The sequence below is a fragment of the Aeromonas finlandensis genome, from assembly GCF_000764645.1.
Classification (GTDB): Bacteria; Pseudomonadota; Gammaproteobacteria; order Enterobacterales; family Aeromonadaceae; genus Aeromonas; species Aeromonas finlandensis.
Genome location: NZ_JRGK01000021.1, coordinates 1 through 48431 on the forward strand (window position 1 = coordinate 1; position 48431 = coordinate 48431).

Annotated in this window: 46 protein-coding genes and 3 tRNA genes; 38 read left to right on the top strand and 11 right to left on the bottom strand. The window is 58.8% G+C overall.

The annotated features are described in order from the left end of the window. Positions 1 to 432 precede the first annotated feature (432 nt). Positions 433 to 1425 (bottom strand): aspartate--ammonia ligase, encoded by a 993-nt coding sequence (gene asnA, locus LD28_RS0101600; protein ID WP_033135289.1) that lies wholly within the window; start codon positions 1423 to 1425, stop codon positions 433 to 435. 154 nt (positions 1426 to 1579) lie between these two features. On the opposite strand from asnA, the gene asnC reads away from it, so the two are divergent. Continuing rightward, positions 1580 to 2041 carry a transcriptional regulator AsnC gene (gene asnC / locus LD28_RS0101605; protein ID WP_033135290.1) on the top strand — a complete coding sequence of 154 codons (462 nt, stop codon included), beginning with the start codon at positions 1580 to 1582 and terminating at the stop codon, positions 2039 to 2041. A gap of 8 nt (positions 2042 to 2049) precedes the next feature. Here the strand turns inward: asnC and LD28_RS0101610 are convergent, their stop codons facing one another. Next, positions 2050 to 2814, bottom strand: a complete 765-nt coding sequence (locus LD28_RS0101610; protein ID WP_033135291.1) for a substrate-binding periplasmic protein — start codon at positions 2812 to 2814, stop codon at positions 2050 to 2052. An 87-nt stretch (positions 2815 to 2901) separates the two neighbouring features. Here LD28_RS0101610 and LD28_RS0101615 point away from each other — a divergent pair, with 87 nt between their 5' ends. Further along, the gene (locus LD28_RS0101615) at positions 2902 to 3438 is read left to right on the top strand and encodes a DUF2301 domain-containing membrane protein (RefSeq protein ID WP_033135292.1); all 537 of its coding nucleotides are present in this window, start codon (positions 2902 to 2904) and stop codon (positions 3436 to 3438) included. Here LD28_RS0101615 and LD28_RS0101620 read toward each other — a convergent pair. After that, the gene (locus LD28_RS0101620; RefSeq protein WP_033135293.1) at positions 3435 to 3839 is read right to left on the bottom strand and encodes a CBS domain-containing protein; all 405 of its coding nucleotides are present in this window, start codon (positions 3837 to 3839) and stop codon (positions 3435 to 3437) included. The genes LD28_RS0101615 and LD28_RS0101620 overlap by 4 nt on opposite strands. Positions 3840 to 4001: 162 nt before the next feature. Here LD28_RS0101620 and LD28_RS0101625 point away from each other — a divergent pair, with 162 nt between their 5' ends. Next, positions 4002 to 4706 (top strand): SDR family oxidoreductase, encoded by a 705-nt coding sequence (locus LD28_RS0101625; protein WP_033135294.1) that lies wholly within the window; start codon positions 4002 to 4004, stop codon positions 4704 to 4706. Here the strand turns inward: LD28_RS0101625 and LD28_RS0101630 are convergent. After that, a complete protein-coding gene (locus tag LD28_RS0101630; RefSeq protein WP_033135295.1) occupies positions 4632 to 5192 on the bottom strand; it encodes a 2-amino-4-hydroxy-6-hydroxymethyldihydropteridine diphosphokinase in 561 nt (186 codons plus the stop codon). The genes LD28_RS0101625 and LD28_RS0101630 overlap by 75 nt on opposite strands. Before the next feature lie 124 nt (positions 5193 to 5316). Here LD28_RS0101630 and cydH point away from each other — a divergent pair, with 124 nt between their 5' ends. The 4 genes from cydH (at position 5317) to LD28_RS0101645 (ending at position 8714) form a co-directional block, all read left to right on the top strand. Continuing rightward, entirely contained in the window at positions 5317 to 5409 is a 93-nt protein-coding gene (gene cydH / locus LD28_RS22805; protein WP_005341891.1) for a cytochrome bd-I oxidase subunit CydH, read from the top strand. Between the two features lie 103 nt (positions 5410 to 5512). Then, positions 5513 to 6913 (top strand): sensor histidine kinase, encoded by a 1401-nt coding sequence (locus LD28_RS0101635; protein WP_033135326.1) that lies wholly within the window; start codon positions 5513 to 5515, stop codon positions 6911 to 6913. Next, entirely contained in the window at positions 6910 to 7437 is a 528-nt protein-coding gene (locus LD28_RS0101640) for a hypothetical protein (protein ID WP_420911696.1), read from the top strand. The genes LD28_RS0101635 and LD28_RS0101640 overlap by 4 nt, the downstream gene beginning before the upstream one ends. Further along, positions 7434 to 8714, top strand: coding sequence for a sigma 54-interacting transcriptional regulator (locus LD28_RS0101645; protein ID WP_033135297.1), 1281 nt, complete (start codon positions 7434 to 7436; stop codon positions 8712 to 8714). The genes LD28_RS0101640 and LD28_RS0101645 overlap by 4 nt, the downstream gene beginning before the upstream one ends. Position 8715: 1 nt before the next feature. Here LD28_RS0101645 and LD28_RS0101650 read toward each other — a convergent pair whose 3' ends face one another. Next, a complete protein-coding gene (locus tag LD28_RS0101650; RefSeq protein ID WP_033135298.1) occupies positions 8716 to 9195 on the bottom strand; it encodes a DUF1097 domain-containing protein in 480 nt (159 codons plus the stop codon). A gap of 369 nt (positions 9196 to 9564) precedes the next feature. On the opposite strand from LD28_RS0101650, the gene msrP reads away from it, so the two are divergent. Together msrP and msrQ are read left to right on the top strand one after the other, a co-directional pair. Beyond that, the gene (gene msrP, locus LD28_RS0101655) at positions 9565 to 10566 is read left to right on the top strand and encodes a protein-methionine-sulfoxide reductase catalytic subunit MsrP (protein ID WP_033135299.1); all 1002 of its coding nucleotides are present in this window, start codon (positions 9565 to 9567) and stop codon (positions 10564 to 10566) included. Continuing rightward, positions 10557 to 11189: a protein-methionine-sulfoxide reductase heme-binding subunit MsrQ gene (gene msrQ / locus LD28_RS0101660; RefSeq protein WP_033135300.1), complete on the top strand. Its 633-nt coding sequence runs from the start codon at positions 10557 to 10559 to the stop codon at positions 11187 to 11189. Before msrP ends, msrQ begins: the two co-directional genes overlap by 10 nt. Here msrQ and LD28_RS0101665 read toward each other — a convergent pair. Continuing rightward, the gene (locus tag LD28_RS0101665; RefSeq protein WP_033135301.1) at positions 11186 to 11434 is read right to left on the bottom strand and encodes a PepSY domain-containing protein; all 249 of its coding nucleotides are present in this window, start codon (positions 11432 to 11434) and stop codon (positions 11186 to 11188) included. The genes msrQ and LD28_RS0101665 overlap by 4 nt on opposite strands. Positions 11435 to 11497: 63 nt before the next feature. Between LD28_RS0101665 and LD28_RS0101670 the strand changes: the two genes are divergently transcribed. The 4 genes from LD28_RS0101670 to LD28_RS0101685 are packed head-to-tail and all read left to right on the top strand — an operon-like array spanning position 11498 to position 14363. Next, a complete protein-coding gene (locus LD28_RS0101670) occupies positions 11498 to 11836 on the top strand; it encodes a PepSY domain-containing protein (protein WP_033135302.1) in 339 nt (112 codons plus the stop codon). Positions 11837 to 11857: 21 nt separating this feature from the next. Next, positions 11858 to 12514 (top strand): AHA_4052 family stress response regulator transcription factor, encoded by a 657-nt coding sequence (locus tag LD28_RS0101675; RefSeq protein WP_005339826.1) that lies wholly within the window; start codon positions 11858 to 11860, stop codon positions 12512 to 12514. Further along, on the top strand, positions 12511 to 13860 hold the full coding sequence (locus tag LD28_RS0101680; protein WP_033135303.1) for a sensor histidine kinase: 1350 nt from the start codon (positions 12511 to 12513) through the stop codon (positions 13858 to 13860). The genes LD28_RS0101675 and LD28_RS0101680 overlap by 4 nt, the downstream gene beginning before the upstream one ends. A 41-nt stretch (positions 13861 to 13901) precedes the next feature. After that, positions 13902 to 14363, top strand: coding sequence for a hypothetical protein (locus tag LD28_RS0101685; protein WP_033135304.1), 462 nt, complete (start codon positions 13902 to 13904; stop codon positions 14361 to 14363). Positions 14364 to 14802: 439 nt separating this feature from the next. On the opposite strand, the gene torA is transcribed toward LD28_RS0101685, so the two are convergent. After that, the gene (gene torA / locus LD28_RS0101690; protein ID WP_033135305.1) at positions 14803 to 17283 is read right to left on the bottom strand and encodes a trimethylamine-N-oxide reductase TorA; all 2481 of its coding nucleotides are present in this window, start codon (positions 17281 to 17283) and stop codon (positions 14803 to 14805) included. Between the two features lie 23 nt (positions 17284 to 17306). After that, positions 17307 to 18437, bottom strand: a complete 1131-nt coding sequence (locus tag LD28_RS0101695) for a NapC/NirT family cytochrome c (protein ID WP_033135306.1) — start codon at positions 18435 to 18437, stop codon at positions 17307 to 17309. A 276-nt stretch (positions 18438 to 18713) separates the two neighbouring features. On the opposite strand from LD28_RS0101695, the gene LD28_RS0101700 reads away from it, so the two are divergent. The 3 genes from LD28_RS0101700 to LD28_RS0101710 all read left to right on the top strand — a co-directional run bounded on the left by LD28_RS0101700 (position 18714) and on the right by LD28_RS0101710 (position 23278). Then, complete coding sequence (locus tag LD28_RS0101700; protein ID WP_033135307.1) at positions 18714 to 20681, top strand: ATP-binding protein; 1968 nt, start codon at positions 18714 to 18716, stop codon at positions 20679 to 20681. A gap of 55 nt (positions 20682 to 20736) precedes the next feature. Next, positions 20737 to 21234, top strand: a complete 498-nt coding sequence (locus LD28_RS0101705) for a response regulator (RefSeq protein ID WP_033135308.1) — start codon at positions 20737 to 20739, stop codon at positions 21232 to 21234. A 67-nt stretch (positions 21235 to 21301) separates the two neighbouring features. Further along, positions 21302 to 23278 (top strand): DNA topoisomerase III, encoded by a 1977-nt coding sequence (locus LD28_RS0101710; protein ID WP_033135309.1) that lies wholly within the window; start codon positions 21302 to 21304, stop codon positions 23276 to 23278. 101 nt (positions 23279 to 23379) lie between these two features. On the opposite strand, the gene LD28_RS0101715 is transcribed toward LD28_RS0101710, so the two are convergent. Both LD28_RS0101715 and LD28_RS0101720 read right to left on the bottom strand, forming a co-directional pair. Further along, entirely contained in the window at positions 23380 to 24735 is a 1356-nt protein-coding gene (locus tag LD28_RS0101715; RefSeq protein ID WP_033135310.1) for a TrkH family potassium uptake protein, read from the bottom strand. Further along, on the bottom strand, positions 24732 to 25385 hold the full coding sequence (locus LD28_RS0101720; RefSeq protein ID WP_033135311.1) for a potassium channel family protein: 654 nt from the start codon (positions 25383 to 25385) through the stop codon (positions 24732 to 24734). The genes LD28_RS0101715 and LD28_RS0101720 overlap by 4 nt, the downstream gene beginning before the upstream one ends. A gap of 127 nt (positions 25386 to 25512) precedes the next feature. Here LD28_RS0101720 and murB point away from each other — a divergent pair, with 127 nt between their 5' ends. Then, on the top strand, positions 25513 to 26550 hold the full coding sequence (gene murB / locus LD28_RS0101725; protein ID WP_033135312.1) for a UDP-N-acetylmuramate dehydrogenase: 1038 nt from the start codon (positions 25513 to 25515) through the stop codon (positions 26548 to 26550). Beyond that, positions 26547 to 27512 carry a bifunctional biotin--[acetyl-CoA-carboxylase] ligase/biotin operon repressor BirA gene (gene birA / locus LD28_RS0101730; protein WP_033135313.1) on the top strand — a complete coding sequence of 322 codons (966 nt, stop codon included), beginning with the start codon at positions 26547 to 26549 and terminating at the stop codon, positions 27510 to 27512. Before murB ends, birA begins: the two co-directional genes overlap by 4 nt. A gap of 80 nt (positions 27513 to 27592) precedes the next feature. On the opposite strand, the gene coaA is transcribed toward birA, so the two are convergent. Further along, a complete protein-coding gene (gene coaA / locus LD28_RS0101735) occupies positions 27593 to 28531 on the bottom strand; it encodes a type I pantothenate kinase (protein WP_033135314.1) in 939 nt (312 codons plus the stop codon). Between the two features lie 263 nt (positions 28532 to 28794). Here coaA and LD28_RS0101740 point away from each other — a divergent pair. From LD28_RS0101740 to fusA, 20 genes are all read left to right on the top strand, one after another. Then, positions 28795 to 28879: transfer RNA gene (locus tag LD28_RS0101740), tRNA-Tyr, on the top strand. Between the two features lie 38 nt (positions 28880 to 28917). Further along, positions 28918 to 28992, top strand: a tRNA-Gly gene (locus LD28_RS0101745). Between the two features lie 172 nt (positions 28993 to 29164). Next, a complete protein-coding gene (gene tuf / locus LD28_RS0101750) occupies positions 29165 to 30349 on the top strand; it encodes an elongation factor Tu (RefSeq protein WP_033135315.1) in 1185 nt (394 codons plus the stop codon). Positions 30350 to 30402: 53 nt separating this feature from the next. Continuing rightward, positions 30403 to 30479, top strand: a tRNA-Trp gene (locus LD28_RS0101755). 60 nt (positions 30480 to 30539) lie between these two features. Beyond that, entirely contained in the window at positions 30540 to 30911 is a 372-nt protein-coding gene (gene secE / locus LD28_RS0101760) for a preprotein translocase subunit SecE (RefSeq protein ID WP_005306322.1), read from the top strand. A gap of 9 nt (positions 30912 to 30920) precedes the next feature. Further along, the gene (nusG, locus tag LD28_RS0101765) at positions 30921 to 31472 is read left to right on the top strand and encodes a transcription termination/antitermination protein NusG (RefSeq protein ID WP_005306318.1); all 552 of its coding nucleotides are present in this window, start codon (positions 30921 to 30923) and stop codon (positions 31470 to 31472) included. 134 nt (positions 31473 to 31606) lie between these two features. Next, the gene (rplK, locus tag LD28_RS0101770; RefSeq protein WP_026456244.1) at positions 31607 to 32035 is read left to right on the top strand and encodes a 50S ribosomal protein L11; all 429 of its coding nucleotides are present in this window, start codon (positions 31607 to 31609) and stop codon (positions 32033 to 32035) included. A 4-nt stretch (positions 32036 to 32039) separates the two neighbouring features. Further along, a complete protein-coding gene (rplA, locus tag LD28_RS0101775; RefSeq protein ID WP_033135316.1) occupies positions 32040 to 32741 on the top strand; it encodes a 50S ribosomal protein L1 in 702 nt (233 codons plus the stop codon). Between the two features lie 256 nt (positions 32742 to 32997). Beyond that, positions 32998 to 33498: a 50S ribosomal protein L10 gene (rplJ, locus tag LD28_RS0101780; RefSeq protein WP_033135317.1), complete on the top strand. Its 501-nt coding sequence runs from the start codon at positions 32998 to 33000 to the stop codon at positions 33496 to 33498. Positions 33499 to 33549: 51 nt separating this feature from the next. After that, on the top strand, positions 33550 to 33912 hold the full coding sequence (gene rplL / locus LD28_RS0101785) for a 50S ribosomal protein L7/L12 (RefSeq protein ID WP_033135318.1): 363 nt from the start codon (positions 33550 to 33552) through the stop codon (positions 33910 to 33912). A gap of 224 nt (positions 33913 to 34136) precedes the next feature. Further along, positions 34137 to 38165, top strand: a complete 4029-nt coding sequence (rpoB, locus tag LD28_RS0101790; RefSeq protein WP_081959381.1) for a DNA-directed RNA polymerase subunit beta — start codon at positions 34137 to 34139, stop codon at positions 38163 to 38165. Positions 38166 to 38256: 91 nt separating this feature from the next. Further along, a complete protein-coding gene (gene rpoC, locus LD28_RS0101795; protein WP_033135319.1) occupies positions 38257 to 42561 on the top strand; it encodes a DNA-directed RNA polymerase subunit beta' in 4305 nt (1434 codons plus the stop codon). A 195-nt stretch (positions 42562 to 42756) separates the two neighbouring features. Continuing rightward, complete coding sequence (locus LD28_RS0101800) at positions 42757 to 43473, top strand: helix-turn-helix transcriptional regulator (RefSeq protein ID WP_033135320.1); 717 nt, start codon at positions 42757 to 42759, stop codon at positions 43471 to 43473. 24 nt (positions 43474 to 43497) lie between these two features. After that, positions 43498 to 43878: a RidA family protein gene (locus LD28_RS0101805; RefSeq protein ID WP_033135321.1), complete on the top strand. Its 381-nt coding sequence runs from the start codon at positions 43498 to 43500 to the stop codon at positions 43876 to 43878. A gap of 84 nt (positions 43879 to 43962) precedes the next feature. Further along, positions 43963 to 44355: a sulfurtransferase complex subunit TusD gene (gene tusD, locus LD28_RS0101810; protein ID WP_033135322.1), complete on the top strand. Its 393-nt coding sequence runs from the start codon at positions 43963 to 43965 to the stop codon at positions 44353 to 44355. A gap of 9 nt (positions 44356 to 44364) precedes the next feature. Next, positions 44365 to 44724 carry a sulfurtransferase complex subunit TusC gene (tusC, locus tag LD28_RS0101815; RefSeq protein WP_033135323.1) on the top strand — a complete coding sequence of 120 codons (360 nt, stop codon included), beginning with the start codon at positions 44365 to 44367 and terminating at the stop codon, positions 44722 to 44724. A gap of 7 nt (positions 44725 to 44731) precedes the next feature. Then, the gene (tusB, locus tag LD28_RS0101820; RefSeq protein WP_033135324.1) at positions 44732 to 45010 is read left to right on the top strand and encodes a sulfurtransferase complex subunit TusB; all 279 of its coding nucleotides are present in this window, start codon (positions 44732 to 44734) and stop codon (positions 45008 to 45010) included. 182 nt (positions 45011 to 45192) lie between these two features. After that, a complete protein-coding gene (gene rpsL / locus LD28_RS22065; RefSeq protein WP_005306278.1) occupies positions 45193 to 45567 on the top strand; it encodes a 30S ribosomal protein S12 in 375 nt (124 codons plus the stop codon). Between the two features lie 93 nt (positions 45568 to 45660). Further along, positions 45661 to 46131, top strand: coding sequence for a 30S ribosomal protein S7 (gene rpsG, locus LD28_RS0101830; protein WP_005339911.1), 471 nt, complete (start codon positions 45661 to 45663; stop codon positions 46129 to 46131). 75 nt (positions 46132 to 46206) lie between these two features. Further along, the gene (gene fusA, locus LD28_RS0101835) at positions 46207 to 48312 is read left to right on the top strand and encodes an elongation factor G (RefSeq protein ID WP_033135325.1); all 2106 of its coding nucleotides are present in this window, start codon (positions 46207 to 46209) and stop codon (positions 48310 to 48312) included. Positions 48313 to 48431: the final 119 nt, after the last annotated feature.

A 48431-nucleotide genomic window follows, 5' to 3' on the forward strand; every position in this document is an offset into this window, starting at 1 on the left:
TCAACGGTCTCACCATGACCCAGTAACCGATCTCGTATCGATGTTTGCAACGCCAGCCTTCGGGCTGGCGTTGTCATATCTGGTGGCGGGGATTCGGGGGCAAAAAAAACGGCAATCCGAAGATTGCCGGGAGGAATGTAGTGACGCGACCTTGCGTGGGTTGAGCGGGTCGCAGGGGCAAGCCCCGGTTTCGCCGCGGGCCATCAGGGATGGCCACACGGCTTACAGCATGTCCGGACTGCGCTCGTTCAGTCCGCACCGCCACACACCTTCAGGGCTGACCCGCTAGCCACAGCTTGCGGGTCAGACCGATGAAATCATCTTGTTTACAGCATGCCCTGTACGGCAGCCTTCATCTCTGATGGCCAGACACCGACCTGTGCCTGTTTGTCGATATGCTTTTTGTGATCAGGCTCTTTGCTTCGACTGGTTTTACAGCATGCCTTGTACGGCAGCCTTCATCTCTGAGGGCCAGACACCAACCTGAACCTGCCCGATATGCTCTTTTTGCAGCAACAGCATGGCCAGACGGGATTGGCCGATGCCACCGCCGATGGTTTGCGGCATCCGCGCTGCCAGCAGATCCTGATGCCAGTCGTACTGCAGGCGATCCTCGTCGCCGGTGATGGCCAGCTGGCGGCGCAGCGCCTCGGCGTCGACCCGGATCCCCATGGAGGAGATCTCGAAGCTGTCTTGCAGCACCGGGTTCCACACCAGAATGTCACCGTTCAGACCCGCCAGACCCAGCTCGCTGTGGCTGCTCCAGTCGTCATAATCCGGGGCGCGCACATCGTGGCGCTCGCCGTGGGAGAGGGCGCCACCGATGCCGATCAGGAACACGGCTCCCAGCTCTTTGGCGATGGCGCGTTCGCGCCCCTTGGCATCGAGGTCCGGGTAGCGGGTCAGCAGCTCTTCGCTGTGCAGGAACTGGATCTCGGCCGGCAGGAAGGGAGTCAGCTCATGCTCGGCGCAGACCGCGCGCTCGGTGGCCTTGATGGCGGCCCAGATGCCGCGCACGGTTTCCTGCAGATAGGCCAGATCGCGGCGCTCGCTCGGCATTACTTTCTCCCAGTCCCACTGATCCACGTAGACGGAGTGGATGGGGGTGAGCTTGTCTTCGTCCGGACGCAGCGCCTTCATGTGGGTGTAGATCCCTTCACCCGGGCCGAACCCGAAGCGACCCAGGGTCTGGCGCTTCCATTTGGCCAGTGAATGCACCACTTCGTAGCTGTGCTCCGGCAGGGTTTTCACTTTGACCTGCACTGCATTCTCGTGGCCAGAGAGGTTGTCCTGAGTGCCATCACCCACCCGGCTCAGAATGGGGGCTTGCACCTCCATCAGGCCCAGTTGCTGGGCGAGTTGGCGGGAGAACATCTCTTTGACAAAGCTGATCTGCTGTTGGCTGCGAATGTAGTGCTGTTTCATGCTGAATTCCTGTTTCAAACCCCGTTGGATGTGGTGATTCTTCAACGGAATGACTACTAAATTCAATATTCGATAATAGAAATAGGCTTTGTGTGTTTTTTTCTTCAAAATAAGCCGTTATTTAATGAGGTATCGTCAACGGGAGTGCAAAAAAATGCCGGAAAATTACCGGATCGATAATCTCGATCAGGCCATCCTTACCGCTCTGATGGAGAATGCGCGGATCCCTTACGCCGAACTGGCGAAACAACTGGCTGTCAGCCCGGGCACCATCCATGTGCGGGTGGAGAAGATGAAGCAGGCGGGGATCATCGAGGGGACGCGGGTGCAGGTGAACGCTAAGAAGCTGGGCTATGACGTCTGCTGCTTTATCGGGATCAATCTGAAGAGCGCCAAGGATTACCCCTCGGCGCTGGCCAAGTTGCAGGCGCTGGACGAGGTGGTGGAGGCTTACTACACCACGGGTCACTACAGCATCTTCATGAAGGTGATGACCCGCTCCATCGATGAGCTGCAGATAGTGCTGATCAACAAGATCCAGACCATCGACGAGATCCAGTCCACTGAAACTCTGATCTCGCTGCAAAACCCGATCCTGCGGGATGTGAAGCCCTGACCCGTTGATCAGGGTTCGATATAGGGGATGGCGTACTTGTCGTAGAGGGCCTTGAGGCTGCCGTTGCGCTTCATGCGCAGCAGCTCGGCATCGTAGGCGGCCATCTGGGCCGGGGTGTTCTTGTCCGCTTTAGCGCGGGCCCAGGTGTTGAAGTAGGGGCTGCTCTTGAGCGGTTTGGGCAGGTAGTCGAGCTTGCCTTCCAGTCCCTCCTCCTTGATCTGGGTGAAGGCGGTGACCAGCGGCATGGGCACGGTATCGATCCGTCCGGCCAGCAGTTTGCGCAGTTGCAGCTGGTTCATTGTGACCTCCTGAAACTGATAGGTCGGGTCGGTCATGGCCGCTGCCAGTTCAGGGGTATAGGAGAAATCCTTGGTCACGCCGATGCGCCAGGGTTTGAGATCGGCCAGCGTCTCGTAGCGGATCTTCAACAGGTCTGCCTTGCGCACGAAGAAGTGCCAGCTGTGGCGGATATGGGCCTGTAGGGGGTAGATGAGATAGCGCTCCCGCTCCGCCTTGTAGGAGTGGGTCATCACCACATCGCAGGCGCCGGTTTCGGCATTGCGGGTGAGACGGGCGGCGGAATCGGCCAGTTCGATCCGAAAGGGCGTCGCCAGCTTGTCGAAGATGGTGGTGATGATCTCGATATCGAGTCCGCGGGGTTTCTGATCGGCATCGAGAAACTTGAGCGGGGGCTCCACAGTGCCGCAGATCACCAGCTCTTTGGCGGGCAACCCGAGTGGAAACAGCAACCAAAACAGGGGGATCACACGCAAACTACGTCTCCTGAGCCCGTTTGAAGATATTCCAGGACCTGATTCCAGTATATTGGGTAGCAACTGATCCGTGAGAAGCGACTGTTTATGGCAAACCCAGAAATCGAGAGCCCGCTGGACGGGATAGACAAGTTGACCGTCTCGCTCTACCGCCTTGGCTTGAGTGCGGCCGCCCTGCTGCTGCTTTGCCGCGGCGCGGCGTTGCTGAGCGGGATGACACTGCTCCCGTCGGCACAATGGTTGATGTTGCTGGCAGTGGCAAGCGCTATCTACGGCTTCTCGCTACATATCTACGACAAGCGGATACGCCTGATCCTGCAGGGATTTGGTTGGGGGGCGCTGGCGCTGGCTGCGGTGGGGGCGCCGGATGCGCTGGTACTGGGGGCTGCGCTGGCGACCCTCTCCGGGCTGGCGTTCAAGGAGCAGTTTTGCTTCGCCATTCCCGGTATCAGGCTGGTGCCCATACTGCTGCCGCTGTTGTGGCTGCTGGAGTGGTTGCGGGTGGAGTGGGCCGCCGCGCTGGTGGCGCTGGTCTGCGGGGCCCTGTTGACCTTGCTGGCGCTGGCAAAATGGCGGATGCCCCTGCACTTTGATATCGGTGACAAGGGGCGTTACCAGATTTAGGTCTGCTGGCACACCTTCATCTGCTGGTTGAGGACCTGCATCACCTGACGGCGGCTGATGATGCCGATCACCTTGCCCTGTTGCAGCACCGGGTAGATCTTGGGCTTGGCGTCGGCCATCTGGCGGGCCAGCTCCAGAATGCTCTCATCCGGCCCGACCGAGAGGGGCGTGCGGTTCATCAGATCTTCCACCCGGGTGCGGGTGTCGCAGTGGTAGCTGCCGGTGAGCAGGCTGGGGATGCAATCCTGCTCCGAGAGAAAGCCGATCAGCCGTTTCTGCTCATCCAGCACCGGCAGGCCGCCAAGGCCGGATTGATGCAGGCGATCCAGTGCCTCGGCCAGGCCGAGTCCGGCAGTGAGAGAGTGGGTCAGGCGACCCATGTGGTGGTGAACTTTCAGCATGGTGGTCACTCTGCAAGAGGGGAATGCCACCACTATGACGCGGGTGGGTGGCCCGCGACCAATGGCTTGTGCCGCAGGGATTGATAGGCACCGGCCATCGGCGGTGATCCGCGGGCAGGCGGGCTTCGTTCATGCAAGACCATGAAAGGGAAAGGAGATCGTATGCGTGCATTGGTAACGGGCTGCGGCCGTCGACTCGGATTTTATCTCTGTGAACAGCTGGTGGCTGCGGGCTGGCAGGTGACGGGCAGCTATCGCAGCGAGCGGCCGGAGCTGGCCATGCTGGCGGCGCTGGGGGTCGAGCTGGTGCAGGCGGATTTTGGCCGGGAAGAGGACGTTGGCAAGCTGATCGCCGTGCTGGCAGTCCATCAAGATCTGGAACTGGTGATCCACAACGCCTCGGCTTTCGAGCCGCAGGCGGCAGATCCAGTGGCGCAACTGGCCCAGTTCGAGCAGTTCTACCGGGTGCATATGGCGGCCCCCTTCCAGCTTAACCGGGCGCTGGCGCCACAGCTGGCCAGCAATCCCAACGCCAGCATCATTCACATCACCGATATCTATATCCATGCTCCGGCCCCCCGTTTTGCAAGCTATGTAGCGACCAAGGCGGGAGCCCATTCGCTGGCCATGAGCTTTGCCCGCGAGCTGGCGCCCACGGTGCGGGTCAACACCATAGAGCCGGGGCCGATCCTGTTTCTCGATGAACATGATGAGAGCTGGCGCCAGCAGGTGTTGGCGAAAACACCGCTGGCGCGGGAGGGGGGGCTTGAGCCTATCTGGCAGGCGGTGCAGCTACTGATGGGGAACAGTTATATGACAGGGGCCAGCATCAAGGTGGATGGCGGGCGCGCTCTGGCTGAGCTGTGAGCTGGCATCCAGAGTGGTTGGCGCCAGCCCGATCTGTTGCACAATCACGGTTTTGCCTGATCCGACGGGCAATTCCAGCTGCAGCGCTACTTTGGGGTCGTGCACTTCACCATGGCCGTACAGCTCGGCCAGTAGCTCCGCCAGATAGGAATCGACCTCGGTCGTGGCAAAGTCACCGTCTGTGCTGTTGGCCAGAATATCGATGTCGAGCGGCCGGTCGTGCACCTTGCAGAGTGGATCGCTGCGATCCCGGCCGTGAGCCACTTCGAGGGCGACAAAGCGCTGCTTGAGGTGGGCGGCATCGAGCCGGCTCTCCATCACCAGCAGGCAGTTGAGAAAGTCGTGGCTGGAGTGCATTCCCACCGGCTTGGTGCGGATCACCGAACTCAGCTGCAGGGAGCCGAAGTGCGCAAGCAGCTCATCCAGTGCTTTGCTGACATGGAGCTCGGGCTCGAGATTGGAACCAATGCTACACAGATAGAACATGCTTACCGTCCTTTGGTTGGGCTCATCTGAAATGTATACGCAGCTCACGGTTATCGGATTAACTATGGCTTAACATTCTATTATCTATTGTGATCCGGCACTGATTGGCAGAAAGGAGGTTTGCATGAGTGTGGAGCTGAAATGGGCGCTGTTGACCGCCTCGGGAGCGTTGGCGATGATCCTGACCATCTGTCTGGCCTCTGTCGCGTTGGCGTGAATCACCACAATCCAGATAATCCAAACCGGCCCGTTGGCCGGTTTTGTTTTTTGGGGCGGTGCGGCTATGCTGGCGCACCGGTGAGAATGCAAGAGACGAGATGATGACCAAGGTTCGCCCACGCTCCCTGCTGCAGGTGGTATTGATGGGATTCATGCTGGTATTGATGCCGCTGGGCGGCATGATCTGGCACAACAGCACAGCCCTTGCCCACCTCAGCCAGCTCACCAGCGACGAGATGGAACGGGCGGTCAAGGATACCCGCCGTGCCACCCTGCTGACGGCACAAGCCATCGATATTGAACGCACCTTGCGCCGCTTCGCGGTGCTGGGGGATCGCCGCAGCCTCACCAGCTATCAGCTGCAACTCGATGGTTATCGGACCTTGTTGGCAGAGCACCGCAACTCTATCTCCGACGGCCAGCTCTACAGCGGGCTTGATCAGGGGCTTGCCTGGCTCTCCAGCCTGCAGGATGCCGCGCTGGCCCGGGCGGCAGTGGCGGGTGACAAGCTTGAACAGTTCAATAATGCTAACGCGCAGTTGGAAGTGATCACTCGCAGCCGGGTTGACGAACACATGGATCGGGTTCGGCTCACCATCGCCGGACTGACCAAAGAGCTCTGGTGGGTGAGCGGCGCCGTGGCGGCCCTCAGCCTGCTGATGGTCTTTATCTTCACCTACCTCATCATCCACCCGGTACGACAGATTGAGTCGCGCATCTTGAGCCTGGGCGCCGGGGTCGAGCCCGATCCTCACCCGGTCGATGGCCCCGCCGAGCTGGTGGTGCTGGGGGAGCGGATCCTCTGGCTGCACGACAAACTCAAGGAGCTGGAGCTGCAGAAATACCAGTTCCTGCGCCATGTTTCCCACGAGCTGAAGACCCCGCTGGCGGTACTGCGAGAGGGGTCGGATCTGCTCTGCGAGCAGCTGGTTGGCCCGCTCACCCCGGATCAGCTGGAGATTTGCCAGATGCTTGATGAAAACAGCCGCCGGCTGCAGACCCTGATCGAGCGGCTGCTCGACTTCAACCGTCTCAGCCAGCAGGAGGCCTTCGAGCTGGAGCCGGTTCAGCTCAACCCCATACTCGCCCAGCTGGTTGCCGAATACCGGCTGGCATTGGAGTCCAAGCAGATCCGTGTACACTTGCCGGTCGAGTCAGTGACCCTGTGGGCGGAGTCTTATCGGTTGAGATTGATCCTCGATAACCTCTTCTCCAACGCCGTCAGTTATGGTGCCCGCGGAGGCAATATCTGGATCCGGGCCAGGCAGGATGAACAGGAGAGCTGGCTGGAAGTGGCCAACGAGGGGCCAGAGATCCCCGCGGCCGATCAGCAACGAATTTTTGAACCCTTCGAGCAGGGCAGCACAGTGCGGCAAGGTCTCTTGAAAGGCTCTGGCATGGGCCTCTCCATCGCCCGCGAGTCTGCCAACAGCCTGGGAGGGGAACTGGTTCTGGTACAGGATGAACAGGCGGATGTCTGCTTCAGGTTGACGTTGAAATGAGGACTATGAAGATACAACGCGTATTTCCAGCTCTGATGGCAGGGCTGCTCGCGGGTTGCTCCTTGCTGCCGCAACAGGCGCAGCGGGAGTCCTCCGATATCGCTTTTGCCAAGCGGATGGAGTTTGCCAACAAGGAGATGCAGGTGCGTCTGCAATACTCCGACTGGTTGCTGGCCAGTCACCCCCAGCAACGGGTGCAGGAGCGTCAGCGGCTGAAAGGGGCCGACGATCTGGAGAGCCGTGTCAGTCTGGCGATGGTGGATTCCCACCCTGCTGAGTCGGTGGCCAATCGTACCGCCGGTCTGGCGCGCCTGAAGAAGATGCTGCCCGAACTGGGTCTCGATGCGCAGGCCTTTTTGCGCAGTTGGATCGCCCTCGGCGAACAGCTGCTGGCTCGCGACAGCCGGCGCGATGACCAGAGTCAGGAGATCCAGCGGCTGCGCCGCCAGATCGAACAGCTCTCTGCCATCGATGAACAGCTGAATCAGCGCAAACTGAACGAGCATCGTGAGGTAGTACCATGAGCCGGATCCTGCTGGTGGATGACGATGCCAGCCTGCTCAAACTGATGAGCATGCGGCTGCGCAGTCAGGGTTATGAAGTGGATACCGCCGACAGTGCGGAAGGGGCCCTCGACCGGCTGCGTCAGCAGCGGGCCGATCTGGTGCTGAGCGATCTGCGGATGGCCGGTATGGACGGCCTGGCGCTGTTCGAGCGGATCCAGGCCCAGTGGCTGGGCCTGCCGGTGATCATCATGACCGCCCACGGCACCATCCCCGATGCCATTCAGGCGACCCGCTCCGGGGTCTTCAGCTTTCTGACCAAACCCATCAACAAGGATGAGCTGTTCGCCACCATCGAACACGCCCTGAGCCTGACGCGGCCGAAACAGCAGCAGGAGTGGCAGTCGCTGATCCTGACCCGCAATCCCCAGCTGGAACAGCTGCTTATTCAGGCCCACAGCATCGCCACCATGGAGGTGCCGGTGCTGATCATGGGACCGTCAGGTTCCGGCAAGGGGGCGATGGCGCAGGCGCTGCATCAGGCCAGCCAGCGGTGTGACAAGCCGATCCACACCATCAACTGCGCCGCCATTCCCTGGGCCTCCCTCGATCTGCAGCTGTTTGGCGAAGATGGCCAATCCGGGCTGTTCGAGCAGGCCAAGGGGGCGACCCTGTTTCTCGACGAGATCGGCAGCCTCTCCGAATCCTTGCAGGCCAAATTGCTGCAAGTGATGGAGGAGTATGGTCAGGGCACGCCAGAGGTGCGGGTGCTCAGCTCCAGCCATCAGGATCTGGTCAAGGCGATGGAGGAGGGGCGCTTTCGGGAAGATCTCTTCTACCGTCTCAACGTTGCCAACATCACTTTGCCATCCCTCAGTGCCCGCAGCGAGGATATCCCCCTGCTGGCCCGGCAGGCGCTCGATGACTACCGCAGCCGTCACAGCGACTGCGCCGCCATGGGCTTCTCGCCGGAGTCGCTGGCGATGCTGGCAGCGGCCGCCTGGCCGGGCAACGTGCGCCAGCTCTGCAACGTGGTTGAGCAGCTCGCCAGCCTCTGCTGCAGTCCGGTGATCGGGGTATCCATGGTGGAGTCCGCCCTGAGCGGCGGTGGCGGCGGCATCCCCTCGTTCAACGAGGCGCGCGCCGAGTTCGAGAAGGAGTATCTGATCCGCTTGCTGCGCACCACCGAGGGCAACGTGACCCTGGCGGCCAACATGGCGGGGAGGAACCGTACCGATTTCTACAAGCTATTGAATCGGCACGGTATCGAGGCGGCAAACTTCAAATCAAAGGGGTAACTCAGGCGGGATCGATCGCCGTAGCTGCATCGTCTTTGTGGGTCTTCCGGGAGAGCCAGAGGCCGCTCTCCTTCATCAGAAAGCCGAACACGGCACCGATGATGAGGGAGGGCAGGATCAGCCGCCACTCGCCAGCTGCCCCGAAGGTGGCACAGCAACCGGCAAAGGTGCCGGGAATGTAGCCGAGCCACCGCTGCTTGGCTTGCACGCACATCAGAGTTGCCACTATCCCCATCATTATGTAGCCCACCACCCCGGCGCCCCACAGGCTGCCGCCATGGATCAGCAACAGTGCCCACAACATGCCGCTGACGTTGCAGAAGATGGTTTGCAGCAGTGCCTTGTAGCCGCCGCTGGAGGCGAAATAGCAGGTGCTGCCGAGGAAGCCGATCCAGGAGATAAGGCCGAACGCGACGGCCAGCCAGCCCCAGATGGCGGAGAGAATTCCAGTGGTGATGGCGATGGCGATCAGTGGGCTCATGGGGCGACTCTTCAGTTGGTTTCGCAAAAAGGGGCAGCCTACCCCCGGCAATCGGGGCGGCAAGCGGGGGGCGAATTGTGTGTGATCCTCATCACCCTTTTCAACTCGGGAATACGCTTGCGCTCGCGAAAAAAATTCATTGGTGACCGACCAGACCGTCGACCATAGTTAGAGGCCCTGTCCTGCTCATGGAGTGAGTCTGATGGCGCCCAATGTGATCGTTCCCCTGCTGGTGTTCGTAGTCCTGTTTCTGGTCGGCACCATGGCCAAGGCACTGCCCCTGCACCACATGATGTAAATTTGTGTGAAATAAAAATCTGCCGGGGCGGGTCTTATCCATACTGCCTCACTCAGCCCCGGGAGTTTTTCATGTTGATCAAGCGTCGTACCGCTCACCCCCTCACCGAACAGGATGTTACCCCGGAAGCCGTCTATCAGGATCGCCGCCTCATTCTCAAGGGGCTGGGTCTGGGCGCTGCCACCCTGGCCTTCCCCACTCAGGCCGGTGTGCTCGATCTGCTGCGTGGCGACCAGAGTGCTGCCAAGCCCGTGACCAAGCCGCTCAACAGCAAGCCTGCGGAGCGCCCGGCCAATCTGGTGCTGACACCGGAAGAGAAGGCGACCAGTTACAACAACTTCTATGAGCTGGGCACCGACAAGTCCGACCCGGCTCGCAACGGCCACTACCTCAAAACCGAACCCTGGACCCTCAAGGTGGAAGGGGAGGTGGCCAAGCCCTTTACCCTCGATGTGTGGGATCTGATCAACAAGAGCGAGCTGGAGGAGCGGATCTACCGGCTGCGCTGCGTGGAAGCCTGGTCCATGGTGCTGCCCTGGAACGGCATCTCGCTGGCAGAGATCATCCGCCGCGCCGAGCCCACCAGTCGCGCCAAGTTTGTCGCCTTCGAGACCCTGTTTGATCCGAAACAGCTGCCGGGACAGGCCTCCAGTCTGGGGGGCGGTATCGAGTATCCCTACGTGGAGGGGCTGCGTATCGACGAGGCGATGCACCCGCTCTCTTTCCTTGCGATGGGGCTCTATGGCAAGACCCTGCCCGCCCAGAATGGCGCGCCGATCCGGCTGGTGGTGCCGTGGAAATATGGCTTCAAGAGCATCAAGAGCATCGTCTCGATCCGGCTGGTGGAGGAGATGCCGCCCACCACCTGGAACCTGCTGGCCCCCAACGAATATGGCTTCTACGCCAACGTCAACCCAGAGGTGGATCACCCGCGCTGGAGTCAGGCCAGCGAGCGCTTTATCGGCGAGGGTGGAGTGTTTGGCGCCAAGCGTCAGCCGACCCTGATGTTCAACGGCTATGGCGATGAGGTCGCCTCGCTCTATCAGGGGATGGATCTGCGCCAATGGTACTGAGATTGAAACCGGCCCATATCAGTGGCTTGCGGGTGCTGGTGCATCTGGGCGCCCTCGGCTTTCTGCTCTGGCTGGGGTTTGCCATTCCGGCGGGCCTGCTGGGGGGCGATCCGGTGCCCGAGCTTATCCACTACCTCGGCAAGGGGGCGCTCAATCTGCTGCTGCTCACCCTGCTGGTGTCGCCGCTGGCCAAGCGCTGGCGGCAGGGGCAGCTCATCAAGCTGCGCCGCCCCCTCGGGCTCTGGTGTTTTGCTTGGGCGCTGCTCCACTTCATGGCGTGGCTGGGGCTGGATCTGCAGTTTGACTGGGGGCTGATTGGCGGGGAGCTGGTCAAGCGCAGCTATATCGTGGTGGGGATGGTGGCACTGCTGCTGCTGGCCGCCCTCAGCATCACCTCGCTGCCCGCATTGCAGCGCAGAATGGGCGCTGCATGGCAGAAGCTGCACAACTGGGTCTATGCCATCGCCTTGCTGGTGCCGGTGCACTACTGGTGGTCGCTCAAGAGCGGCTGGGGGGAGCCCCTCATCTACCTGCTGCTGGCCTGTGCCCTGCTCTGGCCGAGGCGGGAGAAGCTGCTGCGCCCCTGGCGGGGACGCTGGAATGCAAATGCAAAAGAGGCCTAATCGGCCTCTTGTTGTTTGATCTCGCCAGTGTAGGCATCGACGATGAGATGCACCTTCTGATCCTGGCGATTGAGGGTTTTGACCTCGAATTTGTCCCCTTCCAGCTCCACTTCCCGAATGTCGTGATACCCTTGCGCCAGCAGGAGTTTGACCAGCCCGCCCATGTCGAGACGGTTCTGGGCCGCCCAGCTTGTGGCACTCAACAGACAAAGGATCAGCAGGAAACTGCGCGGGATCATATTCATTCCGGATTCATGGCTGGCAGACTATAAACGCCATTATGTTAGGTTTTTGGAGATGAATCATCCATGAATAGAGCGCTCCCTCTACTCGGGTTATTGCTGCCGGTGCTGGCACAGGCGATCACGCCTGATGAAGCCCAGCTGCAGCAAGCTGTCCATGAGGGACGGGTTCGGCCCTTCCATGAAATGATGGAGGTGGCGGCCAGATTGCCGGTGCGGGTGTTGCGGGTGGATCTGGGGGAAGAGGATGGTATCTGGCTCTATGAACTGCGAGTCATCGATCGGGAGAACAGCGTGATCAAGGTGGCCTATCGGGCCGACAACCTTGAGCTGGTGTGGGCCAAGGGCCACCATCTGGAGCGGCTGTTCGAATCGCCAAAGCCCCCGGTCGAGGATGATGAATAACCCCTGTGTGGAAGCCTGTTCATGCGAATTCTGATTGTTGAAGACGAAAAAATTCTGGCCGGCCAGCTGGCTGAACAGCTGCGCCTCTCCGGCTTTGTCACCGACCTCTGCCACGACGGCAACGAGGCCGGTTTCCTCGGCGAGACCGAACCCTACGACGCCATCATTCTCGACCTCGGCCTGCCGGGACGCGATGGCCTGAGCGTGCTGAAGGAGTGGCGCAGCAAGGGGATCGATACCCCGGTGCTGGTGCTGACCGCCCGTGGCCAGCTGCACGAGAAGATCGAGGGACTCAACGCCGGTGCCGATGACTACCTCACCAAGCCGTTCCAGGTGGCCGAGCTGGTGGCGCGGGTCCATGCGCTGGTGCGCCGGGCGGCAGGCAACGCCAGCTCCATTCTGGAGATTGGCGGGGTGCGGCTCGACATGGCGGCGTCGCAGGTGTGGTACGAAGGGACCCCCATCAAGCTGACCGCCCACGAGTTCCGGGTGCTGGGTTACCTGATGCAGCACAGGGGCAAGGTGGTGTCGCGCAGCGAGCTGATCGACCACATCTATGCTCAGGATTTCGATCGCGACTCCAACACCGTCGAGGTGTTCATCGGCCGGATCCGCAAGAAAACCAACCCCGATCTGATTGAGACAGTGCGCGGCCTCGGGTACCGGATCAACGAATGAGGCTGGTCAGAACCCTGCGGGGGCGACTGGTCGCCATCGCGCTGGTGTGGTGCGGACTGTTTCTGTTCGCCACCGGTTTCAGCCTGCAGACCATGATGCGCAACTACTGGCAGGAGGCGGAGGCCGATGGCCTGCGCCTGCAGCTCTATGATCTGCTCTCCCGGCTGGAGGTGGCGAAAACCGGCCTGCCGGTGGTGGTCGAGCCGATGTCTGATCCCCGTTTCAGCCAGCCTTACTCCGGCTACTACTGGCAGCTGGAGCTGGGCCACGATGTGGTGGGGCGCTCCCGCTCCCTGTGGGATACCAACCTGAAGAGCGACGGGCTCAAGTCGGCGTTTGGCGATCCCGACCTCTTCGTCGGCAAGGGGCCCAACAAGGAGCCGCTGCTGATCATGACCCGCACCGTGCTGCTGCCCGGTTCGGATCGGGTGTTTACCCTGGTGATGGCCAAGGACAGCAGTGCCCTGACCCAGACCCTCAACAAGACCCGGATCAGCCTGTTCCTCGGTCTCGGCTTTGCCGCTGCCGGTCTGGTGCTCGGCTTCATGTTCCAGATCGTCTACGGCTTGCGGCCGCTGCACCTGCTGCGCCGCGAACTGGGTCGGGTCCATGAGGGTCATCAGGAGGGGTTCCGGCTGCGCTATCCGCTGGAGATTCAGCCGCTGGTGGAGGATATCAACCGGCTGCTGCACCACTACGGCGAGCTGCTGCAGCGGGCGCGTTCCCACACCGGCAACCTGGCCCACGCCCTCAAGACGCCGCTCAGCATCATGCGCAATCAGGTGGCTCAGTTGCCGCCGGAGGATCAGGCCGCCATCGGCGAGCAGCTCGACCAGATCCAGCGCCATATCGACTATCACCTTGGCAAGGCGCGGGTGACCGGTGCCGCCAAGATCCTCGGGGTTTCGACCCCGGTGCGGGCGCGGGTGGAGTACATCTGCCGCGCCTTCTCCCGCCTCTATCCGGGCAAGACGGTGGATCTGCAGGTGCCCGCCAATCTGGCGGTCGGGGTGGAGGAGCAGGACTTTGACGAGATGGTGGGCAACCTGCTGGAGAACGCCTTCAAGTGGTCTGCCAGCGAGCTGCGCATCTCCAGCGCCGAGCTGGGGGGCTGGATCACCCTGCGCATCGAGGATGACGGCCCCGGCATGAGCGAGGATCAGATCGCCAAGGCGGTGCTGCGCGGGGTGCGGCTCGACGAGAAGGTGCCGGGCTCCGGGCTGGGTCTCAACATCGTCTCCGATCTGGCGGAAGCCTATCGGGGCAGTTTCATTATGGGCCGCGCCGAACTGGGCGGTCTGGCCGCCTCCCTCTCGTTGCCCAAGGTGGCAAGAGTCGAGAGCTAGGCATAACATATGGCATTTGTTTTAGCCTGAGGAAGAGAACCATGACCGACGATCCGTGGGCACTGTGTCACCTTGACGATTCGTTTGATGCCTCTGTGCTGGGGGTCAAGGGCGCCCAGATCCAGTGGTTTGAAGACAGGGATGGCCTGATCGCGTTCCTTCTGGAAGATTTTGTCGACCTGCTGGCCGATGTGGGCGAGCTGGAGGAAGATCAGACCGAACAGGCGCGGGAGCGCTTCACCCTGCTGGTGGAGCAGAGCTTCGACGATCGCACCCTGATGGATGCCATCAACGATCTCGCCTCCGGCCTGCGTCGCATCGCCTGGCTGGGTCCGCTCTCGGAGCTGGCCGAGATCAGCGACGAGTTTGCCTCCGGCCTGCGCCGCTACTTCTGGAGCCAGTACGATGGCGACGAAGATGACCCGGATGCCTGGGTGCCGGAAGAGCTCTGGCCCCAGCTGGTGGAGTGCGCGCAGGAGTATATGGAGGAGGGTGATTTCTGACGCTCTGCCCGCTCCTCGCAGTGACAATAGACGGCGCCTTCGGGCGCCGTTTCTATTGGCATCGGGTCGTCATTGGCATCGGGTCGTTGCGGCGATCCGTTATGGCGGTCAGCAAGAGGTGTGGTGATCGGGGGATGGTGTCTGAGGGCAGGTTAGAGGGAAGAGAGGCAGTCATGGGCCGCGTTGGGTTTGGTATAAGTAAAAATCAGGTCATGTTCCGAAAATCCATAAATTCTATTTATGCCGGCAGGATTGGCCCCTGAGCGGGCCTTCGGTGGTGATCGCAGGCCCCGCGAAGGGCTCCGCCGATCCGGGTGGCAGGATGTCACGGAAAAGGGCTAGGCGGATCCCGACCCGCAGCGTCCTTGTCCGGATACCCGTTCCCGGAGATAAAGAAACGGCGCCTTGATGGCGCCGTTTTTATTGGGTGGCAACCGCCTTAGCCGTTGGCCGGTACCGCGTGGGCGGTGTTGGCCAGCAGCGGGCCTGTGTACTTCTCGATCTGCAGCTGGGCCATGTGGCCACAGTTGCCCTGCGCCAGACTGGACGAGCCTTCGTCGAAGGTGAGGCAGTTGACGTTGCCGTTCTTGCAGATGCTGCCCGCTTCGCCCGGTTTGGCCGGGTCATACCATGCTCCTTCGCAGATCCGCACCACCCCCTGGCGCACATCTTCGGAGAGCAGGGCACCCACCAAAATCTGGCCGCGCTCGTTGAAGGCGCGCACCAGATCCCCCTGAGCGATGCCACGGGCCTTGGCGTCGGCGGGATGGATCATGATCGCCTCGCGGTCGGCGATGGCGAACTTGTCCCGCAGCGGGGTGTTGTCGAGCTGGGAGTGCAGCCGCTGGGTCGGGTGGGAGGTGTTGAGCGACAGCGGATAGCGCGTCGCCACCTCGCTCTTCACCCACTCCTTGGGCTCATACCACTTGGGATGGCCGGCACAGTCGGCATAACCCATCCCTGCCACCGTGTTGGAGAAGATCTCGATCTTGCCGGACGGGGTACCGAGCGGGTTGAGCAGCGGGTTCTCGCGAAAATCGGCGTGACGGATCCACTGGCGGTTGGCCTCTGGGATCGGGAAACTGATGTAGTTGTTGGACTCCCAGAACATGTTGAACGGCGGCAGCGCCACGCGGGCACCGCGGGCCTGTGCCGCCATGCCGTCGTACATCTGCTTGAGCCACAGCATCTCGTCCTTGCCTTCGGTGTACTGCTCCTGCACGCCCAGCTTGGCGGCGATGGCGCTGAAGATGTCGAAGTCGTTGCGGGACTCGTGCTGGGGCGGCACGCACTGGTGCATCGGGAACACATAGCGCTGGGAGTAGTCGCCGCCCATCTCCAGATCGTTGCGCTCGTAGCTGGTGGTGACCGGCAGCACGATATCGGCGTGCTTGGCGGTGGCGGTCCAGTAGGGCTCGTGAACGATCACGGTCTGCGGCTTGCGCCACGCCTGCAGCAGGTTGTTGGTGTCCTGATGGTGGTGGAAGGGGTTGCCGCCCGCCACGTAGACCAGCTTGATGTCCGGATAGGTCACCTTGCGGCCGTTGAAGTCGATGGTCTTGCCGGGGTTGGCGAGACAGTCGGCGATGCGGGCCACCGGGATCGGTGCCGGGCTGTTCTTCGGTGCATTGCCGGCGGAGATACCGGCCAGAATGCCGCCCTTGGCGGTGGGGCTGCCACCGGAGGAGTAGTGGTAGCTGAAGCCGTAGCCGCCGCCCGGCAGACCGATCTGGCCCAGCATGGAAGCCAGTGTGACCAGCATCCAGTTCGGCTGTTCGCCGTGCTGCTGACGCTGCATGCCCCAACCGGCCATGATCATGGTGCGCTTGGCGGCCATGTCGAGGGCCAGCTGGCGAATTACCTTGGCATCGACGCCGCAGACAGTGCTCGCCCACTCGGCGCTCTTCGGCTGACCATCATCCTTGCCGAGCAGATAGGCGAGGAACTTGTCGAAGCCGACGGTGTAGCGATCGAGGAAGGCCTGATCGTGCTTCTTCTCGCTGTAGAGGGTGTGGGCCACACCCAGCATCATGGCCACGTCGGTGTAGGCGTTCGGGGCAATCCACTCGGCGCCGACCAGCTTGGCGGTCTCGTTGTAGATTGGATCGATGCTGATGACGCGGGTGCCTTTCTCTTTCAGTGCCTTGAAGCCAGCCTGACCTTCATGGTCCGGTATGTTCCAGCTGTTTTTCAGGGTCACCTGAGCGTTGACCCCCCACAGCACCACCAGTTCGGCGTTCTCCACCACGTTGGGCCAAGCGGTCTGCTGCTCGTACACCTCGATGGAGCCCATCACGTGGGACATGATCACCTGAGCCGCGCCGGTGGAGTAGTCACCGGCATAACCGGTGAAACCGCCGGAGAGGTTCATCAGGCGGTGCAGCAGGGTGCGGCTGTTGTGGAACATGCCGACGCTCTTCCAGCCGTAGGAACCGGCGTGGATCGCCTGCGGGCCGAAATCAGACTGGACGCGCTGGATCTCGCCGGCCACCAGTTCAATGGCTTTCTCCCAGCTTACTCGCACCCACTCATCGGCGCCGCGCAGCTCCGGCTTGGCGCCCGGGCCGTGTTCCAGCCAGCTCTTGCGTACCATGGGGTACTTGATGCGGTTCTTGGCGTGTACCTGGAACGGTGCCATGTCGATGAGATCGTTCGGCGCCGGATCATCGGCCACCGGCTGGACGCGCACCATGCGGCCATCCTCGACGACTGCTTCAAACGCACCCCAGTGGGCGCCGGTCAGAATGCCCTTCTGGGCGGGCACCAGGGTCGGGAACTGGCTCAATGCGGTGCTGATGGCTTGCGCCAGCGCACTCTTGGGAAAAATGCCGCCGAGCAGGGGTAGGGCTGCGCAGGCGCCGAGCCCCTTGAGCAGGTTGCGGCGGGACAGATTGGTCTTCTTGTCGTTGAAAAAAGTCATAACGGTTTTCCTCTGTGCCAGCCTTAGTGGGCCGCGCTCATGTCACTGGCATGTTTCTGGACATACTGGGTCAGCATGCGAGCCTGTTCCGGGGTCAGGGAGGTACGAGATTCCATCCCCTTGATGACGCCGATCCACTGGTTGGCATTGAAGTGATCCAGCGCGGTGAGGCCGTGGCAGCCGGTACAGTTGTTGGACATCAGGGTGGAGGCGTATTGCCACAGCTTGCCCTGATCGCCGATGAGCTGGCTCTCGTCTACCCAGGCGGTCAGGCTGACCTGATGCCAGGTGAGGTTGGTGGCACTGTCGGTTTCGCTCTTGCCGGTGACCAGCGCTTTCTTGGCGGCATCGCCGACCAGCACGCTGAGGATCCGTTTGCCGGGGGCGGCGTAGAACACTTCGCTCACGCCATCCTGCTGCCAGCCGTCGATGCGCACCCGGGCGCGGCCATTCTCCTTGCCCATCATTTCAACCTGAGTGGAGGGCATCAGGGTGCCTTCGTCGGTCTTGGCGCTGGCATCCAGATAGAGCGGGGTGGTGGCAATGGCGTAGCGGGTGGTGACGCTGGCCGGGGTCTGGGCGGCAGCCTGCGCCAGTTCGCTGGCACCGGCAGCAGCCAGACCGCTCATGTCGGGCATGATGTGGGCGACGCCGCGGTGGCAGTCGATGCAAGTCTGGCCATCCTTGATGGCGATGGGGTGCTCGGCACGGGCATTGGGGCGCTGGGCCAGAATATCCATGGCTGCGTAGCTGTGGCAGCTGCGGCAGGTGGCGGAGTCGTTGGCTTTCAGCTCGTCCCACACGTTCTGGGCCATCCGCAGCTTGTGGGCTTCATACTTTTCCGGGGTATCCAGGGTGCCGATCGCCTCGTGATAGATATCCTTCACGGCGCGGATCTTGGTCCACAGATAGGAAGTCGGGTCACCCGGGATGTGGCAGTCGGCACACTCGGCGCGGATCCCCTTGGTGTTCTGGAAGTGGACGCTGCCCTGATACTCGGCCAGCGGGGTCTGCATGGAGTGGCAGGAGACGCAGAATTCGGTGGAGCTGGTCTTGTGCAGCACGGTCACGGTGACGCCGAGGGCGGCGATACCCAGCATGGCGCCCAGCAGCAGGAGCCAGAACCAGGGTTTTCTTATCAGTTTTCCAATCATGGGGGCTGTGTCCTGTGGTCGATGAATACCAACATAGTAGTAGTCACATGGTAGTTATCGGGGGTGCAGGGGGCGTTGACCTCAATCATGATTTGAATTTTAAGATGTGCGTCACATTGTGATTAATGTTTTGTTATTGACCAATTTGACGAATTTAGTTCTGAAATTTATCGATTTAATGATTCTTTTACTTTCTTTTGCCGCTGTTAGCCCCCTCGCAAAACCCCTCCTGGTTCGTTGATATAGTGAGCAGTAAGCCTCTACGGAGTGTTGCTGATGAGCCCTTTCTCCCTGCTGTGTGTCGCTGCCGATGTGCAACTGCTGACGGAATTTGAACAGGAGCTGGCCCCGCTGCTCGGCCATTTTGCGCTGGTGGTGGTGGTCGGTCAGGAGTCGGCGGCGCTGGCCCTCGATGAGTTGGATCGCAAGGGGCAACCCCCGGCCGTGGTGGTGTGCGACAGCGATCTGGGGGATGGCCGTGGCGCTGACCTGTTGATCCGCCTCGGCAGTCGTCACGAGGCGTGCCGCAAGATCCTGCTGGGCAGCCAGCCGGAGATGAAGTCGATCATCGAAGCGCTCAACCTCGGTCGCCTCGACTACTACCTGCAGCGCCCCTGGCGCGATGGCAGCCTGCGCCGCGCCGTCATCGAGCAGGCAAGCCAGTTTGTGCTGCGTCACCCCGAGGCGGATCTGCTGAGCTATGCGACCGTGCTCGATAACCAGCGGCTGCTGCGGGCTCACGTCGATCGCCAGCTGGCCGCCTATCGGCAAGGCTTTATGGATTACACCCGTTGCAGCGATGAGGAGTTGTCGCGGGTGGTGATTGACGGCCTCTACCAGTTTTTCGAAGGCAACGACGAGGCGCGGGTCTGCCGCCACTACAGTCCGGGTCATGTGCTGACCCGCGAGGGAGAGCCCAACAGCTTCCTCTGGTTTATCGCCAAGGGGGAGGTGGTGCTGCGCAAGCGGGACGAGCAGGGGATCGATCAGGAGGTAGTGCACTACCGCACCGGTGCGCTGGTGGGGGGCATGTCCTTCGTGACCGGCGAGCCCGCCTTTACCACCGGGGTGACCCTGACCGGCGCCGAGGTGATCAAGCTCGACAAGCAGCAGTTCTCCCGGGTCATGGAGGCGCGCAGCGAGCTGCTCCCCTCCTTTACCAACCTGCTGCTGCGCCACTTCAACCGCCGCCTGCAAAACAGCATCCGTACCGAGATGCGGTTGCAGCAGACCCTCAACTCCCTCGATGCCGCTCACGCCCAACTGGTGGAGAGCGAGAAGATGGCGATGCTGGGGCAGCTGGTGGCGGGGGTCGCCCACGAGCTGAACAATCCGGTGGCGGCCATTATCCGTGGCAGCGAGACCCTGCGCGCTGCCATCCCCGATCTGGTCAATCTCGAGCTGCCACCCGCCATTAAGGGGCTGGGTAATCAGACCCTCTGTCAGGCGCTGACCGCCCAGCCGGTCTCGACCAGCGAGATCCGTGACAAGACCCGGCAGGCGGAGGGGCGCTTTGGCGATCGCCAGCAGGCGCGGCTGGCGGTGCAGATGAATCTGGATGACGAGCTGAACTGGCAGCGCTGGTTTGCCGGTCGCACCACTGCCGAGCGGGAGGCTCTGCTCTCCCGGCTGGAGCTGTTCCAGCAGACCGGCAGCTTCCTGCGCAATATCGAGGTGTGCGCCCGCCGCATCGGCGATCTGGTCAAGAGCCTCAAGCAGTATGCGCGGCAGGATCGGGCCGAACCCTCGCTGGTGGACCTGCACGAGGGGCTGGAAGATACCCTGATGATTTTCGAGAACCGCCTCAAGCACCATGAGCTCTGCAAGGAGTACCAGCCGCTGCCGCTGGTACGCTGCCACCCCGTCGCCCTGCAACAGGTGTGGACCAATCTGATCGCCAACAGTCTGGATGCCATGAGCGGCCCGGGGCGGCTCACCATTCGCACCGCCCTGCTGGATCCCGAGTGGGTGATGGTGGAGGTGGAGGACAGTGGCTGCGGTATCGAGCCCGAGCTGTGGCAGCGGATCTTCGATCTCAACTTCACTACCAAGCGGGAGGGGCACTTCGGCCTCGGGATTGGCCTTGGCGTCTCGCTACAAATAGTGCAGCAGCACAACGGCCGGATCGAGGTGGCCTCCGAGCCGGGGCGCTACACCCGGATGCGGGTCTGTCTGCCGCTGGATGGCATGGGGCAGGCCAGTTACGGGGGCGAACCCCATCACAATAAGGAGCATGCGGCCTGAGCCGCCATCAGCATCAATCGGCCGGCGTGCCGAGTCATGCCGCCAAGGAGGAGCAATGAACAAACACTATCTGATCCTGTGTGTCGACGATGAGCGGGAGGTGCTGGATGCGGTGATCCATGATCTCGCCCCGTTCCGTTCCCACTTCGAGCTGGAGGCGGCCGAGAGCGTTGATGAGGCGCGCTCGGTGGTGCATGAGTGGGAGAGCGAGGGGGGCAAGCTGGCGCTGATCCTCTGTGACCACATCATGCCGGGGACATTGGGGGTCGATTTTCTGATCGAGCTGAACCGGCGTGCCGCGACCCGGGCCAGTCGCAAGCTGCTGCTGACCGGGCAGGCGGGGCTGGAGGCGACCGTCGAGGCGGTCAATCGCGGCGGACTGCACTACTACCTTGCCAAACCATGGAAGCTGGAGAGCCTGCAAGAGGCTGTGCGCGAGCAGTTGACCGACTACCTGCTGGCGGAGGATGGCGACAACGCGTTTCACTATGCCCCGGTGCTCAATCAGGCGCGGCTGTTTGCCGCCATTCACGACAACCCGTTCGACGAATAGGGGCTGTTGGGCTTTCGCGGCGGCAGTTGTATACTGTCTGCATATACAGTATTGCAGGTAGCCACCGATGCGACTCTTTATCGCCGAGAAGCCCACGCTGGGCCGCGCCATTGCCGATGCCCTGCCCAAGCCCCACAAGAAGGGCGACGGTTTTATCGAAACCGCCCAGGGGGATGTGGTCACCTGGTGCATCGGCCATCTGCTGGAGCAGGCCGAGCCCGATGCCTATGACGCCGCCTTCAAGCAGTGGCGGATGGAGCACCTCCCCATCATCCCTGCCCAGTGGCAGCTGGTGGCCAAACCCAAGACCAAAACCCAGCTCACCGTCATCAAGCGGCTGATCAAGCAGGCCGACTGCGTGGTCAACGCCGGTGACCCGGACAGGGAAGGGCAATTGCTGGTGGACGAGGTGATCGATTTTCTCGGCTACCCGAAAACCAAGCCGGTGCAGCGTTGTCTCATCAGCGATCTCAACCCGCCCGCGGTGCGCCGCGCCCTCGACAAGCTGAGGGACAACAAGGAGTTCGTGCCGTTGGCGGTCTCGGCGCTGGCCCGCAGCCGGGCCGACTGGCTCTACGGCATCAACATGACCCGCGCCTACACCCTGCTCGGGCGCAAGGCGGGTTGCAGCGAGCTGCTTTCGGTCGGTCGGGTGCAGACCCCGCTGCTGGGGCTGGTGGTGCGGCGGGATCTCGAGATCGAGGCCTTCGTGCCCAAACCCTTCTACGAGGTGCTGGCCCATCTGTTGACCGAGAGCAACGAGCGCTTCACCGCCAAGTGGCTGCCGTCCGAAGCTTGTCTGCCGTGGCAGGACGAAGAGGGGCGGGTGCTCAACCGGGCGCTGGCTGACAAGGTGGTGAGCCGGATCAACGGCCAGCCCGCTCAGGTCGAATCGGTGGAGGAGCAGGCCCGCAAACAGGCGGCGCCGCTGCCCTATAACCTCTCCAGCCTGCAGATCGATGCCGCCAAGCGGTTCGGCATGGATGCCAAGCGGGTGCTCGACATTTGCCAGAGCCTTTACGAGCGCCACAAACTCATCACCTATCCGCGATCCGACAGTCGCTATCTGCCGACCGATCACTTCAAGCGGGCCGAACAGGTGCGCAGCGCCATCGCCGCCACGGCGCCCACGCTGGCCAAGGCGGTCGCCGAGGCGGACGGCAAGATCCGCAGCAAGGCGTGGAACGACAGCAAGGTGGATGCCCACCACGCCATCATCCCCACCGAGAAGCAGGGCAACCCCGCTACGCTGGGAGCCGACGAGGCGAAGCTTTATGGCCTGATTGCCCGCCAGTACCTGCTGCAGTTCTATCCCCCGTTCGAATACAACGACAGCAAGGTGCTGCTGCGCATCGCCGGTGGTCTGTTTCAGGCCAAGGCGCGCCGTATTCTCAAGGCGGGCTGGAAGGCGCTGCTCGGGGTGGAAGAGGATGACGACGAAGAGAAGGCGGGTACCCTGCCTGCCCTGAAAGAGGGGGAGCAGCTGCTCTGCGAGCGGGGCGAACTGCAGGAGAAGATGACCCAGCCGCCCAAGTCATTTACCGATGCCACCCTGCTGGCAGCCATGACCGGTATCGCTCGCTATGTGCAGGATCCCGAGATCCGCAAAACCCTGCGCGACACCGATGGCCTCGGTACCGAGGCGACCCGGGCCGGTATTATCGACCTGCTGTTCAAGCGCCGCTTTCTGGTGCGTCAGGGCAAGAGCATCAAGGCAACCCCGACCGGGCGGGCGCTGGTGCAGGCGCTGCCTGCCACCGCCACTACGCCTGATATGACGGCGCTGTGGGAGCAGAGCCTCGGCCAGATCGCCGAGCGTCACGGCAGCTACCAGCAGTTTATGGGGCCGCTCACCGAGCAGCTACACGGCCTGATCGAGGGGGCGCGGCAGGACTCTGGCGCCAGCTTCAGCGCTCTGCCGAAGGAGGCGCCGGGTGCCAGCAAGCGGCGCTTTACCAAGCGCAAGAGTCCTGCCGCTGGTGGCGCAGGGGCGGCGGTTCGCAAAGGGGCGGGCAAGCGGCCAGCTAAAAGCAAGGCGGCATAAGCTCGCTGCGGTGTCGCAGGTGGAAAACCGGAAAAGAGAGAGGGGCCAATGGCCCCTCTCTTGCTGTTGGTTGCTCGCTCGGTTTGTTGGCGCGGTGGCCGTTAGCCGGTGTAGACGCTCTCTTCCGGATACTTGATGCGGGTCTCGCTCGGGCGAGCCAGCATAAAGGCCAGGGTGAGCGGGCCGAGACGGCCGCAGATCATCACCAGCACCAGAATGAACTTGCCCGGGCTGCTCAGGCTGGGGGTGATACCGGTGGAGAGGCCGACGGTGGCAAATGCCGAGATGGTTTCGAACATTATTTTGTCGAACGGCAGGGCATCGGTGATCATCAGCAGGAACATGAAGAGCATCAGCACCATGGTACTGACGATGATGATGGCCAGCGAACGGGTGACGATCTGGGGCGACAGGGTGCGGCCAAAGGCGGTGACGTGAGGGCGCTTGGTCAAAAACGCCTTGGTCGCCAGCAGCACCACCGCAAAGGTAGTGACCTTGATACCGCCACCGGTGGAGGTTGCCCCGGCACCGATAAACATCAGCATCATCATGAAGAGCAGGGAGGCGGGCACCATCTGGCCGATGTCGATGGAGTTGAAACCGGCAGTACGGGCGCTGGCTGACTGGAAGAAGGCCGCCAGCAGCTGGCTGCCAATCCCGGCGTTGCCAAACGTGCCCGGGTTGTTGTGCTCCAGCAGCCAGAAGATCACCGTCCCCAGCAGCAGCAGGGCGGGCGTCGTCAGGAGCATCAGCTTGCTGTGCAGTTTCAGTTTGCGCCAGCTGCGTTTGCGCACCAGATCGACGATGACGGTAAAGCCGATCCCCCCCAGGATCAACAGGCCCGCGATGGTCAGGCAGATGAGAGGGTCATTTTGGTAGCTGATCAGGTTGTTGGCAAACAGTGAAAAACCGGCGTTGTTGAAGGCCGAGACTGCGTGGAAGAAGCTGACGTAAAGGCCGCGGCCCCAGCCCATCTCGGGTACCCAACGGATAGCCATCAGTCCGGTGCCGATTAACTGGGCAATGAAGGCGAACAGCACGATACGTTTGACCAGCTGGATGATGTTGACCGAGCCCTCCTGCCCCAGTGCCTCCTTGGCCAGCACTTGCTGGCGCAAGCCGACCCGTCTGCTGAAGATAGCGATCAGCAGCAGGGTCATGGTCATCTGGCCCAGACCGCCGATCTCCATCAGCATGATCAGGATAATTTGGCCCTGCAGGGTGAACGCGGTGCCGGTATCCACCACCCCCAGACCGGTCACGCAGATGGCGGAGGTAGCGGTGAACAGGGCGTTGATAAAGGTGACTTCACCATTGTGGCTGGAGGGCTGCACCAGAAAAACGGCGCCAATCAGCAGGATGAGCAAAAAACTGCCGAGGATCTGTTTGGCCTCGCTCCAGCGGGAGTCGTCCTCTCTCGGGAGGGCAAAGGCGAAGTGGCGACGCCCAAGGGTCATAGTGTTTCCAGCCAGTGGTCGATGGCGTGTTTGTTGCCCGCCAGAATGAGGATGTCTCCCAGTTGCAGCTCCATCTTGCCGGTCAGCACGTTGTGCAGCACCTCACCGCGCTTGATGGCGAGCAACTGGAAATCGCTCTGTTGCAGCAGGTGGAGATCTGCGAGCGCCTTGCCATTTTGCGGCAGACCGATAACGAACTCGGTCAGCACCATGTCGTGACCCAGCTCCAGATAGTCGAACAGCCGGTTATCCAGCATGCTCTGGGCGACCCGGCGCCCCATGTCCCACTCCGGGTTGATCACCTTGTCGGCACCGACCTTCTGCAGGATCTTGGCGTGAAACTTGTCACGCGCCTTGACCCACACCTTCTTCACCCCCGCTTCCTTCAGGACGAGCGTGGTGAGGATACTGGTCTCCAGGTTGTCACCGATGGCGACAAAGACGATATCGAAATTGGCCAGTCCCAGTTCGGCCACGGTGGCCTCGTCGGTGGCATCCGCCACGACAACATGGTTGCAGAGGGTGGCAATTTGCCGGGTCTTGCTCTCGTCGATGTCGATGGCCAGCACTTCGGCATCCTGCCGCTGCAGCTCTTCACAGAGGGCGCTGCCAAACAGGCCAAGGCCGATGACGGCAAACTGGTTGTTCATGAGTTATTCCTCAACAGTAGAAGTTGCCTACTCTAAACCACTGTTATTCGCGCGAAAAGAGCTCAGATTTTTCGTCATTGACCAACTTGAGGTAGACTGCGCCCTTGCACCAAGCCGGGATAAACCGATGAAACTGAATGCCAACGCCTCCTTGTTGAATCTCAACACCCTTGCCCTCGATGCTCACTGCCTCTGGCTGGCCGAGGTGGAGCAGGTTGCCGATCTGGCAACCCTGCGTGCCGATCCGCAGCTGAGCCAGTTGCCTCGCCTCAATCTGGGCGGCGGCAGCAATGTGCTTTTTACCACCGATTTTCTCGGTCTGGTGGTGCTTAACCGGCTCAAGGGCATCGTTGTGGAAGATGGCGGCGAGCACTGGTTGCTCCATGTGGCGGCAGGTGAGGATTGGCATCAGCTGGTACGTCACGCTCTGCAGCAAGGCTGGCACGGGCTGGAGAATCTGGCGCTGATCCCCGGTACGGTCGGTGCCGCGCCGGTGCAGAACATCGGTGCCTACGGGGTCGAGCTGGCGGACTTCTGCGCCTATGTCGAGGCATTCAACTGGCAGAGTGGCGAGGTTGAGCGGATCGCGGCGGCAGAGTGTCGCTTCGGTTATCGCGACAGCATCTTCAAGCATGAGTATCAGGATTCCCACCTGATCACCGCCGTCGGGCTCAAGCTGCCCAAGGCGTGGCAGCCGGTGCTGGGCTATGGCCCGCTGGCGGCTCTTGGTGACTCTCCTTCGGCGCAGGCTATCTTCGATACCGTCTGTGCCACCCGTATGGCCAAACTGCCGGATCCCGCCGTGCTCGGCAACGCCGGCAGCTTCTTCAAAAATCCGGTGGTGCCCGCCGCGCTGGCGGAGAAGCTCAAGTCGCGTTATCCGCAGATGCCCTGCTATCCGGCCGGGGAAGGGCAGGCCAAGCTGGCTGCTGGCTGGCTTATTGATCAGTGCGGTCTGAAAGGGTTCGCCATCGGTCGTGCCGCCGTTCATCAGGAGCAGGCGCTGGTGCTGGTCAATCTGGGCGGCACCAGCGCTATGGAGCTGATCGCGCTGGCGGCCCATGTCCGCGACTGTGTGGAGCAGAAGTTTGGCGTAGTGCTGGAGCACGAAGTGCGCTTCATGGGGCCGCAAGGTGAAACCTGGCTCGACGAGGTGCTCTCATGACCCTGACCCCCATCAGGCAGACCCTGATCACCCTGCTCAGCGACGGCCAGTTTCACTCCGGTGAACAGTTGGGTGAGCAGCTTGGCATCAGCCGGGCGGCGGTGAGCAAGCACATGGCTGCGCTCAAGGAGCTGGGGCTGGATCTCTTCAGTCTGACCGGCAAGGGCTACCGGCTGGCGGTGCCGATGGCGCTCTACGATAAAGAGCAGTTGCAGGCGCTGGCGCCGATGGCGCCGGTGCACAGCTTTCCCGTCATCGCTTCGACCAACCAGTTTTTGCTGGATCGGGTCAATGAGCTGCGCTCCGGCGAGAGCTGCCTGGCCGAGTGCCAGACCGCCGGGCGCGGTCGTCGCGGCAAGCCCTGGGTCTCGCCATTCGGTTGCCAGCTGATCCTCAGCATGTACTGGCGGCTGGAGCAGGGGATGGCGGCGGCCATGGGGTTGAGTCTGGCGGTCGGTGTGGCCGTAGTCGAAGCGTTGGAATCCCTTGGCTATCAGGGCGTTGAGCTCAAGTGGCCGAACGACCTCTACTATCAGGGCCGCAAGTTGGCGGGAATACTGGTGGAGATGAGCGGTAGCGCCGGTGCCAGCTGTCATCTGGTGATCGGCATCGGTCTTAATCTGGCGATGCCTGCCCGGGAGGGGGAGAAGATCGATCAGGCTTGGGCCGAGCTGCGCCACATCAATCCGGAACTGGTGGATCGCAATCAGCTGGCGGCCCGGATGATCGTCCATCTGCAGCAGGCGTTGCACACCTTTGAGCAGCAGGGGCTGGCAAGCTTTGTCGATGAGTGGAACCGGCTCGATCACTTTGCCGGTCGCCCGGTGCGTTTGTTGATGGGGGATCAGGAGATCCGCGGCATCGCCCGTGGTATCGACGATCGCGGTGCCCTGCGACTGGAGACAGGGGAAGGGATCAAATTCTATCTGGGGGGCGAGCTCTCCCTGCGCCGGGGCGACTGAGGGCCAGCAAGGCTGCTCATGATGCCAAACAGAAGAGGGGGCCTGCGGGCCCCCTCTGCGTTATCCGGCCAACACAGCCATTATTTGCGCAGCTTGATCTGCTCGATGGCGTGCTCATGGCCCTTGGTCATGATCAGGTTGGCTCGCTCACGAGTCGGCAGGATGTTCTCCTGCAAATTCAGATAGTTGATATCTTTCCAGATGTTGCTGGCGACCTTGGTCGCCTCACTCTCCGCCAATTTGGCGTAGTGGTGGAAATAGGAGTCGGGATCCGAGAAGGCACCGCTTCTGAATTTCAGGAACCGCTCGATATACCAGGTGCGCAGCAGTTCGGCATCGGCGTCCACATAGATGGAGAAGTCGACGAAGTCCGAGACGAAGACCCGATGGGGATCCTGGGGGTAGTCCATGCCGCTCTGCAGCACATTGAGTCCTTCGAGGATCAGGATGTCCGGCTGCTCCACCACCTTCTTCTCATCGGGAATGATGTCGTAGATAAGGTGGGAGTAAACCGGTGCTTCGACCTTCTCGTGACCGGCACGGATATTGGCGACAAACTCCACCAGATGGCGGATGTCGTAGGATTCCGGGAAACCCTTGCGCCGCATCAGGCCGCGCTCTTCCAATACCTTGTTGGGATAGAGGAAGCCGTCGGTGGTGACCAGTTCCACCCGCGGATGTTCCGGCCAGCGCTCCAGCAGGGCCTGCAGAATGCGGGCCGTGGTGCTTTTGCCCCCCGCCACGCTGCCAGCGATGCTGATAATATAGGTACCCTTGCCACGGGACTGGCCGAGGAACTGCTCCAGTACCCGGCTGCGGCGCTGCTTGGCTTTGACATAGAGATTGAGCAGGCGGGAGAGGGGCAGGTAGATCTCTTCCACTTCCCGCAATGACACCTTCTCGTTAATTCCGCGCAGGGTCTGCAGATCGTGTTCGGTCAGGGTCAGGGGGACCGAATCGCGCAATAACGCCCATTGTTCGCGGGTGAATTGCAGATAGGGGTTATGCTCTGTCGTCATGGTGTCATCACTGTTTCTTGGGCACGGCGACCATACACCAAGGGTGGGGGAGCGACAAGGGACGCAGCAGGATTGGCTGGTTTGCCCCTCCTTTTTTGCAAACTTCCCTGCAATAAAGCGCATTTTGCCTGGTTCAATGGTTGCATCCCCCAAATCCTTACAATAAAATGCGCGACGCTTGGATGTCTGTCGTCTTTTTGCCGAGCAAAAGCGATAAAAACAACGGGTGCAAGCAGAATTACCGTTGTGACAATCTGGCATCTGGAGGGGTTCCCGAGCGGCCAAAGGGATCAGACTGTAAATCTGACGGCTCTGCCTTCGAAGGTTCGAATCCTTCTCCCTCCACCATATTTCTCTGCGGTTTGAGTTCTTTGGGTTAGAGAAATGCGGGCATCGTATAATGGCTATTACCTCAGCCTTCCAAGCTGATGATGCGGGTTCGATTCCCGCTGCCCGCTCCAAGATGCTGATATGGCTCAAGCGATACCAAGAGCTACACCCTCGGGTGAGGTCGGCAGTCGAATCTGCCTGTCAGCACCAGCCTCTCTTCCCCACCAGATTCAAATCCATCATATAAACTGTTCTGTGGTTAGCTTGCCACCGCGTACTCAGCGTTAGTTTAGAGGGACGATCATGTCTAAAGAAAAATTTGAGCGTAATAAACCGCACGTTAACGTGGGTACCATCGGCCACGTTGACCACGGTAAAACCACCCTGACTGCAGCTATCACCAACGTGCTGGCCAAGCACTTCGGTGGTAAAGCTTTCGCCTTCGACCAGATCGACAAGGCACCGGAAGAGCGTGAGCGTGGTATCACCATCAACACCTCCCACGTAGAATACGACACCGCTACCCGTCACTACGCACACGTAGATTGCCCGGGTCACGCCGACTACGTTAAAAACATGATCACCGGTGCTGCCCAGATGGACGGCGCGATCCTGGTAGTAGCAGCGACTGACGGCCCGATGCCGCAGACTCGTGAGCACATCCTGCTGGGTCGTCAGGTTGGTATCCCGTACATGATCGTGTTCATGAACAAGTGTGACATGGTTGATGACGAAGAGCTGCTCGAACTGGTAGAGATGGAAGTTCGTGAACTGCTGACCGAGTATGACTTCCCGGGTGATGACCTGCCGGTAGTTCGTGGTTCCGCGCTGAAAGCGCTGGAAGGCGACGCTGCATGGGAAGAGAAGATCATCGAGCTGGCTGGCCACCTGGATACCTATATCCCGGAGCCGGAGCGCGCAATTGACCTGCCGTTCCTGATGCCTATCGAAGACGTATTCTCTATCGCTGGCCGTGGTACCGTAGTTACCGGTCGTGTAGAGCGCGGTATCGTTAAAGTAGGTGAGACCGTAGAAATCGTTGGTATCAAAGATACCGTTTCTACCACCTGTACCGGTGTTGAAATGTTCCGTAAGCTGCTGGACGAAGGTCGTGCAGGCGAGAACATCGGCGCGCTGCTGCGTGGTGTTAAGCGTGAAGACGTAGAGCGTGGTCAGGTGCTGGCCAAGCCGGGTTCTATCAAGCCGCACACCAAGTTTGAATCTGAAGTGTACGTACTGTCCAAAGAAGAAGGTGGTCGTCATACCCCGTTCTTCAAAGGCTACCGTCCGCAGTTCTACTTCCGTACAACCGACGTGACCGGTACCATCGAACTGCCGGAAGGCGTAGAGATGGTAATGCCGGGCGACAACATCAAAATGGTTGTTACCCTGATTGCGCCGATCGCGATGGACGACGGCCTGCGTTTCGCTATCCGTGAAGGTGGCCGTACCGTAGGTGCTGGTGTTGTAGCCAGCGTAATCGCTTAATCTTTGGCTTACATAAATAAAGCAAAGCCCCTATAATAGGGGCTTTCTTGTGTAGGGGCGTAGTTCGAATTGGTAGAACAGCGGTCTCCAAAACCGATGGTTGCGGGTTCGAGTCCTGCCGCCCCTGCCATATACCTCGTCTCGTACGGGGCTTTTGTGTCTTTGGTTACGTCAGATACAGGTGGGTTGTATGAGTGTTAGTTCTGAGAGCCAGGGCGGAAGCAAGGATACCCTGCTTTGGGGCCTGGTTTTCATTATCCTGGCGGCCGCTGTAGTGGGTAATTACCTGCTCAACGATGTTGTCGCTGCCGTCCGCGCCCTGGGTGTGGTCGTTGTCATTGCTGCTGCTGGTGCAGTAGCCCTGCAAACCACCAAGGGAAAGGCAACACTGGCATTCGCCCGTGAGTCTCGCCTGGAAGTCCGCAAGGTCGTATGGCCGACCCGTCAGGAAGCCATTCAGACAACCCTGATTGTGCTGGCGGTGACCGCCGTGATGGGGCTGCTGCTGTTCGTTCTGGACGGTGCCTTGGTCTGGTTGGTCAACCTGATTACCGGTGTGTAAGGATAAGCCATGACTGAACAACGTGAACAACGTATGAGATGGTATGTCGTGCAGGCTTTTTCCGGCTATGAAGGCCGTGTAGCCAAGTCCCTGCGCGAGCATATCAAGATGCATGGCATGGAAGACATGTTCGGTGAAGTACTGGTCCCGACTGAAGAAGTGGTCGAGATGCGTGCTGGCCAGAAGCGCAAGAGTGAGCGCAAGTTTTTCCCGGGTTATGTCCTGGTCCAGATGATCATGGATGAAACCACATGGCACCTGGTGCGTAACGTACCGCGTGTGATGGGCTTCATCGGCGGCACTTCCGACCGCCCGGCACCGATCTCCGACAAAGAGGCCGATGCTATCCTGAACCGTCTGCAGGATGCCCACGACAAGCCGCGTCCGAAAACCCTGTTTGAACCGGGTGAAATGGTGCGGGTTGCCGATGGTCCGTTTGCCGACTTCAACGGTACCGTTGAAGAGGTCGATTATGAGAAGAGCCGCGTGAAGGTCTCTGTACTGATCTTCGGTCGTTCTACTCCTGTTGAACTGGATTTTGGTCAGGTCGAAAAGGGCTGATTGAATTCTGTACGTTTAACGGTTGTCAGGGGCAGCGAATATCTCTATAATTCGCTGCCCCTTTATTAGTTGGGGAGCCGTTTGCAGGAGCAAGTCTCCGAGGCGCTAGAACCCATTTTTGAGGTATTTTCCTAATGGCTAAGAAAGTCACAGCTTATATCAAGCTGCAGGTTGCTGCTGGTGCAGCCAACCCGTCTCCTCCCGTTGGTCCTGCACTGGGTCAACACGGTGTTAACATCATGGAATTCTGTAAGGCGTTCAACGCTCGTACAGAGAAGCTGGAAAAAGGTTCACCGACTCCGGTCGTGATCACCGTTTACAGCGACCGTTCCTTCACCTTCGAAACCAAGACTCCGCCTGCTTCCTTCCTGCTGAAGAAAGCTGCTGGTATCAAGTCTGGTTCTGCCAAGCCGAACAAAGACAAGGTTGGTAAGGTGACCGTAGCCCAGCTGCAAGAAATCGCCAAGACCAAAGAACCGGATATGACCGGTGCCGATCTGGATGCAAAAGTACGTTGCATCGCAGGCTCCGCTCGTTCCATGGGTCTGGTAGTGGAGGATTAAGACAATGGCTAAACTTTCCAAGCGTATGCGCGTTATTCGCGAAAAAGTTGACGGTACCAAAGAGTACTCCATCAACGAAGCCATTGCCCTGCTGAAAGAACTGGCTACTGCCAAGTTCGTTGAAAGCGTTGACGTTGCTGTCAACCTGGGTATCGACGCTCGTAAATCTGACCAAAACGTACGTGGTGCTACTGTACTGCCGCACGGTACCGGTCGTGATGTACGCGTTGCCGTATTTACTCAAGGTGCCAACGCCGAAGCAGCTAAAGCTGCCGGTGCTGACCTGGTAGGTATGGATGACCTGGCCGATCTGGTTAAGAAAGGCGAGATGAACTTCGACGTCGTGATCGCATCCCCGGATGCCATGCGCGTTGTTGGTCAACTGGGTCAAATCCTGGGCCCGCGCGGCCTGATGCCGAACCCGAAAGTTGGTACTGTAACTCCTAACGTTGCTGAAGCGGTCAAGAACGCTAAAGCTGGTCAGGTTCGTTACCGTAACGACAAGAATGGTATCATCCATACCACTCTGGGTAAGGTTTCTTTCGACGAAGTTCAGCTGAAAGAAAACTTGGAAGCTCTGCTGGTTGCCCTGAAAAAAGGCAAACCCTCTTCCGCCAAAGGCGTATTCATCAAGAAAGTCAGCATCTCCACCACTATGGGTGCCGGTGTTGCTGTAGACCAAGCTTCTCTGGAAGCTCAGGCCTAATTGATGGGTTTTACAAGGCGCAAAATTTAATCTATAATTTTGCGCCTTGATTGGTTGGGGGTTTCGACCTCCGTCCAAGACCGCAGGTGGCTGCAAAGCCTTAATGTTTCCTGCGTAGACGGTGCCGGAAACCCAGCGAGAAAGTTTCTTTCTCTTCTGGAATCCTGCTACCGCATCGTTCCCCTCTGTTGTAAAGGTAGGGGGGATGTGTCTGTACTGGGTCAATAGACCCGGATTCAATCCAGGAGTTAAGCCAATGGCATTGGGACTCGAAGACAAAAAGGCAATTGTTGCTGAAGTCAACGAAGCTGCCAAAGGCGCTCTGTCTGCAGTTGTAGCCGATTCTCGCGGTGTGACTGTAGATAAGATGACCGTCCTGCGTAAAACCGCTCGCGAAGCTGGTGTGTACATGCGCGTTGTGCGTAACACCCTGCTGCGTCGTGCAGTTGAAGGTACCGAATTCGAGTGCCTGAACAACGCATTTACCGGTCCTACCTTGATTGCTTTCTCTAACGAACACCCGGGCGCTGCTGCTCGTCTGTTCAAAGAGTTTGCCAAAGCGAACCAAAAGTTCGAAATCAAGGCTGGCGCTTTTAACGGTGAGTTTATCGCCGCAGCACAAATTGATCGTCTGGCCACGCTGCCGACCTACGACGAAGCGATTGCGAAGTTGATGGCGACTATGAAAGAAGCCTCTGCTGGCAAGCTGGTTCGTACCATCGCTGCTGTGCGTGATCAGAAGCAAGCTGCTGCTTGATTCTCGCCTATTTAGGCTGTTTGAGTTTATTCAACATCAGGAATTTTTGTCATGTCTATCACTAAAGACCAAATCATCGAAGCCGTTGCTTCCATGTCTGTAATGGAAGTTGTTGAGCTGATCGAAGCTATGGAAGAGAAGTTCGGTGTTTCTGCCGCTGTTGCTGTTGCTGCCGGTCCGGCTGCTGAAGCAGTAGAAGAGAAAACCGAGTTCGACGTAGTTCTGACCGCTGCTGGCGCCAACAAAGTTGCCGTCATCAAAGCCGTTCGTGGCGCTACCGGTCTGGGCCTGAAAGAAGCCAAAGATCTGGTAGAAGCTGCCCCGGCTAACCTGAAAGAAGGCGTGTCCAAGGACGAAGCTGAAGCTCTGAAGAAGCAGCTTGAAGAAGCTGGTGCTTCTGTTGAGATCAAATAATCTGCATTTATGTAGATTAGCCTGATAAAACAGGCTAGGGCTGGTGAATATTTGTTCACCAGCCTTTTTGCGCTGTAGACTGAGAGCATTTCACACCGTTTACGACTCTCGGTGCACCAGCAATCCGGACTGTTTCCATTCGTCCGGGCCAACACAAAACGGTGTTGAGACAGAGCTGTCCCGCGGGACAGAGTGGGTCACTTATCAGCGAGCTGAGGAACCCTATGGTTTACTCTTATACCGAAAAAAAACGCATTCGTAAGGACTTCGGTAAGCGAGACCAGGTACTGGACACGCCTTATCTGTTGTCCATTCAGCTGGACTCCTTCAAGCAGTTCATCGAGGCTGACCCGGAAGGTGAATATGGCCTAGAGGCCGCTTTCCGTAGCGTTTTCCCGATCACCAGTTACTCCGGTAGTGCTGAGCTTCAGTATGTCAGCTATCGCCTGGGTGAGCCGGTATTTGACGTAAAAGAATGCCAGATCCGTGGAGTGACCTACTCCGCGCCGCTGCGTGTCAAGCTTCGTATGGTTCTGTACGATCGTGAAGCAGCTGCCGGCACCGTCAAAGACATCAAGGAACAAGAAGTATACATGGGCGAAATTCCGCTCATGACCGAGAACGGCACCTTTGTTATCAATGGTACCGAGCGGGTTATCGTCTCCCAGCTGCACCGCAGCCCGGGCGTCTTCTTCGACCACGATAAAGGCAAAACTCATTCATCCGGTAAGGTACTGTATAACGCCCGCGTTATCCCCTACCGTGGTTCCTGGCTGGACTTCGAGTTCGATGCGAAAGACAACCTGTTTGTCCGTATCGACCGTCGTCGCAAACTGCCAGCATCCATTATTCTGCGCGCCCTGGACTTCAGTTCCGAACAAATCCTGGCTACCTTCTTCGAGACCATCGGTTTTGAAGTAAAAGATGGCAAGTTGATGATGGATCTGGTGCCGGAGCGTCTGCGTGGTGAAACTGCGACCTTTGACATCGTGGCCAATGGCGCCGTGGTGGTTGAGACCGGTCGTCGTGTGACTGCGCGTCACATCCGTCAGTTGGAAAAAGACGCCGTTACCCAGATTGAGGTACCGGTTGAGTATGTTGTTGGCAAAGTTGCTGCCAAGGACTACGCACATCCGCAAACTGGCGAGATGGTCGTGACCGCCAACCAGGCACTGAGCCTGGAAGCGATCGCCAACCTGTCCCAAGCCGGCTTCAAGCACTTCGAGGTTCTGTTCACCAACGAACTGGATCACGGTGCCTACATGTCCGAGACCCTGCGTGTCGACTCTAGCTCCAACCGTTTGGAAGCGCTGGTCGAGATCTATCGCATGATGCGTCCGGGCGAGCCACCTACTCGCGAAGCTGCAGAACAGCTGTTCGAAAACCTGTTCTTCTCCGCCGAGCGTTACGACCTGTCTACCGTAGGTCGGATGAAGTTCAACCGCCGTCTGGGTCGTGAAGACGAGACCGGCGTTGGCGTACTGACCAAAGACGACATCGTTGAAGTCATGAAGCGCCTGATCGACATCCGTAACGGCAACGACGAAGTGGACGATATCGACCACTTGGGTAACCGTCGTATCCGTTCTGTCGGTGAAATGGCCGAGAACCAGTTCCGCGTCGGTCTGGTGCGTGTCGAGCGTGCGGTCAAGGAGCGTCTCTCCTTGGGCGACCTGGACACCCTGATGCCGCAGGATCTGATCAACGCCAAGCCGATCTCCGCCGCAGTCAAAGAGTTCTTTGGTTCCAGCCAGCTGTCTCAGTTTATGGACCAGAACAACCCGCTCTCCGAAGTGACCCACAAGCGCCGTATCTCCGCGCTGGGCCCGGGCGGTTTGACTCGTGAGCGTGCCGGCTTTGAAGTCCGAGACGTGCACCCGACTCACTACGGTCGTCTGTGCCCTATCGAGACTCCTGAAGGTCCGAACATCGGTCTGATCAACTCTCTGTCCGTGTACTCTCGTACCAACGAGTATGGTTTCCTCGAGACGCCGTACCGCAAGGTCATTGACGGTGTGATCACCGACGAAGTGGACTATCTGTCTGCTATTGAAGAAGGCAAGTACGTGATCGCACAGGCTAACGCCGCGACCACCGAAGATGGCCGTCTGAAAGATGAATTGATCCCGTGCCGTCACAAAGGTGAATCCACCTTTATGAACGCCGACCAGATCCAGTATATGGACGTGAGCCCGCAGCAGATCGTATCTGTGGCAGCTGCTCTGATCCCGTTCCTGGAACACGATGACGCGAACCGCGCATTGATGGGTTCAAACATGCAACGTCAGGCTGTACCGACTCTGCGTGCTGACAAGCCGCTGGTAGGTACCGGTATGGAACGCGCTGTGGCCGTTGACTCCGGTGTAACCGTAGTAGCCAAGCGTGGCGGCGTAATCGACTATGTCGATGCCTCCCGTATCGTCCTGAAGGTCAATGAAGATGAGCTGATGCCAGGCGAAGCCGGTATCGACATCTACAACCTGACCAAATACACCCGTTCCAACCAGAACACTTGTATCAACCAGCGTCCTTGCGTGATGTTGGGTGAGCCGGTCATGGCTGGCGACGTACTGGCTGACGGCCCGTCCACCGATCTGGGTGAACTGGCGCTGGGTCAGAACATGCGTGTCGCGTTCATGCCGTGGAACGGTTACAACTTTGAAGACTCGATCCTGGTGAACGAGCGTGTTGTTCAGGAAGATCGCCTGACCACCATCCATATCCAGGAACTGGCCTGTATCTCCCGTGACACCAAGCTGGGTCCGGAAGAGATCACTGCTGACATCCCGAACGTGGGTGAAGCCGCTCTGTCCAAACTGGACGAGTCCGGTATCGTCTACGTGGGTGCCGAAGTGAAGGGCGGCGACATTCTGGTCGGTAAGGTAACACCGAAAGGTGAAACCCAGCTGACGCCGGAAGAGAAGCTGCTGCGCGCCATCTTCGGTGAGAAGGCCTCCGATGTGAAGGACTCCTCCCTGCGTGTACCGAACGGTGTGTACGGTACCGTGGTTGACGTGCAAGTCTTTACCCGCGATGGCGTGGAAAAAGACAAGCGTGCCAAAGAAATCGAAGAGATGCAGCTGAAGGAAGCGAAGAAGGACTTGACCGAAGAGTTCAAGATCCTGGAAGACGGCATTTTCGGCCGCTCCCGCAACCTGCTGCTGGCCGCCGGTTACAGCGAAGATCGTCTGAACAAGCTCGATCGCTCCAAGTGGTTTGAACTGGCCATCGAAGACGAAGGCAAGCAGACCGAACTGGAACAGATCGCTGAACAGCACATTGAGCTGAAAGCCGAGTTCGACAAGAAGTTCGAGAACAAGCGTCGCAAGATTATCCAGGGTGATGATCTGGCGCCGGGCGTACTGAAAATCGTCAAGGTTTATCTGGCAGTCAAGCGTCGCATCCAGCCGGGTGACAAGATGGCGGGCCGTCACGGTAACAAGGGTGTTATCTCCAAGATCTGTCCGGTCGAGGATATGCCTCATGACGAGTTCGGCCGTCCGGTCGACATCGTACTGAACCCGTTGGGCGTACCATCCCGTATGAACATCGGTCAGATCCTCGAAGTGCACCTGGGCCTTGCGGCCAAGGGTATCGGCGAGAAGATCGATCGCATGGTCAAAGAGCAGCGCGAGCTGCACGAGATGCGTAACTTCCTGCAGCAGGTCTATGACCTGGGCGAGAAGGACACCCAGCAAGTGAACATCGCCGAACTGTCTGACGACGACGTACGTACCCTGGTGGGTAACCTGCGTAAGGGTCTGCCGGTTGCTACTCCAGTGTTTGATGGTGCCAAAGAGCGCGAAATCAAAGCCCTGCTGAAGCTGGCCGATCTGCCGGAATCCGGTCAGATTGATCTGTTCGATGGCCGTACTGGTAACCGCTTCGAGCGTAAAGTAACCGTTGGTTACATGTACATGCTCAAGCTGAACCACTTGGTCGACGACAAGATGCACGCGCGTTCTACCGGTTCTTACAGCCTGGTTACCCAGCAGCCGCTGGGTGGTAAGGCTCAGTTCGGTGGTCAGCGTTTCGGTGAGATGGAAGTGTGGGCCCTGGAGGCTTACGGTGCGGCATATACCCTGCAGGAAATGCTGACCGTCAAGTCTGACGATGTGAATGGCCGTACCAAGATGTATAAGAACATCGTGGATGGCGACCACCGTATGGAGCCGGGCATGCCCGAATCCTTCAACGTATTGCTGAAGGAAATCCGCTCTCTGGGTATCAACATCGAGCTGGACGAAGAGTAAGAGCTCGCTCTTATTGTTCGAGAATTGACGTGGGCGCCCCGCTGTTTTGGCAGCCGGGGCGCCGAGGTTAGACTCCTGACAGGGGAAACACGTGAAAGACTTACTCAAGTTTTTGAAGGCTCAGACCAAGACCGAAGAGTTTGACAGTATCAAGATCGGTCTGGCCTCTCCTGACATGATCCGCTCCTGGTCATTCGGTGAGGTCAAAAAGCCTGAGACCATCAACTACCGGACTTTCAAGCCGGAGCGTGATGGTCTGTTCTGCGCCCGTATCTTCGGACCGGTGAAGGACTACGAGTGTCTGTGCGGCAAGTACAAGCGCCTGAAACACCGTGGTGTGATCTGTGAGAAGTGCGGCGTTGAAGTGACCCAGACCAAGGTCCGTCGTGAGCGTATGGGCCACATCGAGCTGGCCAGCCCGACTGCCCACATCTGGTTCCTGAAGTCCCTGCCGTCCCGTATCGGTCTGCTGCTGGACATGACCCTGCGCGACATCGAGCGCGTGCTTTACTTCGAATCTTTCGTAGTAATCGAGCCGGGCATGACCAACCTCGAACGCAGCCAGATGCTCTCTGAAGAGCAGTACCTGGATGCGCTGGAAGAGTGGGGCGACGAATTCGACGCCAAGATGGGTGCCGAAGCAATCCTGGCATTGCTGCGCGCCATCGATCTGGAAGGTGAAGTCAAAACCATGCGCGAGGAGCTGGATCAAACCAACTCCGAGACCAAGCGCAAGAAGACCACCAAGCGTCTGAAGCTGATGGAAGCTTTCCTGCAGTCCGGCAACAAGCCGGAGTGGATGATCATGACAGTGCTGCCTGTGCTGCCGCCGGACCTGCGTCCGCTGGTACCGCTGGACGGCGGCCGTTTCGCGACTTCCGATCTGAACGATCTGTACCGTCGCGTGATCAACCGTAACAACCGCTTGAAGCGTCTGCTGGATCTGGCTGCTCCGGACATCATCGTGCGCAACGAAAAGCGTATGCTGCAAGAGTCCGTCGATGCGCTGCTGGATAACGGCCGTCGTGGTCGTGCCATCACCGGTTCCAACAAGCGCCCGCTGAAATCCCTGGCCGACATGATCAAGGGTAAGCAAGGTCGTTTCCGTCAAAACCTGCTGGGTAAACGTGTCGACTACTCTGGTCGTTCCGTTATCACCGTAGGCCCGACCCTGCGCCTGCATCAGTGCGGTCTGCCGAAGAAGATGGCGCTGGAACTGTTCAAGCCGTTCATCTATGGCAAGCTGGAAACCCGCGGTCTGGCGACCACTATCAAGGCCGCCAAGAAGATGGTGGAGCGCGAGGAAGCTGTCGTTTGGGATATCCTGGACGAAGTGATCCGCGAGCACCCGGTGCTGCTGAACCGTGCACCGACCCTGCACCGTCTGGGTATCCAGGCATTCGAACCGACTCTGGTCGAAGGCAAGGCAATCCAGCTGCACCCGCTGGTTTGTGCTGCGTATAACGCGGACTTCGATGGTGACCAGATGGCGGTCCACGTACCGCTGACCCTGGAAGCCCAGCTGGAAGCGCGTGCGCTGATGATGTCTACCAACAACATCCTGTCGCCTGCCTCCGGTGAGCCGATCATCGTTCCTTCTCAGGACGTGGTCTTGGGTCTTTACTACATGACCCGTGCCCGTATCAACGCCAAAGGCGAAGGTATGGTGCTGGCCGGCCCGAAAGAAGCCGAGAAAGTTTATCGCGCCGGTTTGGCCGATCTGCATGCTCGCGTCAAAGTGCGTATCACCGAATATCTCCGTCAGGAAGATGATTCACTGGTTGAGCGCACCGAGATGAAGAACACCACCGTTGGTCGTGCGATCCTGAGCCTGATCCTGCCGAAAGGCATGGAATACGCCCTGATCGACGAACCGAAGGTGCTGACTGCTGCAGAGCAGGCTGACCTGGATGCCAATCCGCAGAACTGGATCAAATCCGTATCCAACAAGGCGCTGGGCAAAAAGCTCATCTCCCGTCTGCTGAACACCTGCTATCGCAAGCAGGGGCTGAAGGACACCGTTATCTTCGCTGACCAGCTGATGTATACCGGTTTCCACTATGCGGCCCTGTCCGGTGCTTCCGTTGGTATCGATGACATGGTCATCCCGGATGCCAAGAAAGACATCATTGCGGCAGCCGAAGCCGAAGTTGCCGAGATCCAGGATCAGTTCCTGTCAGGTCTGGTGACCGCGGGCGAACGCTACAACAAGGTTATCGATATCTGGGCCAGCGCCAACGAGCGCGTCTCCAAGGCCATGATGGAGAACTTGTCCAAAGAGCGTGACGTGAACTCGCTGGGTGAAGAAGAAGAGCAAGCATCGTTCAACAGCATCTTTATGATGGCCGACTCTGGTGCGCGTGGTTCCGCCGCCCAGATCCGTCAGCTGGCCGGTATGCGTGGCCTGATGGCCAAGCCGGATGGCTCCATCATCGAGACCCCGATCGTCGCGAACTTCCGCGAAGGTCTGAACGTATTGCAGTACTTTATCTCCACTCACGGTGCTCGTAAGGGTCTGGCGGATACCGCACTGAAGACTGCGAACTCCGGTTACCTGACTCGTCGTCTGGTAGACGTGGCACAAGACATGGTGATCACCGAGGACGATTGCGGCACTACCGAAGGTCTGTGGATGACTCCGCTGATCGAAGGTGGCGACGTCGTTGAGCCGCTGCGTGAGCGCGTGCTGGGTCGTGTCGTTGCTGATGACGTGATCAAGCCGGGTACTGAAGATGAAGTGCTGGTAGCACGTAACACCCTGCTCGACGAGCAGCTGTGTGACCTGCTGGAGCGCAACTCTGTTGACCGCGTGAAGGTACGTTCTGCCATCACCTGTGAAACCGACTTCGGTAACTGTGCTCACTGCTACGGCCGTGATCTGGCCCGTGGTCACCTGGTTAACAAAGGTGAGGCTGTCGGTGTTATCGCCGCCCAGTCCATCGGTGAACCGGGTACCCAGCTGACGATGCGTACTTTCCACATCGGTGGTGCTGCATCTCGTGCCGCTGCTGAAAGCAGCATCCAGGTCAAGAACACCGGTACCATCAAGCTGCAGAACGCCAAGTTCGTTCACAACAGCGATGACAAACTGGTTATCACCTCCCGTTCTACCGAACTGACCATCATGGATGACATGGGCCGTACCAAGGAAAGCCACAAGCTGCCTTACGGTTCCGTGCTGGAAGTGAAGGACAGCCAGGCTGTGAACGCTGGCGAGACCGTTGCCAACTGGGATCCGCACACCCACCCGATCATCACCGAAGTGGCAGGTCGCCTGCAGTTCGAACACATGATCGATGGCGTGACCATCACTCGTCAGACCGACGAGCTGACCGGTCTCTCTTCTATCGTCGTACTGGATGTCAACGAGCGTCCGAGTGCCGGTAAAGAGATGCGTCCGACCGTTAAACTGGTCGACCTGAACGGCAAAGACGTGATGATCCCGGGTACCGATGTAGCCGCCCAGTACTTCCTGCCGGGCAAGGCGATCGTGAACCTGGAAGATGGTGCCAACGTGGGTGTGGGTGACGCGGTAGCGCGTATCCCGCAAGAATCCGGCGGTACCAAGGACATCACCGGTGGTCTGCCGCGCGTTGCGGATCTGTTCGAAGCACGTCAACCGAAGGAACCGGCAATTCTGGCCGAGATCTCCGGTACCATCTCCTTCGGGAAAGAGACCAAGGGCAAACGCCGTCTGGTCATCACCCCGACCGATGGTGGCAACGTCTACGAAGAGATGATTCCGAAGTGGCGTAACCTGAACGTGTTCGAAGGTGAAAAAGTTGAGAAGGGTGAAGTGCTGGCGGACGGTCCTGAGTCTGCTCACGACATCCTGCGTCTGCGCGGTATCAGCCCGGTCGCCAACTACATCGCCAACGAAGTGCAGGACGTTTACCGTCTGCAAGGCGTTAAGATCAACGACAAGCACATCGAAGTCATCGTTCGTCAGATGTTGCGCAAGTGCGAGATCCTGACTGCTGGCGATACCGATCTGATCGAAGGCGAACAGGTTGAAGTTGCTCGCGTGAAGATTGCCAACCGTAAGCTGGTTGCCGAGGGCAAGACCCCTGCGACCTTCCGTCATGTACTGATGGGTATTACCAAGGCATCTCTGAGCACCGAGTCCTTCATCTCTGCGGCTTCCTTCCAGGAAACCACTCGCGTTCTGACCGAAGCCGCCGTTGGTGGCAAGCGTGATGAACTGCGTGGTCTGAAAGAGAACGTCATCGTGGGTCGTCTGATCCCGGCTGGTACTGGCTTCGCCTACCACCATAGCCGGATCAACCAGCGTGCCGCCGCAGCTCGTGCTGTTGGTACCCCGCAGGTGACCGCTGATGAAGCTCAACAGAACCTGGCGGATCTGCTGAACGCAGCCGGTAGCTTCGACGAAGAGTAACTCGTCATCCGTGATTAAAAAGGGCTCCTTCAAGGAGCCCTTTTTGTTGGCCAATTCCTCGGCAAAAGCCGATGCAGCGCGGTGTTGCAGGATGATCCAGAGCAAAGTTGTAGAGTAAAAAATCAAAAAAAGTTGACTTTACTCCCCTGCAATTTAAAACTCGGGAAAGTTGAATAGTTATTACAGGGGTAGAACATGACTGTCGGTATCGAGGAAGCGATGCTTCCCGAAGAACAGCTGATCAGCCGCACTTTTACAGATGAAGACAGGGAATTGTTGCACTCATACGATGGGCTCATCGATGGCTTGGCCGAATTGTTCGGCAAGCATTGTGAAGTGGTTCTTCACTCCCTGGAAAATCTGCACGAGTCGGTGATCAAGATTGCCAACGGATTCAATACCGGACGCACCCTCGGGGCGCCCATCACCGATCTGGCATTGCGAATGCTCAAGGATATCGAGAGCACCGGCCAGGATTACACCCAGAGCTATTTTGCCCGCAGTCGCACCGGGGCCCTGATGAAGTCGAGCACCATCGCCATTCGCAACAGCGAGCGCCAAGTGGTGGGTCTTATCTGCATCAACTTGCACATCAATGCGCCTTTCCACGAATTCGTGGCCGAATTTTTCCCGACGCCGCAGCAGGCAGCCCGCCAGTCACCAGAGACCTTCGCCAACAGTGTCGAAGAGCTGGTTGCCCAGACGGTGGATAACACCATCGACGAGATCAATCGCGATCCCACTGTGGCCAATAATGCCAAGAACCGTTTCATCGTGACCCAGTTGTTCGAGAAGGGGATCTTTGACATCAAGGACTCCATCAACCTGGTGGCGGACAAACTCAATATTTCGAAACATACCGTTTATCTCTACATCCGACAGCGCAAGCAGGGTGAGGACGAGAACGAGTAAATTATTCCAGAAGGGGTTAGATGAATGGCTAAAGAAGTTATTGCAACCGACAAGGCGCCTGCCGCAATTGGTCCGTATGTTCAGGCCACCAAGGTTGGCGAGATGATCTTCACCTCCGGGCAGATCCCACTCGATCCTGCCACCATGGAAATCGTGGCTGGCGGCATCGAAGAACAGGCCGAGCGGGTGATGAAGAATCTGGTTGCCGTTTTGAGCGCTGCCGGTGCCGATGCCAGCAAAGTGGTAAAAACCACCTGCTTCCTGAGCGACATGAATAACTTCGTTGCCTTCAACCAGGTCTATGCCCGCTACTTTGGCGATGCGGCGCCCGCCCGCTCCTGCGTGGAAGTGGCTCGTCTGCCGAAAGATGTGCTGGTCGAGGTCGAGGCGATTGCCCACCTCTGAGTAACACATCGTATCAAGCCCCTCCTGGCAGGGGCTTTTTTGTTTTTGGCGTAAAATGGACCGGGTCAGCACAGGAGTCCTGCTATGAGTCTGAGTTTTGCCATCCTAGTCACGGGGCCTGCCTACGGCACCCAGTCGGCCAGCACCGCCTATCGTTTTGCCCGCACGCTGTTGGCACAGGGGCATACCTTGTCCCACCTGTTCTTCTATCAGGATGGGGTCTGCAACAGCAACGGTCTGCATCTGCCTGCATCCGATGAGACCGACCTGGTGCGTCTGTGGCGAGAGCTGGCAGAAGAGCAGGGGATCCGTATCGACGTCTGTGTCGCCGCCGCCATGCGGCGCGGTGTGCTCGATGAGCAGGAGGCCAAGGGGGCAGGGCAGGCACACTTCAATCTGCAAGCGCCATTTTGCCTGAGCGGTCTGGGCCAGTTGGCTGAGGCGGCGCTCACCGCCGATCGGTTGGTTCAGTTCTAGGGAGTAGTCATGAGCAAGAAAATCGCCTTTATCTGCAGTCGTGGCCCCCATGGCCATGCCTCCGGCCGGGAAGGACTGGATGCCCTGCTGGCCACCTCGGCCATGACCGATGAACTGGCCCTCTTCCTGATTGGGGACGGTGTGCTGCAACTGCTCAAGGAGCAGCAGCCGGCCGCCATCTTGCAGCGCCACTACGCGCCCACCTTCAAAATGCTTGAACTCTACGACATCGAAGAGGTCTATGTTTGTGCTGACTCGCTGGCAGAGCGTGGCGTGACAGTGGATGATCTGCTGATCCCCGTTGAGAGTGTGTCGCGCCAGGAACTGGCTCGGCGCTGGGCACAATGTTCGACTCACATCAGCTTTTGAGGTCTCCATGTTGCATCTGATATTGAGCTCCCCTTTTCAGAGTCAGGCCCTGGCAGAGGCGCTCTCATACCTCCAGCCCGAGGATGAGCTGGTACTGCTGCAGGACGCCGTGATTGCGGCATCGGCTCCCCAGTGGAGCGAGCGGCTGTCGGGTATCCCGCTTTATGTGATGCAGGAAGATCTGCAAGCCCGCGGTTTGCATCATCGGGTGGGCATTGTGCTCGATATGGCGGGTCTGGTGGCACTGATTGCGCAAAAAGGTTCCCCGCGCACCTGGGGTGGCTGAGAAGCACATTTTCAAGAAAATTCAAGGTGATGTCGTGAAATCAAACGGATCCGAATTGTCCTTTTGTGACGCGAATTGTATAAATCTTGACTCCCCAGACAACAGGGCATAAAATTTCGCGTCCCCGTATCTGCGGGGAGGATTTTCCACACGTTTATGAAGTCATTATCAGGAGCCTTTTGATGGCAACTATTAACCAGTTGGTTCGCAAGCCACGCATCAAGCTCGTTGTGAAAAGCAACGTGCCGGCGCTGGAAGCGTGCCCTCAGAAGCGTGGCGTATGCACTCGTGTATATACCACCACCCCGAAGAAGCCTAACTCTGCACTGCGTAAAGTATGCCGTGTACGTCTGACCAACGGCTTCGAAGTCACCTCCTACATCGGTGGTGAAGGTCACAACCTGCAAGAGCACTCTGTTGTTCTGATCCGTGGCGGTCGTGTAAAAGACTTGCCAGGTGTTCGTTATCACACCGTTCGTGGTGCGTTGGACTGTGCCGGTGTTAAAGACCGTAAGCAGGCTCGCTCCAAGTATGGCGTGAAGCGTCCTAAAGCTTAATGGTTCTCCGTTAAGTAAGGCCAAACGTTAATTCGTTTCTAGTTAGATAGCTTTCTAGTTTTGGGTAATCCCTGAAGTTACGGAGAATTTGAAATGCCAAGACGTCGTGTTGTTGGTCAGCGTAAAATCCTGCCAGATCCCAAGTTCGGATCAGAGCTGCTGGCTAAATTTGTCAACGTAGTAATGGTTGACGGTAAGAAATCTGTTGCAGAAGCCATTGTTTATGGCGCCCTGGACATCATTGCCACCAAATCTGGCAAAGAGCACCTGGCCGTATTCGAAGAAGCTCTGGATAACATTCGTCCGGCGGTCGAGGTTAAATCTCGTCGCGTCGGTGGTGCAACCTATCAGGTGCCGGTAGAAGTTCGTCCGGTACGTCGTAATGCCCTGGCAATGCGCTGGTTGGTTGATGCCGCTCGTAAACGTGGTGAAAAATCAATGGCTCAGCGTCTGGCTGGCGAGCTGCTGGATGCCGCTGACAATAAGGGTTCGTCTGTCAAGAAACGTGAAGACGTTCACCGTATGGCTGAAGCGAACAAAGCCTTCGCTCACTTCCGCTGGTAATCCGCTTGCGCAGGGTCTTTTGGCTCTGCGCACCTTTAATTATCTAGGGACAAGCGCCTTAGTAAGAGGATGACAATGGCTCGTACAACCCCCATTGAGCGTTATCGTAACATCGGTATCTCCGCTCACATTGACGCCGGTAAGACTACTACTACCGAGCGCGTACTGTTTTATACCGGTGTAAGTCACAAGATCGGTGAAGTTCACGATGGCGCTGCCACCATGGACTGGATGGAACAGGAACAAGAGCGTGGTATCACCATCACCTCCGCCGCGACCACCGCTTTCTGGTCCGGTATGGGTAAACAGTTCCAACCGCACCGTATCAACATCATCGATACCCCGGGCCACGTTGACTTTACTATCGAAGTAGAGCGTTCAATGCGTGTTCTGGACGGTGCCGTGATGGTGTACTGTGCCGTAGGTGGCGTACAGCCACAGTCTGAAACCGTATGGCGTCAGGCTAACAAGTACAAGGTTCCCCGTATCGCGTTCGTCAACAAGATGGACCGTACCGGTGCCAACTTCCTGCGCTGCGTTGAGCACATCAAGACCCGTCTGAAAGGCGTTCCGGTTCCCCTTCAGCTGAACATCGGCTCTGAAGAGAACTTCAAGGGCGTTGTTGACCTGGTCAAGATGAAAGCCATCAACTGGAGCGAAGCTGACCAGGGCGTATCCTTCGATTACGAAGACGTCCCGGCTGAGCTGCTGGAACAGGCGCAAGAAATGCGCATGAATCTGGTTGAAGCCGCTGCTGAAGCGTCTGAAGACCTGATGGAAAAATACCTGGGCGGCGAAGAGCTGACCGAGGAAGAGATCAAGAAAGCTCTGCGTCAGCGTGTGCTGAACAACGAAATCATCCTGGTAACCTGTGGCTCCGCGTTCAAGAACAAGGGCGTACAGGCAATGCTGGATGCCGTTGTTGACTATCTGCCGGCTCCGACCGACGTAGCTGCTATCGACGGCCTGAAAATGGACGGCGAGACCAAAGACGAGCGTCATGCTTCTGATGACGAGCCGTTCTCTGCTCTGGCGTTCAAGATCGCTACCGACCCGTTCGTTGGTAACCTGACCTTCTTCCGCGTCTACTCCGGTGTTGTTAACTCCGGTGACACCGTGCTGAACTCCGTCAAGGACAAGCGCGAGCGTTTTGGCCGTATCGTTCAGATGCACGCCAACAAGCGCGAAGAGATCAAAGAAGTACGCGCTGGTGACATCGCTGCTGCTATCGGTCTGAAAGACGTGACCACTGGTGATACCCTGTGTGACCAGAATGCACCGATCATCCTCGAGCGTATGGAATTCCCGGAGCCGGTAATTTCTATCGCGGTTGAGCCGAAAACCAAGGCTGACCAAGAGAAGATGGGTCTGGCACTGGGCCGTCTGGCTCAGGAAGATCCGTCCTTCCGCGTATGGACTGACGAAGAGTCAGGTCAAACCATCATCGCCGGTATGGGTGAGCTGCACCTGGACATCATCGTTGACCGTATGCGTCGCGAGTTCAAGGTAGAAGCGAACGTAGGTAAGCCGCAGGTTGCCTACCGTGAAACCATTCGTACAACCGTTAAGGATGTCGAAGGTAAGCACGCCAAGCAGTCTGGTGGTCGTGGTCAGTACGGTCACGTTGTGATCGACATGTACCCGCTGGAAGAAGGCAAAGCCTACGAATTCGTCAACGACATCAAAGGTGGTGTCATTCCTGGTGAATTCATCCCGGGTGTTGATAAAGGTATCCGCGAGCAGCTCAAATCTGGTCCGCTGGCTGGTTACCCGGTTATGGATCTGGGTGTGCGTCTGCACTTCGGTTCTTACCACGATGTCGACTCTTCCGAACTGGCGTTCAAAATCGCTGCTTCCATGGCCTTTAAGGCTGGCTTCATGAAAGCCAACCCGGTTCTGCTCGAACCGATCATGAAAGTAGAAGTTGAAACTCCGGAAGATTACATGGGCGACGTTATCGGTGACCTGAACCGTCGTCGTGGCCTGATCGAAGGTATGGAAGATGGCCCGTCCGGCAAGATCGTACGTGCTCTGGTGCCGCTGGCCGAAATGTTCGGTTATGCAACTGCACTGCGTTCCGCTACCCAAGGTCGTGCTTCCTACGCCATGGAATTCGCCAAGTATCACGATGCACCGACCAACGTTGCACAAGCCGTGATCGAAGAGCGCAAATCCAAGTAATTTAAGATTCCCCGCCTACGACGGTAGGCGGGTTTAACCTAGAAGGACTACGTCGTGTCTAAAGAAAAATTTGAGCGTAACAAACCGCACGTAAACGTCGGCACCATCGGCCACGTTGA

Coding starts and splice junctions, on each gene's coding strand:
- asnA (WP_033135289.1), bottom strand. CDS start 1,425: ATGAAACAGCACTACATTCGCAGCCAACAGCAGATCAGCTTTGTCAAA.
- asnC (WP_033135290.1), top strand. CDS start 1,580: ATGCCGGAAAATTACCGGATCGATAATCTCGATCAGGCCATCCTTACC.
- LD28_RS0101615 (WP_033135292.1), top strand. CDS start 2,902: ATGGCAAACCCAGAAATCGAGAGCCCGCTGGACGGGATAGACAAGTTG.
- LD28_RS0101620 (WP_033135293.1), bottom strand. CDS start 3,839: ATGCTGAAAGTTCACCACCACATGGGTCGCCTGACCCACTCTCTCACT.
- LD28_RS0101625 (WP_033135294.1), top strand. CDS start 4,002: ATGCGTGCATTGGTAACGGGCTGCGGCCGTCGACTCGGATTTTATCTC.
- LD28_RS0101630 (WP_033135295.1), bottom strand. CDS start 5,192: ATGTTCTATCTGTGTAGCATTGGTTCCAATCTCGAGCCCGAGCTCCAT.
- cydH (WP_005341891.1), top strand. CDS start 5,317: ATGAGTGTGGAGCTGAAATGGGCGCTGTTGACCGCCTCGGGAGCGTTG.
- LD28_RS0101635 (WP_033135326.1), top strand. CDS start 5,513: ATGACCAAGGTTCGCCCACGCTCCCTGCTGCAGGTGGTATTGATGGGA.
- LD28_RS0101640 (WP_420911696.1), top strand. CDS start 6,910: ATGAGGACTATGAAGATACAACGCGTATTTCCAGCTCTGATGGCAGGG.
- LD28_RS0101645 (WP_033135297.1), top strand. CDS start 7,434: ATGAGCCGGATCCTGCTGGTGGATGACGATGCCAGCCTGCTCAAACTG.
- LD28_RS0101650 (WP_033135298.1), bottom strand. CDS start 9,195: ATGAGCCCACTGATCGCCATCGCCATCACCACTGGAATTCTCTCCGCC.
- msrP (WP_033135299.1), top strand. CDS start 9,565: ATGTTGATCAAGCGTCGTACCGCTCACCCCCTCACCGAACAGGATGTT.
- msrQ (WP_033135300.1), top strand. CDS start 10,557: ATGGTACTGAGATTGAAACCGGCCCATATCAGTGGCTTGCGGGTGCTG.
- LD28_RS0101665 (WP_033135301.1), bottom strand. CDS start 11,434: ATGAATATGATCCCGCGCAGTTTCCTGCTGATCCTTTGTCTGTTGAGT.
- LD28_RS0101670 (WP_033135302.1), top strand. CDS start 11,498: ATGAATAGAGCGCTCCCTCTACTCGGGTTATTGCTGCCGGTGCTGGCA.
- LD28_RS0101675 (WP_005339826.1), top strand. CDS start 11,858: ATGCGAATTCTGATTGTTGAAGACGAAAAAATTCTGGCCGGCCAGCTG.
- LD28_RS0101680 (WP_033135303.1), top strand. CDS start 12,511: ATGAGGCTGGTCAGAACCCTGCGGGGGCGACTGGTCGCCATCGCGCTG.
- LD28_RS0101685 (WP_033135304.1), top strand. CDS start 13,902: ATGACCGACGATCCGTGGGCACTGTGTCACCTTGACGATTCGTTTGAT.
- torA (WP_033135305.1), bottom strand. CDS start 17,283: ATGACTTTTTTCAACGACAAGAAGACCAATCTGTCCCGCCGCAACCTG.
- LD28_RS0101695 (WP_033135306.1), bottom strand. CDS start 18,437: ATGATTGGAAAACTGATAAGAAAACCCTGGTTCTGGCTCCTGCTGCTG.
- LD28_RS0101700 (WP_033135307.1), top strand. CDS start 18,714: ATGAGCCCTTTCTCCCTGCTGTGTGTCGCTGCCGATGTGCAACTGCTG.
- LD28_RS0101705 (WP_033135308.1), top strand. CDS start 20,737: ATGAACAAACACTATCTGATCCTGTGTGTCGACGATGAGCGGGAGGTG.
- LD28_RS0101710 (WP_033135309.1), top strand. CDS start 21,302: ATGCGACTCTTTATCGCCGAGAAGCCCACGCTGGGCCGCGCCATTGCC.
- LD28_RS0101715 (WP_033135310.1), bottom strand. CDS start 24,735: ATGACCCTTGGGCGTCGCCACTTCGCCTTTGCCCTCCCGAGAGAGGAC.
- LD28_RS0101720 (WP_033135311.1), bottom strand. CDS start 25,385: ATGAACAACCAGTTTGCCGTCATCGGCCTTGGCCTGTTTGGCAGCGCC.
- murB (WP_033135312.1), top strand. CDS start 25,513: ATGAAACTGAATGCCAACGCCTCCTTGTTGAATCTCAACACCCTTGCC.
- birA (WP_033135313.1), top strand. CDS start 26,547: ATGACCCTGACCCCCATCAGGCAGACCCTGATCACCCTGCTCAGCGAC.
- coaA (WP_033135314.1), bottom strand. CDS start 28,531: ATGACGACAGAGCATAACCCCTATCTGCAATTCACCCGCGAACAATGG.
- tuf (WP_033135315.1), top strand. CDS start 29,165: ATGTCTAAAGAAAAATTTGAGCGTAATAAACCGCACGTTAACGTGGGT.
- secE (WP_005306322.1), top strand. CDS start 30,540: ATGAGTGTTAGTTCTGAGAGCCAGGGCGGAAGCAAGGATACCCTGCTT.
- nusG (WP_005306318.1), top strand. CDS start 30,921: ATGACTGAACAACGTGAACAACGTATGAGATGGTATGTCGTGCAGGCT.
- rplK (WP_026456244.1), top strand. CDS start 31,607: ATGGCTAAGAAAGTCACAGCTTATATCAAGCTGCAGGTTGCTGCTGGT.
- rplA (WP_033135316.1), top strand. CDS start 32,040: ATGGCTAAACTTTCCAAGCGTATGCGCGTTATTCGCGAAAAAGTTGAC.
- rplJ (WP_033135317.1), top strand. CDS start 32,998: ATGGCATTGGGACTCGAAGACAAAAAGGCAATTGTTGCTGAAGTCAAC.
- rplL (WP_033135318.1), top strand. CDS start 33,550: ATGTCTATCACTAAAGACCAAATCATCGAAGCCGTTGCTTCCATGTCT.
- rpoB (WP_081959381.1), top strand. CDS start 34,137: ATGGTTTACTCTTATACCGAAAAAAAACGCATTCGTAAGGACTTCGGT.
- LD28_RS0101800 (WP_033135320.1), top strand. CDS start 42,757: ATGACTGTCGGTATCGAGGAAGCGATGCTTCCCGAAGAACAGCTGATC.
- LD28_RS0101805 (WP_033135321.1), top strand. CDS start 43,498: ATGGCTAAAGAAGTTATTGCAACCGACAAGGCGCCTGCCGCAATTGGT.
- tusD (WP_033135322.1), top strand. CDS start 43,963: ATGAGTCTGAGTTTTGCCATCCTAGTCACGGGGCCTGCCTACGGCACC.
- tusC (WP_033135323.1), top strand. CDS start 44,365: ATGAGCAAGAAAATCGCCTTTATCTGCAGTCGTGGCCCCCATGGCCAT.
- tusB (WP_033135324.1), top strand. CDS start 44,732: ATGTTGCATCTGATATTGAGCTCCCCTTTTCAGAGTCAGGCCCTGGCA.
- rpsL (WP_005306278.1), top strand. CDS start 45,193: ATGGCAACTATTAACCAGTTGGTTCGCAAGCCACGCATCAAGCTCGTT.
- rpsG (WP_005339911.1), top strand. CDS start 45,661: ATGCCAAGACGTCGTGTTGTTGGTCAGCGTAAAATCCTGCCAGATCCC.
- fusA (WP_033135325.1), top strand. CDS start 46,207: ATGGCTCGTACAACCCCCATTGAGCGTTATCGTAACATCGGTATCTCC.